Below are 55,545 nucleotides of genomic sequence, written 5' to 3' on the forward strand. Positions count from 1 at the left end.
GTACTACTGATCCCACCGGGATCAGCACCCTCGAGGGCCCGCGGAGCGCGTCTCCGCGGGCCCTCCCGCATTCCCGCGCGGCGGTCCGTGGCGCGCCCCTCTAATTCCATAGGTGAGGAGATGGCTCCGCATTCCCCTGTGATATGCCCGCCGCGTTCCGCCGCGACACGCGGGAAACACCGCCGTCGACACCCTGCTGACGAGACGGAATGCGCGCGACGAGGGCGCGACGACGTATCAGCGGACCGGTTCCCCGCGGATTCTCGCCCGATTTCCGCCGCCGATTCACGAACGATGTCGGATTTCCCGTCCGCACCGGGTATCGTGGTTCGCACCGCATCATCTGATGCGCCATCGGCAATGGAAGGAACAGACGTGGCTCGCAAGGTTGTCACCACGCTCGTCGACGACATCGACGGCGTCGTCATCGAAGAGGGAAAGGGCGAGACCGTCCCGTTCGCGCTCGACGGCGTGAATTACGAGATCGATCTGAGCGACGCTAACGCCGCGAAGCTCCGTGAGGCGCTCGACACGTACGTCGACCGCGCCCGCCGCGTCGGCCGCGCCTCCACCGGCCGTTCGACGAGCTCGCGCCGCTCCTCCTCCAGCGCTCCGAAGGAGGACCTCGGCGCCGCTCGCGAGTGGCTGCGCGAGCACGGCCACAAGGTCTCCGAGCGCGGCCGCATCTCCGCCGACCTGCTCGAGGAGTACCGCGCCAACAAGTAGGCGACACGACGCGCGCATCGCGCGCAGCACGTGCGAAGAGGGCCGATCCGCCAGCGGATCGGCCCTCTTCGTCGTCTCACGGGCACCCCGTAATGATTTACGCAGCCCGCGGAATGCCAGGCCTCCTCGTGCCCGGCGCGCCGCGTGTCACGCGCATGTCACTCCCGCGTCGCGGGGGCGTCGCGGGGGCGCGAGCACTCTGGCCGGGAAGAAGGAGCACCGTGCCGAATCACCTCGCATCACCCGGGACCGCAATTCCCGCCCGCCGCCCCCGTCGTCGCATCCGTCAGCGCGTCCTCGCCACCGCGGGCGCCGCGCTCATCGCGCTCGTCGCCGTCGTCGGGGTCACCGGGCAGATGCAGTCCGCATCGGCGGCCGTCTCCCCCACGACCACGTCCCAGTGCAACGACACCCCCAACGGCGGTGGCGACCAGGTCGAATGCGACGTCACTGTCGTGAACGAATTGAACGTGGCGACGCAGACCGGATCATCGACGGTCACCACCCGCGTGTGCGCCGGCGCCGCGGGAGCGGCTCCCCTCTGCACCACGACGGTGTCGCAGCGCGACGGGATCATCATCACCGCGGTCGACCAGTGCAACGGCGTCGCGAACGGCGGCGGCAGCAATGTCATCTGCAACGTGGACATCACCAACAACATCGTCGGCGACAGCACCACCACGCCCGCGACCGTGAACCAGTGCGTCGGCTCCGCCACGGACGGCGCAGCGGGCGGGACGGCCTGCAACCCGGTCTCCAGCACCACGGGCGCCGACGTCACGCAGTGCAACCGCTCCGGCAACGGCGGCGGCGCCGCGGGTCGCGTCACCTGCACCGTCCCGACGTCCACCGTCACCTCCGCGCTCCTCGTCTCGGTCAACCAGTGCAACGGATCCGGCAACGGCGGCGGCGCGACCGTCACCTGCGCCACGAACATCAGCAACTTCGTCACCGCGGTCGTGACGCCGACGCCCACGGCGACGCCCAGCGCGACCCCCACGGTCGAGCCGACCACTCCCGCGCCGACGCCCACGGCCCCGACGCCCACGCCGACGGCCCCGACCCCGACGCCCACCCCGACGCCGACGGCCCCCACGCCCACGCCGACGGCTCCGACCCCGACCCCCACCCCGACGGCCCCGACGCCGACGCCGCCGGTCGGCACGCCGACCCCGACCGCGGGCACGCCGACCCCGACCGCGGGCACGCCCACGCCGGGCGTCGGGACGCGCACACCGTCGAGCACGCCCCCCGCGCCGATCGTCCCCGGGGGCACGACGCCCGGTGGCTCGCTCCCGGTGACGGGCTACGCCCCACGCCCACCATCGCCTGGGGCCTGGCCGCCCTGGTCCTGGGCGCCCTCGGACTCGGGTGGAAGGCCCGACGCCGGTCCACCGAGCGGTAGCCACCCCGCGGATCGCCTGACGGATCGCCCGACGACACGTCGTCGGGCGATCCGTCGTGCGTAGCCCCAAAAGCACTTGCGTGATGGGATTTCGCTTCCCAGCGGATACGGTGGCCGCCATGGAGGTGCCGGATGCATCAGCGAGTCGAGGGCGGATCCCCGTCCTCAGCGCGCCGTCCGACCACCCCCGCCCGCCCGATCGTCGGCCGCCCGATCCGAGCCGAAGCGCCGTCGTGATCCGCGTCGACGTGCTCGGCGGGTTCCACGTCGCGGGCCTCGGCGCCGATCCCGCATCCGCCTCCGCGCGCCCGGATCCGCACGGCGCCGCCCTCTCCGACGGCACCAGGCGCCTCATCGCCGCGCTCGCGATCCGCGCCCGCCCCGCCGACCTGGGCACCCTCGCCAGCCAGCTGTGGCCCGACGCGCTGGACTCCCGCGCCGCGTCGAGCCTCCGCTCCGCCATCGCCCGCCTCGGCGACGGGGGACGCGAGATCGTCCGCTCCGCGCCCGGCGGCCTGATGCTGAACGACGCCGTGGCCGTCGACCTCCGGACGGCCCGCACGACGGCCGCCCGCCTGCTCGAGCCGCGGCAGGAGGAGCCGGACGACGCGGTCATCTCGCCGGCCGCGGTCGACCTCTTCAGCGCCGACCTCCTGCCCGACTGGTTCGACGCGTGGCTGGAGCCCGCGGCCGAGGAGTGGCGGCACCTCCGGGTCAACGCGCTCGAGGCGCAGTCCCAGGCGCTCCTGACCCGCTCGCGCCTGCACGAGGCGGCGTCGGCCGCCCGACGGGCCATCGACGTGGATCCGCTCCGCGAGACCGCGCAGCGCTGCCTCATCGCCGTGCACGTGGCGGCCGGCAACCGGTCCGACGCCCTGCGCGCCTACGAGATCTACCGCACGCGCCTCGAGCGCGAGGTGGGCCTGGAGCCGACGGAGATGCTGACCGGCCTCGTGTCCGGCCTGCGTCCCCGCGTCTCCGCCCGCCGCGGCCACTGACGATCCGGGCGACTGCCCGTCACGTCGCCCGCCGGGCTGCTCGGGCGCCCGCCGTCACGTCCCGAGCCGCTCCCAGAGGAACGCGTGGATGAGCGACTGCAGGCGCGCCGTCGCGGGATTGTCCGCGGATCCGCCGTGGCCGCCCGCCGTGTTCTCGAAGTACCAGGCGTCCTCGACCCCGGTCTCGTGCAGCAGCGCGACCATCTTCCGCGCCTGCACGGGGCCGACGCGGTCGTCGCTCGTGGCAGCGTAGACGAGCGTCGGCGGATAGGCGACCCCGGCGCGCACGTTGTGGTACGGCGAGAAGGTCCGGATGAACTCCCAGTCGGACGCCACGTCCGGATCCCCGTACTCGGCGATCCACGACGCCCCCGCCGACAGCCGGGTGTACCGCCGCATGTCGAGGAGCGGCACCCCGCAGATCACCGCGCCGAACAGCTCCGGGTAGGTCGTGAGCATGTTGCCGACCAGCAGGCCGCCGTTGCTGCGGCCCTCGCAGCCGAGGCGCGCCGGCACGGTCACCCCGCGGGACACGAGGTCGCGCGCGACGGCGGCGAAGTCCTCGTAGGCCCGGTGCCGGTCCTGCCGCAGCGCCGCACGGTGCCAGGCCGGCCCGTACTCGCCGCCCCCGCGGATGTTGGCGAGCACGTACACGCCGCCGCGCGCCAGCCAGCCGCGTCCCCTGACGCCGCTGTAGGAGGGCAGCAGGCTGTTCTCGAAGCCGCCGTAGCCGGAGAGCAGCGTGGGCGCGGATCCGTCGAGCGGCAGGTCGCGCGGCCCCACCTGGAAGTAGGGCACGCGCGTCCCGTCGTCGGACACGGCGAAGTGCTGCTGCACCTCGAGCCCGCGGGCGTCGAACGACGCCGGCTGCTCCTTGACCGGTCTCGGCGCTCCCTGGCCGACCACGCCGTGCAGCAGCGTCGGCGGCGTGAGGAACCCGGTGACCGCGAGCCAGTACTCGTCGGTCTCCCGGTCGGTCGCGACGACGGAGACGGACGCGATCGGCGTCCCCACGCGCACGTCCTCCTCGTGCCACCCGGCGGGTCCGGCGTCGGTCGGAGGCGTCAGGACGCGGATCCGGCTCGCGACGTCCTCGAGGAGCGTGAGTACGAGATGCCCCGCTGTCCACGCCCAGTCCTCCAGGCTGCGGGACGAGGTGGGCGCGAACAGCACGGCGAGCTCGCGGGATCCGGCGAGGAAGTCGTCGAGGCGCGCCGCCAGCAGGGATCCCGCAGCATGCACGACGCCGCCGATCTCCGTGTCCGTGCGCGGCCGCAGCACGAGCCACTCGCGGTGCAGGTCGACGTCCACGTCCTCCGGCACGTCGATCCGCACCGTGCCCGCATCCGTCAGCAGCAGCGTCCGCGACGTGAAGAAGTCGGGCACCTCGCGCACGACGTCCCGCTCGTACCCCGGCGTCGGGTCGTGCGTGACGTGGACGAGCATGTCTGTCGCGGCGACCGCGTGCACCTCGGGCGCGTCCGCCAGTGCCTGCCCGCGGCTCCAGCGCCGCGCGGTCCGCGCGTACGAGCTCTCGGTGAGGCTGCCCGGCCCGAAGTCCGTGCCGACGAAGACCGTGTCCCGGTCGATCCACGACACCATCGTCTTCGCGACCAGCACCGCGAAGCCGTCCTCGACGAAGCGTCCGGTGGTGAGGTCGAGCTCGCGGACCGCCACCGCGTCCCCGCCGTCCGGCGAGAGCGACACGAGCGCCCGGTCGCGCGCGGGCGACAGCAGCTGCGCGCGCGAGAACTGCCATGGGATCCCCTCGGCCGCGCCCAGCGCGTCCAGGTCGAGCAGCACCTCCCACTCGGGCGCCGGCGCCTGGTACTCGTCGAGCGTGGTGCGACGCCAGAGCCCCTGCACGTGCTCGGCGTCGCGCCAGAGGTTGTAGAGGTGCTCGCCGTGCCGGGTCACATACGGGATCCGCTCGTCGGATTCCAGCACCTCGAGCAGCTCGCCCGTCAGCTGGGCGCGCGATCCCTCGGGCGACCGGGCGAGCGTCCGCGCGTTCTCCGCACGCACCCACGCGAGCGCCCTGTCGCCGTGGATCTCCTCCAGCCAGAGGAACGGATCGTCGGGGGTCGAGGGGTCGCGAGCGTCGGCGGTCATCCCCTCAGCCTACGGAGGCGGGGCGGCGCGATCAGGCGGCCGGCGCCAGGAACTCGTCCCACCCGGGAGCGGGGCGCTCCATCCCGCTGACCACCCAGCCGCTCCCCTGCGGCGCCCGCGGGGACGTCCGCAGCGTCCAGCCCATCTCCTCCGGCGTGCGGTCGCTCTTGCGGTTGTTGCACGAGAGGCAGCAGGCCACCAGGTTCTCCCACGTGTCCTTGCCGCCGCGCGAGCGCGGGAGGACGTGGTCGATGGTGGTCGCGTTGCGGGCGCAGTACGCGCACCGGCCGCCGTCGCGCCGCAGCACCCCGCGCCGCGAGACGGGGACGCGGCGGGCGTGCGGGATCCGCACGTACCGCGTCAGCAGGATCACGGACGGGCGGCCCCACGCGCCGCCGTTCCCGAGGATCGGGTGCTCCTCGTCCTGGGCGAGCATGGTGGCCTTGCCGCTCAGCACGAGCACCAGGGCCCGCTTGAACGACACGACGGCGAGCGGCTCGAAGCCCGCGTTGAGTACCAGTGTGCGCACGACATCCCTCTCAGACCGGCCTGGACGGCTTCCAGGAATCCGAATGAGGCGTCCCGCCCCCGGGAACACGCGAAGGCACCGCCGAATGGACGGCGATGCCTTCTAGGAGAACGGGTGACCGCTCGGGTGGAGCAGGTGGCTGCCCACCCGGGGATGGTGCCGATGCCCGTGGCGCACGTGCGCATCCATGGTGCGGATGTCAGGTGCGGTGGTCATCGGGGCTCCCGGGCGGGTCGAGGGACGTCTCACCGGACAGGCTAACCCAGCGTCCCCCGTTTGTCCCGGGGAACGCAGGAGGCCGGCGGCGCATCCCACAGGGTGCGTACCGCCGGCCTCCCGGTCGATCTCGTGCCGGTCGTCAGCCCAGGAGGCGGACGTAGTGCACGTCGGAGCTCCAGACCGGGCGCTCCTTGACGTGGTCGCCGGGCTTCGGCGCGTCGATCATGATGCCGTTGCCGGTGTAGATGCCGTCGTGGCTGCCGTCGTTCCACACCACGATGTCGCCGGCACGGGCCTCGGAGGCCGGGACGGTGACGCCGGCCGCGCCCTGCGCCCGCACCGAGTGCGGGAGGTTGAGGCCGAACTGCGCGAAGACGTACTGGACGAGGCCCGAGCAGTCGAAGCCGGCGGGGGTGTTGCCGCCGAAGACGTAGGGGACGCCGAGGTACTGACGGGCGACGGCGGCGACGCCGGTGGCCGATGTGCCCGGGTAGATCGGGTTCTGGGCGAGCTGGGAGGCGGACGCGCCCGTGTAGCTCGTGGCCGAGGAGGCGAGCTGCGTGCGGCGCTGCTCGGCGAGGGCGGCGCGCGCGGCGGCCGCCTTCTGCGTGCTGAGGTCGGCGACGGAGGTGGCCGTGAAGCCCTCCTCCTCGACCGGCGCGGACGACGCGTTGTCGGCGGTGACGACCTGCGCGTTGGCGGCCGTGTAGTCCTGCAGCGAGGCGCCCGCGGCGGACGAGGTGTGCTCGAGCGAGGATCCGGCGGCGTACGCCGGGATCGCCATGACGCCGACGAGGCCGGTGACGAAGGTCATCACGACCGCGTTGGCGGCCTTGGTGCGGCGCGACCGACCGGCCGGCACGGGGGCCGGGGTCAGGCGGGGCGCGGGAGCCTGGAGCGTGCGGGTCGCGGAATCGCGACGCGGGCGGACGGCCTTCGCGCTCTCGGCGGCGCGGAGCTCGCGGCGAGTGGGCAGGCGATCCATCCCGGGTGCGGGCGGTCGGGTCGGGTCGGTCGGGTTCCCGACGGAACCGCTGATGTCACCATGGGCCAAGTTGTCAACCTCCTGCGTCTCGACGCCGGACATGCTGGCGCCCCGTCCCTCCAAGGTCGTCGAGGGGTACTCATGCAGGGGACGGGTGTCGAGACGCCCTGCACCGGGCCCGGAACCTCTGTGGCGGTCGGTCGGGCCTGTTCGAGAGTAAGGGACGCGCACCCGTTTGTCATCCAGAGGGACCATATTTCTAACGAATCCATAACGGCCCACGTCATCCTCACGACGGATGCGGGACAGAACCCCCGGTGACGGCGGCGAGCCCCGATCACGGCCCCCGTCCAGGGGTGGTCCTGGGGATCTGCCCGGCGCCGACGCCGGACCGCGTCGGGGTCAGCGCTCGATGAAGATGTGCCCCGCGACCTCGAGCGGCAGCTCGAGCCCCGGCCCCGCGCCGTCGACCCGCACCAGGACGTACGCGCCCTCGCGGGAGAAGGACCCGGTCGCCCCCGGCAGCACGCCGGCCTGCTTGAGCTGCGAGAGGAGCTCGGGGTCGAACTGCACGGGCTCGCCCAGCCGGCGGATCACGCCGCGCGCGGGGGCGTCCTCGGTCGTGCCGAGCGAGGCCTCGACGATGCTCACGACGCCGGCCATGAACGCCACAGCAGGCGAGTCGCCCAGCTCGTCGAGCCCGGGGATGGGGTTGCCGTACGGCGACTCCGTCGGGTGCCCGAGGAGGTCGAGGATCTTGCGCTCCACCTGCTCGCTCATCACGTGCTCCCAGCGGCAGGCCTCGTCGTGGACGAACTCCCACTCGAGGCCGATGACGTCGCTGAGGAGGCGCTCCGCCAGGCGGTGCTTCCGCATCACGTGCACGGCCTTGCTCCGACCCTCGGGGGTGAGCTCCAGGTGGCGGTCGCCGCTGACGATCACGAGGCCGTCGCGCTCCATGCGCGCCACGGTCTGCGAGACGGTGGGGCCCGAGTGGCCGAGGCGCTCGGAGATGCGCGCGCGCAGCGGGACGATGGCCTCCTCCTCGAGGTCGAGGATGGTGCGGAGGTACATCTCCGTCGTGTCCACGAGATCAGTCATCGGGCCTCCCTTGCGCCGTGGACCAGCCTACTTCCCCGGGTGCGGGATGACCGGCGCCGGTCGTGGGACAGCCCGGGGCGACGGCGGACGGTCCCCTACCATTGCCGCATGCCGACCACGAAGATCCCCACCGAACTGCTGCCCCTCGACGGACGATTCGGCTGCGGGCCGTCCAAGGTCCGGCAGGCGCAGCTCGACCACCTCGCGCTCGCGGGTGCGCAGATCCTCGGCACCTCCCACCGCCAGGCACCCGTCAAGGACATGGTGGGGCGCGTGCGCGACGGGCTCTCCCGGCTCTTCCGCCTCCCCGACGGCTACGAGGTCGTGCTGGGGAACGGCGGATCCACGGCCTTCTGGGACGCCGCCGCCTTCTCCCTCATCGAGCGCCGCAGCCAGAACCTCGTGTTCGGCGAGTTCGGCGGCAAGTTCGCGAAGGCCGCCGCGGCGCCCTTCCTCGAGGCGCCCGACGTGATCCGCGCCGAGCCCGGCAGCCGCGCCTCCGCGAACCCGATCGAGGGCGTCGACGTCTACGCGTGGCCGCACAACGAGACCTCCACCGGCGTCATGGCGCCCGTCGCGCGCGTCTACGGCGACGAGGGCGCGCTCACGGTCGTCGACGCGACGAGCGCGGCCGGCGGGATCGACTTCGACGCCGCCCACGCCGACGTCTACTACTTCGCCCCGCAGAAGAACCTGGCGAGCGACGGCGGCGTCTGGCTCGCGCTGTTCTCCCCCGCCGCCCTCGAGCGCGTGGACCGCATCGCGGCGTCCGGCCGGTGGATCCCCGAGTTCCTGAGCCTCAAGAACGCCGTCGACAACTCCCGCCTGAACCAGACGCTGAACACCCCGGCCCTCGCCACGCTCCTCATGCTCGAGGACCAGCTGGACTGGATCGAGGGGGCCGGCGGGCTGACGTGGGCGGATGCCCGCACGCGCGAGTCGTCCTCGGTCCTCTACGAGTGGGCGGAGCGCGTGGAGTACGCGCGGCCGTTCGTGACGGATCCCGCGCACCGCTCGCAGGTGGTGGTCACGATGGACTTCGACGATTCCATCGACGCGGCCTCCGTCGCGAAGACGCTGCGCGCGAACGGGGTCGTCGACACCGAGCCGTACCGGAAGCTCGGGCGCAACCAGCTGCGGGTCGCGACGTTCACGGCCATCGAGCCGGACGACGTGCGGGCGCTCGTGCGCTGCATCGAGTTCGTGGTGGAGCAGGGCGCGGGCTGACCCGGCCCTCCCGGAGACGACGGCGGCGGCGGTCCCCTCGGGGGCCGTCGCCGCCGTCATGCGGGATGCGGGTCAGCGATCGGCGCCGTCGAAGCTCGTGTCGTCGTCATCGTCGTCATCGTCATCGTCATCGTCCGACGCGGTCGCCTCGAAGTCGACGCCGTCGAGGACGTCGTCCGCGTCCTCGGCGTCCTCCGTGGAGTCGTCGTCCTCGTCGTCGTCGTCCTCGTCGGACTCCGCCGCGAGGCGCTCGGCCTCCTGGTCGGCCTCGATGCCGGCGAGCCGGTCGGACCACGGCAGCCACTCGGGCGAGAGCAGGGCGCCCTCACCGGGCATCAGCTCGGCCTCGAGCACCGTCGGGGCGGCGTCGTCGACGCGGGCGAGCGTGACGGTCCAGAACCAGCCGGGGTACCCGGGCATCGTGTTCGCGAAGAGGAGCGACAGCACGCGGTCGCCCTCGACGATCGACCCGGCAGGCGACCCGACGGTCACGGCCGGCGTGATCTCGAGCAGCGCCGCGCGCGCGAGGTCGACGGCCGCGAGCAGCTCGGCGTCGGGGACGGCGGGCTCCCGGGGCGCCTCGGCCTCCGTCGCCACGTCACCGGTCACCGTGTCGTCGGTCGTCGCGTCGTCGGGCATCGCGTCAGGCGCGTCCACCGCCGCCTCGTCCGCGGTCGTCGTCTCGTCGTCCCGCGGCTCAGGCATCGAGCTCCTCCGCGACCCGGCGCAGCAGCGCCGCGATCTTCCGGCCGTGAGCCTCCTCGGGGTAGCGGCCTCGCTTCAGGCCGGTGCCGATGCCGTCGAGCACCTTCACGAGGTCCTCCACGATGACGGCCATGTCGTCGGCGGGCTTGCGGGACATGCGGGCGAGCGAGGGCGGGGCGTCGAGGATCCGCGCGGAGAGCGCCTGCGCGCCGCGCTTGCCGTCCGCGATGCCGAACTCGAGCCGGGTGCCGGCCTTCACGCCGGCGACGCCCGAGGGCAGGGCCGACGCGTGCAGGAAGACCTCCTGGCCGTCGTCCGAGCTGATGAACCCGAACCCCTTGTCCTCGTCGTAGAACTTCACCTTGCCGGTGGGCATGCGATCCTCTTCCCTCGCCCCGGAGGGGCTCGATGTGCTGGTGGGCGGTCCAGTCTATTCGCCGGCGCTCCGACCGGCCCGGCGCCATCGGCGTGCGGCCGCGGGCCCGCTGTCACGTGCGACGCGCCCGGGCGCGTGCCACGGCGTAGTCTGAGCGGATGGCATCCGAGACCGCACCGAGCGAGGGACGGGCCGAGCGCGTCCTCGCGTACATGCTCGCCGGGATCCTGCTGGTCGCGGTCCTCAGCATCCTCGCGATCCTGCTGGCACCGCTCATCTCCGTCGACGCGTCGCAGTACAGCACCCCCCTGTGGCAGGTCATCCTGCTGCTGCCGGCCGTGGGCATCCCCATCGCCGCTCTCCTCTTCATCGCGATCCTCATCATCAGCGTCCGCCGCCGACGTCGCATGGACGGCACGTCCCGCTAGCGGGACGACCATGACCGACGCCCTCGCGCTCGCGGCCCGCCTGCGCGCGCTCGACGACGCAGCGCTCGCCGCCCTGGTGCGCGACCGCGGCATCGACGCCGCCCGCGTCGCCGACCTCTTCGACCTCGCGGACGCGCTGCTCGCCCCTGAGGCCGTCGCGCGGGCCATGGAGCAGCTCGACCGCATGGCGCTGGCCGTGCTCGCCATCGCCGCCGAGGAGGGGGCGACCACGCAGCCCGTCGGCCTGGACGCGGTCCGCGACGCGCTCTCCCGCCGCTCGGGCGAGGACCCGCTGGATCCGGCGGGTCTGGCGGACGCCGCCCGCCGCGCCGCGGACACGCTCCTCGCCGTCGTCGACGACAAGGGCATCACGACGCATCCGGAGGTCGCGGCCGCCCTCGCCGCCTGGCCCGCGGCCGGCCTCCCGGGTGCGGACGAGCTGACCCGCCTCGCCCCTCCCGCGCCGCTCGCCGCCGTCCCGCGCGTCGATCCCGAGGAGGTCGACCGGAGGGCGGGCGAGAGCGCCTTCCGCTCGGTGGTGTCCGTCGCCGCCCTCATCGAGGAGCTGGACCGCGAGCCGGCGCGCGAGCTGAGCCGCGGCGGCATGTCCCTGCCCGACGCGCGCCGACTGGCTGCCGCGCTCGGCGCGGACCTCGACGACGTCCCCGTCCACCTGTCCCTCGCCGAGCGCGCGGCGCTCGTGGTGCGTTCCGGCCGCACCTGGTCCACGGCCGCGACGGCGGCCGCCTGGTCCGCGCGACCGACCGCCGGACGATGGGAGGCACTCGCCGCCGCCTGGCTCGACGCGCTGGCACCCGCGACACGCGAGATCCTCGCCGAGCGCGCCGACGCGTCGTGGGGAGCGGGGCTCGTCGACAGCGTCCTCTGGCGCTTCCCCGGCGGATCCGCGTGGATCGGCGAGCGCATCACCGCCTTCACGCGCGACGCCGGCCTCCTCGGCATCACGACGGGCGACGTCCCGAGCTCCGCGGGCCGCGCCCTCCTCACGACGGGACCCGGAGCCGCCTCCGCCGCGCTCGCGCCGCACCTGCCCGCCGAGGTCGATCGGGTCTACCTGCAGCACGACCTCACCGTCGTCTCCCCCGGCCCGCTCGACCCGGCGGTCGAGTCGCGCCTGCTCGAGGTCGCCGACGCGGAGGGCCGGGGTCTTGCCGCCACCTACCGGATCTCCGCCGCATCCGTCACGCGCGCCCTCGCGTCCGGCGGGACGCCGGACGCCATCCGCGCCTTCCTGGCGGACGTCTCGCTGACCGGCATCCCCCAGCCCCTCGACTACCTCATCGACGAGGCCGCCGCCCGCTTCGGTCGCCTCCGCGTCCGTCCGGCGTCACCCTCCGACGCGGTCCCGGACGCCCGGACCGCGATCGTCTCCGAGGACGGGCCGCTGCTCGCCACCCTCCTCGTCGACCGCGACCTCGCGCCGCTGCGGCTCGTGCGCGCGGCCGACGCGGTGCTCACGTCGGCCGCATCGCCCGACGCCGTCGAGCGCGCGCTCGCGGCCGCCCGGCTCGCGCCCGTCCGCGAGGACGAACTGGGCCGCCGCATGGCACCGTCCGGTCGGACCGCACCGACCCCGCACGCCGTCGCGGATCCCGAGCCCGATGCGGCCGACACCCTCGTCGCCCGCGTCCGCGCGACCGACGGCCCCGACGACGGAGCGGCGTGGACCACGCGCCAGCTCGAGGTGGCGATCCGCGCCAAGGCCGCCCTCCGCGTCCGCGTCCGCATACCCGACGGCCGCGAGGTGGAGCACGTGCTCGAGCCCTCCAGCATCGCCGGCGGTCGGCTGCGCGCCCGCGACCGGGTCGCCGACGTCGAGCGCACCCTCCCCCTCTCGAGCATCCTGGCGATCTCCGCCGGACCGGCGACCGCGTGAGCGCGCCTAGGCTGGCGGGCATGCCCGACGGCCCCCTCATCGTCCAGAGCGACCGCACCGTCCTCCTCGAGGTGGCGCACGCGGACGCGGAGGACGCGCGACACGAACTCGCCGTGTTCGCGGAGCTGGAGCGCGCGCCGGAGCACATCCACACGTACCGGATCACCCGGCTCGGCCTCTGGAACGCACGCGCCGCCGGGCACACCGCCGCGGACATGCTCGCGACCCTCGAGCACTACTCCCGGTTCCCCGTGCCGCAGTCGGTCACCGTGGACGTGACGGACACCGTCGGCCGCTACGGACGCCTGGCCATCGGGCGCGACGCCGACGGCGGGCTGCAGATCTCGAGCACCGAGTCCGCGGTCCTGTCGGAGGTCGCGAGCTCCCGCCGCATCGCGCCGCTGCTCACCGAGCGCGTCGACGCGACGACCTACCGCGTGCAGGCCTGGGCGCGCGGCCAACTCAAGCAGGAGCTCGTGAAGATCGGCTGGCCCGCCGAGGACCTCGCCGGCTACACGCCCGGCACGCCCCACGACATGGCGCTCGTGGAGGACGGCTGGACGCTGCGGGACTACCAGGCGGACGCGGTCGACCACTTCCTCGACGGCGGATCCGGCGTCGTCGTCCTCCCCTGCGGCGCCGGCAAGACGCTCGTCGGCGCCGCCGCCATGTCCCGCGCCAAGACGACCACGCTGATCCTCGTCACGAACACGGTGTCGGCGCGCCAGTGGCGCTCCGAGCTGCTCACGCGCACGACGCTCACGGAGGACGAGATCGGCGAGTACTCGGGCCAGTCCCGCGAGGTCAAGCCGGTCACCATCGCGACGTACCAGATCCTCACCGCCAAGAGGAAGGGCGAGTACGCCCACCTGGCGCTCCTCGACGCGCTCGACTGGGGCCTCGTCGTCTACGACGAGGTGCACCTCCTGCCCGCGCCCGTCTTCAAGCTGACCGCGGACCTCCAGGCCCGCCGCCGCCTCGGCCTCACGGCCACGCTCGTGCGGGAGGACGGCCGCGAGGGCGACGTCTTCAGCCTCATCGGCCCGAAGCGGTTCGACGCGCCGTGGAAGGAGATCGAGGCGCAGGGCTTCATCTCCCCCGCCGAGTGCTTCGAGGTGCGCATCGACCTGCCCGACGACGACCGCCTGGTCTACGCCGCCGCCGCGGACGACGAGCGCTACCGCCTCGCCGCCACGGCGCCCGCCAAGCTCGACGTGACGCGCGCGCTGGTCGAGCGCCACCGCGGCGAGAGCATCCTCGTCATCGGCCAGTACCTGGAGCAGATCGACGAGCTCGCGGAGGCGCTCGGCGCCCCGAAGCTCACGGGCGCGACGCCCGTGGCCGAACGCGAACGGCTCTACCAGGCGTTCCGCGACGGCACGGAGCGCGTGCTCGTGGTCAGCAAGGTCGCCAACTTCTCGGTGGACCTGCCCGACGCCACGGTGGCCATCCAGGTGTCCGGCTCGTTCGGGTCCCGCCAGGAGGAGGCCCAGCGCCTCGGTCGCCTGCTCCGCCCGGAGGCGTCCGGCCTGTCCGCGAGCTTCTACACGCTCGTCTCCCGCGACACCGTCGACCAGGACTTCGCGCAGAACCGGCAGCGCTTCCTCGCGGAGCAGGGCTACAGCTACACGATCCTCGACGCTGCCGGCATCGCCGCCTGACCGGGGCAGGGCACCCGCCACAGTCTGTTCCTAGCATCCAGGTGGCTCCCAGCGAGTGCGCAGATACTTCATCCCATGAGCGATGGCCCGAAGATCCTTATCGTCGATGACGAACCCAACATCCGCGACCTGCTGACCACGAGCCTCCGGTTCGCCGGGTTTGCGGTCCGCGCCGTCGGCAACGGCGCCCAGGCCATCTCGGCCGTCCTCGAGGAGGAGCCCGACCTCATCATCCTCGACGTGATGCTGCCGGACATGAACGGGTTCGGCGTCACCAAGCGCCTCCGTGCCGCCGGCTACACGGCGCCCATCCTGTTCCTCACGGCGAAGGACGACACCGAGGACAAGATCACGGGCCTCACCGTCGGCGGCGACGACTACGTCACCAAGCCGTTCAGCCTCGACGAGATCGTCGCGCGCATCAAGGCGATCCTCCGCCGCACGATGCACGCGGACGAGGACGCGATCATCCGCGCCGGCGAGCTCACGATGGACCAGGACACGCACGAGGTCCTCGTGGGCGAGGAGCCCATCGAGCTGAGCCCCACCGAGTTCAAGCTGCTCCGCTACCTGATGCTCAACCCCAACCGCGTGCTCTCGAAGGCCCAGATCCTGGACCACGTGTGGGAGTACGACTTCAACGGCGACGCCGGCATCGTCGAGTCCTACATCTCCTACCTGCGCCGCAAGCTCGACCAGCACTCCTCGGAGCCGGTCATCCAGACCAAGCGCGGCTTCGGCTACATGCTCAAGGCCGCCAAGTCCTGACCCTGCCGGGCCCCTGGGGGTCCGCACCACCCGGACGGCCGGCCGCTCCCCGAGCGCCCGGCCGTCCGCACATGCTGGGTCGCCTATCCTCGTGACTCAGGTCAGCGAGACGGGAACACGAGGTGCGGCCAGTGCACGACTACGTGTCGGAGAAGTGGAACAACGTCTCCCTGCGCACCAAGATCACGAGCGTCACGGTGCTCCTGCTCCTGCTGGGCCTCCTCGTGTCCGGTGCCGGCACCATGTACCTGCTGCGCCAGCAGATGGTCAGCCAGCTCGACGCGCAGCTCCGGGTCACGATCACGCAGCTCCCGAAGGTGCTCAATACCGACGCGACGATGCCGGACACGTTCACGCAGGAAGACGTGGCAACCGCGGATCCGGCCTGGTTCGTGGTCCTCCTCGACGCCCAGGGCGACGTGCTCGCCGACAACTGGACGGGCGACTCCGCCGAGCACCCGCGCGTCTTCGGCCTCGACCTGGCCCGGGCCTCCCAGATCAACAACGAGATCGTCGTCTTCTCGGACAACTCCGGCAAGAAGGCGTGGCACGGCATCGTCCGGGTGTCGCAGAACGCATCGCCGGACGCGATGGAGTACTCGACGCTCGTCGTCGCCCGGCCGCTCGAGCAGGTGGACGACCTCGTCGCCACGTACATCGTCATCTTCGCGAGCTTCGGCCTCGCCGTCGTCGTGCTCGGCGCCGCGGTCACCCGCATGCTGGTGACCAGCACGTTCGGCCCCCTCCGCGAGGTCGAGCGCACCGCGGCCGCCATCGCGGGCGGCGACTTCAGCCAGCGCCTCGGAGGTGCCACCCCGAACACCGAGGTCGGTCGCCTCAACCGCTCCCTCAACATGATGCTCAGCCGGATCGACCGCGCCTTCGCCGACCGCGCGAAGACCATCGACCAGATGCGGCGCTTCGTCGGCGATGCCAGCCACGAGCTCCGGACGCCGTTGGTCTCGGTGCGCGGCTACGCCGAGCTGTATCGCATGGGGGCGCTGCAGACGCCCGAGGACGTGTCGCAGGCCATGGAGCGCATCGAGAAGGAGGCCATCCGCATGGGCGGGCTGGTCGAGGACCTCCTGGAGCTCGCACGGCTGGACGAGACCAAGCCTCTGCAGCTCGCGCCCGTCGACCTCTACCCCATCGCCCGCGACGCCGCTCTCGACGCGATGGCCTCCTCCCAGACCCGCACCGTCACGGCGCTCCCGCCGGTGCTCGTCAACCCCGTCGGCCCGATCCTCGACGCCGACGGCCTCGAGCCCACGCAGGAGCTGTCGTCGGACCCGCAGCGCGGCACCGGGGGCGCGTCGGGCAGCGACGCGACCGGGCCCATCGCCTTCGCCGGCGCCACCCTGTCCCGGTTCCGCGCCCGCCGCTCGCGCCGCCCCGGCGATACGGCGACCGACGCCCTCGCCCCTGTCCGCCCCGGCGACGACGACGCGCCCGTCCCCGCCGAGGGGTTCGCCATGGTCCAGGCGGAAGAGAACAAGATCCGGCAGGTGGTGACCAACCTCATCGGCAACGCCGTGCGCTTCACGCCCGCCGGCAGCCCGATCGACCTGGCGACCGTCGTCGACGAGGCCGCACGGGAGGCGCGCATCGAGGTCCGCGACCACGGGGACGGCGTGCCTCCGCAGATCCGGGAGAAGATCTTCCAGCGCTTCTGGCGCGCCGACACGTCCCGCACACGGGAGACCGGCGGCAGCGGGCTCGGCCTCGCCATCGTGTCCGCCATCGTCGCCGCGCACCGCGGCAGGGTCGACGTCGTCGAGACCGAGGGCGGGGGCGCCACCTTCCGCGTGATCCTGCCCCTCCTCCCCAGCTCCGACTCCTCCACGACCTCCACGCCCAGCGCCCCGGCCGCCCCTGCGTCCTGACCACCGCGTAACCTCCGCCCGTCCCACGACGAGAAGGAGGAGACGCATGACGAGGTACCAGGTGGACAGCGAGGCCGTCCTGTCGGCGACCGCAGCCGTCCAGGGCAGCATCGGCCGCATCCAGGCGGAGGTGGCGGGCCTTCACGGCCAGCTCGCCGACCTGCAGGGATCGTGGTCCGGCAGCGCGGCCACGGCCTTCCAGGGCGTGGTGGCCGAGTGGAAGGGCACGCAGCAGCGCGTCGAGGAGGCCCTGGCGAGCATCAACCAGGCCCTGAGCTCCGCCGCCCGGCAGTACGCGGAGGTGGAGGAGGGCAACGCCCGCATGTTCGCGCACTAGCGCGATGCGGCGGCCGCCATCCGCCGCAGGAGGAGCCCTGCACGACGAAGCGGACGGCCCCGTGAGGGACCGCCCGCTTCGTCGTGCTGATCGTGCTGGCGGGCCGGAGCGCTGCCGCTCCGGCCCGGTCGGACTAGAACTCCATGCCACCCGTGGGATCGCCGGCCGGGGCCGGGTTCTTCTCGGGCTTCTCGGCGACGACCGCCTCGGTCGTGAGGAACAGACCGGCGATGGACGCGGCGTTCAGCAGAGCCGAGCGCGTGACCTTCACCGGGTCGTTGATGCCCGCGGCGAGCATGTCGACGTACTCGCCCGTGGCGGCGTTGAGGCCGTGACCCGAGGGCAGGTTGCGGACGCGCTCGGCCACGACGCCGGGCTCGAGGCCCGCGTTGAGGGCGATCTGCTTGAGCGGAGCGTCGACCGCGACGCGGACGATGTTCGCGCCCGTCGCCTCGTCGCCCTCAAGCTGGAGCTTCTCGAAGGCGAGCTTGCCGGCCTGGATGAGCGCGACGCCACCACCGGCGACGATGCCCTCCTCGACGGCGGCCTTCGCGTTGCGGACGGCGTCCTCGATGCGGTGCTTGCGCTCCTTGAGCTCCACCTCGGTCGCCGCGCCGGCCTTGATGACGGCCACGCCGCCGGCCAGCTTCGCGAGGCGCTCCTGGAGCTTCTCGCGGTCGTAGTCGCTGTCGGTGTTGCCGATCTCGTTGCGGATCTGCTGCACGCGGGCCGCGATCTCGGTGGCGTCTCCGCCGCCCTCCACGATCGTGGTCTCGTCCTTGGTGATGACGACCTTGCGGGCCGTGCCGAGCAGGTCGAGGGTGACGTTCTCGAGCTTGAGGCCGACCTCCTCGGCGATGACCTGGCCGCCGGTGAGGATGGCGATGTCCTGCAGCTGCGCCTTGCGGCGGTCGCCGAAGCCGGGGGCCTTGACGGCGACCGACTTGAAGATGCCACGGATCTTGTTGACGACGAGCGTGGCCAAGGCCTCGCCGTCGACGTCCTCCGCGATGATGAGGAGCTGCTTGCCCGACTGGATGACCTTGTCGACGATCGGCAGCAGGTCCTTGATGTTCGAGATCTTCGAGTTGACGATCAGGATGTACGCGTCCTCGAACACGGCCTCCTGGCGCTCGGGGTCGGTGACGAAGTACTGCGACAGGTAGCCCTTGTCGAAGCGCATGCCCTCGGTGAGCTCGAGCTCGGTGCCGAAGGTGTTGGATTCCTCGACGGTGACCACGCCCTCCTTGCCGACCTTGTCGATCGCCTCGGCGATGATGGCGCCGATGGTGGAGTCGCCGGCGGAGATGGACGCGGTGGCGGCGATCTCCTCCTTGGTCTCGATCTCCTTCGCGGCGGACTTGAGCTCCTCCGTGACGGCCGCGACGGCCTTCTCGATGCCGCGCTTGAGGCTGATGGGGTCGGCGCCCGCGGCGACGTTGCGGAGGCCCTCGCGGACCAGGGCCTGCGCGAGGACGGTCGCGGTGGTCGTGCCGTCACCGGCGACGTCGTCGGTCTTCTTGGCGACCTCCTTGACGAGCTCCGCTCCGATCTTCTCGAACGGGTCGTCGAGCTCGATCTCCTTGGCGATCGACACGCCGTCGTTCGTGATGGTGGGGGCGCGCCACTTGTTCTCGAGGACGACGTTGCGGCCCCGCGGGCCGAGGGTCACGCGGACCGCGTCGGCCAGGATGTTCAGGCCGCGCTCGAGGCCGCGGCGGGCTTCTTCGTCAAAAGCGATGATCTTAGCCATGTGTATCTCTCGTCCCTCCCGGACGTCAGGAAAAAGGCAGTCGTCTAGCACTCCCCGTGAGGGAGTGCCAGGGACGATTCTGGCACTCGCCCTACGGGAGTGCAAGCGAGCCGCTCACAGGCCCGGGCCGCTCGGGACGCGGCGACGCCGTCGCCCGGACGGGCGGCGGCGTCGCCGTGGTGGAGGGGGTACCGCTAGGCCAGCGTGACGTTCTCCGCCTGCAGGCCCTTGGAGCCCTGGCCGATCTCGAAGGCGACGCGCTGCCCCTCCTCCAGGACCTTGTAGCCGGACATCTCGATCGCCGAGTAGTGGACGAAGACGTCCTGCTGGGCAGGACCGCCCTCGACGGCGTCCACGGTGATGAACCCGAACCCCTTCTCCCCGTTGAACCACTTCACGGTGCCGTTGGCCATGTGCTTCTCCATGTGCGAATGCGCGGTGTCGGGAGCGCGGTGCCGCCACCCCCGGGTCGGCCGCGGGGCCCTGCATCGGCCCCGCGCCACGCCCTCGGGACGTACGGCGCGCAGCACCTGGTCCGCGGCGGGCGTGCGACCAGGCAGCACGATAGACAGGGCGGGCGATGCCCCGTCGGGTTGCTCCACGGATGCGGCCGGGCGGGCTGGGGCGGAGTCGGGGGGCGGATCAGCCCCTGGCGGCGTAGTCGGCGCCGAGCACGGCCGTCAGCTTGGACGCCTGGGCCGCCGAGACGCCGGCCGCCGGCCGGAACTGCTCGGACTGCGCCACGTCGCCCACGCCCAGCTCGGCGACGAGGCCCCGGGCAGCGCCCTCGTCCGCTGCGTCGTAGTAGTAGACGGTGGTGGTGGCGATGTCGGTCGAGCTGGCGTTCAGACGCGAGCCGATCGCCCAGCCCTTCGTCTGCAGCGCGGTCGCGGCACGGGCGGAGAGACCCGACGTCCTCGTGCCGTTGAGGACCGTCACGACCATGCCGGGCACGGTGGTGGGAGCGACTGTCGGCTCCTCCGTGGGCGCCGCCGCATCCTCGGATGCGCCGCCGCTCGGGATGATGTCGGTGAACGAGACGCGGTCGTCGATGACGAAGAGCCCCACGACCCCGAGGCCCACGAGCAGGCCGGTCGCGAGCGCGGCCCAGGCGAAGGCGCGGACGCGGTGGTGCCGGGGACGGGGCGCGCGATGCGCGCCCACGCGGCTCAGGTCGCCGGGGACCTCGTCGAAGCGGTCGGGGGCGTGGGAGGGCATGCGGGTCTCGTGTCTCCTCGGTGGGCGCGGGGTCAGCGTGCGGTCGGTCGGTGCGGGAGACCGGTGGGCAGGGCGCGGGCCGCGCGTGCGGCGGCGCGCGTGTCGCGGAGCCGCAGGAGGCGTCCGACGAGCAGGGGGTCGTAGGCGAGGGCCTGGCGGGTCCCGATCAGGGATCCGAGCAGCTGGTAGTAGCGCGTGGCGGAGAGGCCGAAGGTCTGGCGGATGGCCTCCTCCTTCGCCCCGGCATGACGCGTCCAGTCCCGCTCGAAGTCGAGGACCGCGCGGTCGCGCTCGTCGAGCTCGACGACCGGGTGCGGCCCGGCCGCGGGAGCGGTCGCGGAACGGGTCTCGCGCTGGTCCACGGCGTGCTCCTTCCCCGACATCCCCCACATACTAGGTGCGGCTCCCTGGGCGCCCCGCGCAGGTCCCCGGGGTGTCCGCGCACCGCGGCGGGCGGCGCGACCCGGGCCGGATCGTCCCCCGCATGGAGGAATCGGCGGGGCCCCGCGGCGGTTGACCATGGAGGCGCGCTGGGACGCCGCCCCTAGGATCGACCAGCGAGAAAGGACCCGCACATGGCCTACGAGATCGAGAAGACCGACGACGAGTGGCGCCAGGAGCTCTCCCCTGAGGAGTACGCGGTGCTGCGCCAGCAGGCCACCGAGCGCCCCTGGACCGGCGAGCTGCTGGACGAGGAGCGCACCGGCGTCTACGGGTGCAAGGCGTGCGGCGCCGAGCTCTTCACGAGCGACACCAAGTTCGACTCCCACTGCGGGTGGCCGAGCTTCTACGCTCCCAAGGAGAGCGACGCCGTCAAGCTGTACACCGACACGAGCCTCGGCATGAAGCGCGTCGAGGTCGTCTGCGCCCGCTGCGGCTCGCACCTCGGGCACGTCTTCGACGACGCGCCGCAGACCCCCACCGGCGACCGGTTCTGCATGAACTCGGTGTCTATGTCGTTCCGCACCGCGGAGTGACCGACGTGCCGCGGCATCGGGCGGGCGGCGCCGCCGGCCCGTCCGGGCCCGGCACCCCCGCGCCCGACGGACCCGTGCTGGAGGCGCTCCGCGGTCGGCGGTCCCGGTCGTCCGTGGGCGATGCGGCCCCGACGCACGAGGAGCTCGTGCCGCTCGTCGAGGCGGCCTCGCGGCTCGCGGACCACGGCGCGCTCCGGCCCTGGCGGGTCATCGAGATCCGCGGTGGTGCGCGCGACCGGCTCGGCACCGCGATGGACGAGGCCGCGGGCGACCCCGGATCCGGCAAGCACCGCAAGAAGACCCATCGCGCGAGCCTGCTCGTCGCCGTCGTCGTCTGCCGCACCCCGAGCCGCAAGGTGCCGGATTGGGAGCAGGAGGCGGTCGCCGCGGGGGTCGCGCACGCCCTCACCCTGCTGCTCGAGGAGCGCGGATGGGGCGTGTTCTGGCGCACGGGCGGCCTCACGCGCAGCGACGCGGTGCGACGGATGCACGCCCTGCGCGACGGCGAGGACCTCCTCGGCTGGCTCTACGTCGGCGACGTTGAGGCCGACGACAAGGGCCCGCGCTCGACCGTCGACGGCGAGCGGATGATCACGGTCCTCGACTGAGGAGGGGGCGTCGAGAGCCGGCCACGGGACTCGAACCCGTAACCGCCGCATTACAAGTGCGGTGCGCTACCAATTGCGCCAGGCCGGCCGACGGACCTCGCGGGCCGTCGACCCATCATACGAGCCGCGCTACGGGGCGGTCGTCGGCGTCCCGGAGGGCGCGGGCGTGGGGGTGGGCGTCGTCGCGTCCTGGCCGGCGGCCTGGAGCACGAACGCGGCGAACGCCTTCGCGTCGTCGGGCTGGCCCGTGTACTGGCGGTCGCCCACCACGATGATGGGCGCGCCCACGACCTTGTCGACGTTCGAGTCCGGGATCTCGCCGTCCAGGACGCGATCGGTCGCGGCGTTGACCCACGACTGGAACCGCTGGTCGGAGATGCACTTCGCGACGTCGGAGGACCCTGCCCCCGCCTGCCCGGCGAGCTCGACGATGCGATCGTCGCTGAGGCCCGTGCTCTGCTCGGCCGGCTGCTCGGCGAAGAGCGCGGAGTTGAAGGCCCAGAAGTCATCCGGCGAGGAGTCGGCGACGCACGCCGCGGCGTTGGCCGCCCGCAGGGAGTACGCCTGCGACTTGCTGGTGAGGATCGCGACGGGGTGGATCTCCACGGTCGCGGCACCCGACTGGAGCCAGCCCTCCATCTGGGCGCCGTTCGTGTCCTGGAACTCCTTGCACGCGGTGCAGAGGTAGTCGACGTAGACGCGGATGCGGGCGACGCCGGCGGACTCCGACTCGGTGGGGACCGGATCCTGCTCGGGGTCGAGCGCCTTCGTGGGGGCGGCGGCGAGGTCCTTGCCGATGAGGATGCCGTCGCTCGCCATGTTCTGGGGCCCGGGCCCCGCGGGCCGCGCGCCCTGCACGACGACGAGGCCCACCACCACGACGACGGCGATCAGCGCCGCCGCGATGCCGCCGCGGATGGCGTAGCGGCCGACGACGTCGCGGCGGCGCTGCTTCATCCGGTTGAGACGCGCCTTCTCGCGCGCGGCCTCGCGGCGTCGTCGGTGACCGCCGTGCGGTTCGTGCGCGGGCGGCGTGCTGCTCATGGATCCTCGCTCAGGGGATGGAGTCGGGTGCGGGCGGGCTCCCGGACGACCTCAGGACTCTAGGCGGCCAGTCTGGGAAAGCGGTGACGCGGCGGGCGCGGGTACGACGCCTCAGGAGACGATACAGGGCCACGACACCCTGTCCTCGGGTGAGGAATAGCCGCCGATCCGCATCGTGCCGGGCTTCCCGACCGCAGACCCGCGTGCAATACTCATCGGGTGGTCGTCGTCGCCCACAGCGATGAGCCATGAGCATCACATCCATCACCACGGATCGTCGGGCACGTACCTGCCCGTGAAGGAGAACACCGAAATGGCATCTGTAACGTTCGACAAGGCCACGCGGCTGTACCCGGGCTCGACGCGCCCCGCGGTCGACCAGATCGACCTGGAGGTCGCCGACGGCGAGTTCCTCGTCCTCGTCGGCCCGTCCGGCTGCGGCAAGTCGACCACCCTCCGCATGCTCGCGGGCCTCGAGGAGGTCAACGACGGCAACATCTTCATCGGCGACCGCAACGTCACGGACGTCCCGCCGAAGGACCGCGACATCGCGATGGTCTTCCAGAACTACGCGCTGTACCCGCACATGACGGTCGCTGAGAACATGGGCTTCGCGCTCAAGATCGCGGGCGTCGGCAAGGACGAGCGGGCCACCCGCGTCCTCGAGGCGGCCAAGCTCCTCGACCTCGAGCCCTACCTCAGCCGCAAGCCCAAGGCCCTCTCCGGCGGCCAGCGCCAGCGCGTCGCCATGGGCCGCGCCATCGTGCGCCAGCCGCAGGTGTTCCTCATGGACGAGCCGCTGTCGAACCTCGACGCCAAGCTCCGCGTCCAGACCCGCACGCAGATCGCGTCGCTCCAGCGCCGCCTCGGAGTCACCACGGTCTACGTCACGCACGACCAGACCGAGGCCCTCACCATGGGCGACCGCATCGCGGTCCTCAAGGACGGCGTCCTCCAGCAGGTCGGCACCCCGCGCGACCTCTACGAGAAGCCGCAGAACGTCTTCGTGGCCGGCTTCATCGGCTCGCCCGCGATGAACCTCTTCACGGCGAACGTCGTCGACGGCGGCGTGCAGTTCGGCACCGCGGTGGTCCCGGTCGAGCGCGACGTGCTCGCCAACGCCACCGGCGGAGCGGTGACCATCGGCGTGCGTCCCGAGGACGTCGTCGTCAGCACGTCGCAGGGCCAGGGCCTCTCGGTCACGGTCGACCTGGTGGAGGAGCTCGGCGCGGACGGCTACCTCTACGGCCACACCGACATCGAGGGCAAGCGCACCGACCTCGTCGCGCGCGTCGACGGCCGCCTGCACCCGAACGCCGGCGACACCGTCTTCATCACGCCGCAGCCCGGTCACCTCCACGCCTTCGACGCCGAGAGCGGCCTCCGCCTCAACGCGCCGGTCGCCGCGGGCTGATCGACCCGGTCCACCACCGCTGCCGCGGTCCCCACGCTCCCCCTCCGGGAGCACCGGGGGCCGCGGCAGCGGCGTTTCCGGGGTCGGGTAGGGTCGCAGCATGGCCGGATCCCTGAACATCACCGCGGCGACGGTCGATCCCGCGCTCCTCGACCTGCCGTGGCAGCTGCCGCTCGACGACTGGCCCTCCTCGGCCATCGCGACCCTCCCGAAGGGGATCTCCCGGCACCTCGTGCGCTTCGCGAACCTCTCCGGCTACGTCATCGCGATCAAGGAGACGACCGACGAGATGGCCCGCGGCGAGTACGACATGCTGCGGACGCTGCAGCGGCTCGAGATCCCGTGCGTGGAACCCGTCGCGGTGATCATGAACCGCACCGACGAGGACGGCGACCCGCTGAAGTCGGTGCTCGTCACCCGGCACCTCAAGTTCTCGCTCCCCTACCGAGCGCTCTTCTCGCAGCAGCTGCGGCCCGACACGGCGACGCGCCTCGTCGACGCCCTCGCGGTGCTGCTCGTGCGCCTGCACATGATCGGCTTCTTCTGGGGCGACGTCTCGCTCTCCAACACGCTGTTCCGCCGGGACGCGGGCGCGTTCGCCGCCTACCTGGTGGACGCGGAGACCGGCAAGCTGTTCAACGGCGGACTGTCCAACGGGCAGCGCGAGAACGACCTCGAGATCGCGCGGGTGAACATCGCCGGCGAGCTCATGGACCTCGAGGCCGGCGGCCGGATCGAGGAGGGGCTCGACCCGCTCGAGACGAGCACGCGCATCGTGGCGCAGTACCGCACGCTCTGGAAGGAGCTCACCGGACGGGAGGAGTTCCCGACCTCGGAGCGCTGGCGGATCAACGAGCGCGTCGACCGCCTCAACGACCTCGGCTTCGACATCGAGGAGCTCGCGATCCGCACGACCGCGGAGGGCTCGCAGGTGCGGATCCAGCCCAAGGTCGTCGACGCCGGGCACCACCAGCGCCGCCTGCTGCGCCTCACGGGCGTCGACGCGCAGGAGAACCAGGCGCGTCGCCTGCTCAACGACCTCGACTCGTACACCGCGGCGGCCGACAAGCAGGACCTCGACGAGGAGATGGTCGCGCACGAGTGGCTCGCGCGCGTCTTCGAGCCCGTCGTGCGGGCGATCCCGCGGGACCTCCGCGGCAAGCTCGAGCCGGCCGAGGTGTTCCACCAGCTGCTCGAGCACCGCTGGTACATGTCGCAGAAGCTGAGCCGGGACATCCCGCTCGCCGAAGCCGTTACCGCGTACGTGCAGGACATCCTCCGGCACCGCCGCGACGAGGCGACGGTCATCGACCCGCCGACGGAGTCGATCGGCGTCATCGAGGACGAGTCGGACGTCCCGATCACCGAGGCCGAGGCCGCGGAGGACTGGCGCACGAAGGTCTGACCGACCCGGCCCGAGGCCGGACGCACGAGGAGCCGGGACCCTGGGGTCCCGGCTCCTCGTGCATGCGGCGCGCTACCTCCGCGTCGCGGCCCGCAGCTTGCCAATCTCGTAGAGCGTGACGCTCGCGGCGATGCCGGCGTTGAGCGACTCGGTGGAGGCGCCGATCGGGATGGAGACGACGGTGTCGCACGTCTCGGTGACGAGGCGCGAGAGGCCCTTGCCCTCGGATCCGACGACGACCACGATCGGCCGGTCGGCGAGGGTGAACTCGTGCAGCGACATGTCGCCGCCGCCGTCGAGGCCGACCACGAAGACGCCGCGCTGCTTGAGCGCCTTCAGCGTCTGGGTGAGGTTCGACGCCATGGCGACGGGCGTGCGCGCGGCGGCGCCCGCGGAGGTCTTCCACGCGCTGGCGGTGAGGCCGACCGAGCGGCGCTGCGGCACGATCACGCCGTGGCCGCCGAACGCGGCGACGGAGCGGATGATCGCCCCGAGGTTGCGCGGATCGGTGATCCCGTCGAGGGCGACCATGAGCGGCACCTGGCCGCGCGAGATCGTCTTGTCGAGCAGCTCGATCGCGTCCGCGTACTCGTACGGCGGCACCTTGAGCGCGAGGCCCTGGTGCACGGCGTCGTGGCCGGCGATGCGGTCGAGCTCGGGGCGCATGACCTCGAGCACGGGGATCCCGCGCCCGGTCGCGAGCGACAGGACCTCCTTGACGCGGTCGTCGTACTCGATGCGCGAGGCGATGTAGAGCGCGGTCGCGGGGATCCTGGCCCGGAGCGCCTCGACGACCGAGTTGCGGCCGGTGACGACCTCGGACTCGTCCTGCTGCTTCGCGCGACGGGCGCGCGGGGCGTCCGCGCCGGCGGGGCGGTCGGTCGCGCGGGCGCGCGGCGGGGCGGAGCGCTCGGCGCGCTCGTCCCGGCCGCGGTTGGCGCCCGCGGACGCCGCCTCGTACCGGTCCTTCGCGAGCTTGCGCTTGCCGGCGGGGTGGTACGGCCGGTCCTCGGCCTTCGGCGTGGGCTTCTTGCCCTCGAGGGCCTGCCTGCCCTGCCCTCCGGATCCCTTGAGCGGGCCCTTCTTGGTCTTCCGTACCGCGCCTGAGCGGCTGGGCTTATTCGCCATCGATGCTCCAATGCGACCCGCCAGGCGAGTCCTCTATCGTGATGCCGGCCTCGGCCAGCTCCTGTCTGATGCGGTCGGCGAGGGCGAAGTCCCTGGCCTCCCGCGCGGTCTGTCGCTCGGCGATCCGGTGCTCGACCAGCGCCTGCAGCGCACGGCGCGCGGGCTGGTCGGACGCGGTGCGCCACTCGTCGGTCAGCGGGTCGATGCCGAGCACGGCCACCATCGCGGAGACGTCCGCGCGCAGCGAGGCCGCCTCCTGGAGGTCGCCGGCGTCGAGGGCGGCGTTGCCCGCGCGGACGGCGTCGTGGAGCACGGCGAGCGCCTGCGGGACGCTCAGGTCGTCATCCATGGCCGCGGCGAACCCGTCCGGCACGGTCACGGGCGCGCCGTCCGCTGTGGCCGGCGCGGCCTGGAAGCGCGTCCCGGCGAGGCGGCGGGCGCTGCGGTCGAGGAAGGTCTCGATCCGGTCGAGCGCGGCCTCGGCCTCGGCGAGCGCGCCGTCGTGGAACTCGAGGGTCGACCGGTAGTGCGCGGATCCGAGGAAGTAGCGCACCACGACCGGCCGGGCCGAGGCGAGCAGGTCGGCGGCCAAGAGCGAGTTTCCGAGCGACTTGCTCATCTTCTGGCCGGCGACCGCGACGAGCCCGTTGTGCAGCCAGTAGCGGGCGAACGGATCCCCCGCGGCCCGCGACTGCGCGAGCTCGTTCTCATGGTGCGGGAAGCGGAGGTCGAGGCCGCCGCCGTGGATGTCGAACTCGGCGCCGAGGTAGCGCGTCGACATGGCGGAGCACTCGATGTGCCAGCCCGGGCGGCCGGCGCCCCACGGCGACGGCCAGGACGCGCTCGCGGGCTCGCCGGGCTTCGCGCCCTTCCAGAGGGCGAAGTCGCGCACGTCGCGCTTGGCACGCGGATCGGCGTCGGCGGCGGCCTCCATGTCGGCGGCGCGCTGGCGGGTGAGCTCGCCGTACTCGGGCCAGGAGGCGGTGTCGAAGTAGACGTCGCCGGATCCGTCGTCGGCCGCGTACGCGTGCCCGCGATCGACGAGCCGCCGGATGATCTCCTGCATCTCGCCGATGCTCGCGGTGGCGCGCGGCTCGTAGCTGGGCGGGAGGATCCCGAGGGCCGCGTACGCGGCGGAGAACTCGAGCTCGACGCGGTACGCGAGCGCCCACCACTCCTCGGTGCCGCCGGCCTCCTGGCCGCGCCGGGCGTTGTCGATGACCTTGTCGTCGATGTCGGTGACATTGCGGACGAGCGTGACGTCGAGCCCGCGGTGGGTGAGCCAGCGGCGCAGCTGGTCGTACGCCAGCGCGCTCCGGAGGTGGCCGATGTGCGGCGCCGACTGCACCGTGGGACCGCAGACGTAGATGCCGACCCTGCCGTCGACGAGCGGCACGAAGTCCCGCAGGGACTGCGTCCGGGAGTCATGGAGGCGCAGGGTCACAGAGAGATCCTAGTCAGCGCGCCTCCGCGCCCCCGCCGGATGACGGGCCGGGACGGCGGTCGACCACCGGCGCGACGACGCGGTCAGAGGCGCTCGACGAGGGCCGTCGCGACCGCCGCGACGCCGTCGCCGCGCCCCGTGAAGCCGAGCCCGTCGGTGGTGGTGCCCGCGAGCGAGACGGGCGCGCCGACGGCGGCCGAGAGGATCCGCTCGGCCTCGACCCGCCGCGGCGACAGCTTGGGGCGCACGGCCATGACCTGCACGGCGACGTTCACGACCCGGTAGCCGGCACCGCGCACGAGCTCCGCGGTGCGCCGGAGGAAGACCTCGCCGTGCGCGCCGTCGAGCTCCGGGTCGTCGGTGCCGAAGATCCCGCCGATGTCGCCGAGGCCCGCGGCCGACAGCAGCGCGTCGCACATGGCGTGGCTGACGGCGTCGCCGTCGCTGTGGCCCGCGAGACCCGCCTCGCCCGGCCAGTGCAGGCCCGCGAGCCAGAGCGGCTGGGTGGCGTCGACCGCGTGCACGTCCGTGCCGATGCCGGAGCGGAGGCGGGAGGGGGCGGATCCCGTGCCCGCGTCCCGGGCGACGAGCTCCTCCGCGCGCCGGAGGTCCCACGCGGTGGTGACCTTGAAGGCGAGCGCGTCGCCGGGGATCACGCGGACGCGGCCGCCCGACGCCTGGAACAGGGCCGCGTCGTCCGTGTGCTCGGCGGCGGCCCGCGCGTAGGCGGCGTCGAGCGCGGCCCGCGGGAAGCCCTGCGGGGTCTGGACCCCGACCAGGTCGCTGCGGTCGACGGTGCCGAGGCACTCCCCCGCGGGATCCACGCGCTTGACGGTGTCGGTGACGGGGAGGCCCGGGACCACGCCGGCGCCCTCGGCCCGGACGGCCTGCGCCACGGCGGCGAAGAGCGCGGTGGGCGTGAGCGCGCGGGCGGCGTCGTGCACGAGGACCGTGTCGACGGATCCGGCGAGCGCGGCGAGGCCCGCCCGCACGGACCCCTGCCGGGTCGCGCCGCCGACCACCACCGCGACGGATCCGCGCGCCGCGCCGGCGACGGCGCCCACGACGGCCGTCGTCTCGGCCAGGTGCGTCTCGGGTGCGACGACGACGACGTGCGCCTCCTCCGCGAGGCCGAGGACCGCGCCCAGGGAGCGGGCCAGCAGCGTGGCGCCGCCGACCTCGACGAGCGCCTTCGGGATCCCCGCCCCGAGCCGCGTGCCGCTGCCCGCGGCCACGACGGCGACGCCCAGCCGGGGCCCGTCCGTCGCGCCGTCCGCGATCGCCGGGGTGGACGGGACGACGGGGTCGTGGCTCATGCCGTCAGGCTACCGGCGGCGCCGCGCCCCGAAGGCGGACGCGTCAGGAGGCGAGGACCTCGTCGAGCAGCGTGGACGCGTGCTCCTCGTCGGTCTTCTCGGCCAGGGCGAGCTCGCCCACGAGGATGCCGCGGGCCTTCTGCAGCATGCTCTTCTCGCCGGCGGACAGGCCGCGGTCCTGGTTGCGGCGCCAGAGGTCGCGCACGACCTCGGCCACCTTCAGCACGTCGCCCGACGCCAGCTTCTCGAGGTTCGCCTTGTAGCGGCGCGACCAGTTGGTGGGCTCCTCGGTGAACTCGGCGCGCAGCACGGCGAACACGCTCTCCACGCCCTCGCGCCCGATGACGTCGCGGACGCCGACCATGTCGACGTTCTCGGCGGGCACCTCGATCTGCAGGCCGCCCTGGTTGACGTCGAGCTTGAGGTACAGCTTCTCCTCGCCCCGGATGACGCGCTTCTTCACCTCGATGATGGTCGCGGCACCGTGATGCGGGTACACGACGGTCTCGCCGACCTCGAAGAGCATGGGTTCCCCGTTCTGTGGACGTGTCGGCCCAGGATACCAGCCGGGTCCCGCGCGCCCCCGGGCGGCCGGGCGTCACCTGATCCCGTAGGCTGAGCGGGTCAGCTGATCCAGCGCGGACGCCCCCGGACGCCCCGGCGCCGGCCCGCGCGACAACCGGAGGGTCCCGTGAGAGCGCGTACCGCATCGTCCATCGTCCTCGCGGCCCTGATCGCGGTCGGCACGTCGTCGTGCACGTTCATCACGCCCCAGGCCACGCAGATCTCCTACTTCCCGAGCGACGGCTTCGACGCCACGGTCGGCGACGTCGAGGTGCGCAACGCCATCCTCCTCACCGACGGCGACTCGAACGCCGGCGCGAGCCTCGTCGTCACGCTCGTCAACGACTCGGGCGACAGCCAGCGCGTCTCCTTCCAGCACGAGCTCACCGAGGGCAGCGCGGACCGCGAGACGCGCACCGTCACCGCGCCCCCCGGCCTCACGAAGTTCGGCGCGGAGGACTCCCAGCGCATCACCTTCGACTCGGTCGACCTGACTCCGGGCTCGCTCACCAAGATCTACGTCCAGTACGGCGACGCCGAGGGCGTCGAGATGGACGTCCCCGTGCTCAACGGCGACCAGGAGACCTACACGAACCTGGTGCCCGGTGAGACCGGATCCACTCCCGACACGAAGGTCACCACGACGCCCGGCACGACCGAGGGCGACGAGGGCCTCGGGGACAGCACCAACTAGACCCGCGCACCGCGCATGACGAAGGCCCCGCCCCTCAGAGGACGGGGCCTTCGTCGTTCGGCCCGGTCGGCGGGCTACGCCTCGAAGCGGTAGCCGAGCCCGCGGACGGTGACGAGGAGGACGGGGTCGGACGGCTCGCGCTCGATCTTGGAGCGGATCCGCTTGATGTGCACGTCGAGCGTCTTGGTGTCGCCGAAGTAGTCGGACCCCCACACCCGGTCGATGAGCTGGCCGCGCGTGAGCACGCGCCCGGCGTTGCGCAGCAGCAGCTCGAGCAGCTCGAACTCCTTCAGCGGCATCGCGATCTCGCGGCCGTCGACCTCGACGGTGTGCCGCTCCACGTCCATGCGCACGGAGCCGACCTCGAGCACGTTGAGCGGCTCGTCGTCGACCTCCACGCGCCGGCGCAGCACCGCGCGGATTCTGGCCAGCAGCTCGCGCGTCGAGTACGGCTTCGTCACGTAGTCGTCGGCGCCGAGCTCGAGGCCCACCACGATGTCCACCTCGGAGTCCTTGGCGGTGAGCATGATGATCGGCACGGCCGAGCGCGTGCGGATCTCCCGGCACACCTCGGTGCCGGGGAGGCCGGGGAGCATGAGGTCGAGCAGGATGAGGTCGGCGCCGTCCCTGTCGAACGCGGCCACCGCCGAGGGGCCGTCCTCGACGACGTCGACCTCGTACCCCTCGCGCTGGAGCAGGAAGGCGAGCGGCTCGCTGAGCGACGCCTCGTCCTCGACGAGCATGATGCGTGTCACGTGGGTTCTCCGATGTCCGTACCGGCGAGCGCCGGGGTCTGCGATGCCTCGGGGAGGCGGATGGTGAAGGTGCTGCCGCGGCCGGGGCGGGACCAGACGCGCACGTCGCCGCCATGATTCTGCACGACGTGCTTGACGATGCTGAGCCCGAGCCCCGTGCCGCCGGTGTCGCGGGCGCGGGCCTGGTCGACGCGGAAGAAGCGCTCGAAGATCCGGCCCTGCTCGTCCTCCGGGATGCCGATGCCCTGGTCGGTGACGACGACCTCGACGGCGCCGTCGTCGACCATGACGCCGATGCCGACGCGGGATCCATCGGGCGAGTAGTTGACGGCATTGCTCAGCAGGTTGTGCACGGCGACCACGAGGAGCGCCTCGTCGCCGTAGACGGTGGAGCGCGACCGCTTGCCGCGGGCCAGCTCGATGCCGCGGAGCTCCGCGCCGAGCCGCACCTGGTCGAGCGCGACGCTGATCACGTGGTCGACGTCGACGGGCTCCGCCTTCTCCAGCGCGTTGGACGCCTCGAGCCGGGACAGCTCGATGATCTCCTGCGTGATGCGCGCGAGCCGGGCCGACTCCGTGGTGAGCCGGGCCGCGAACCGCCGCACCTGCACGGCGTCGTCGGCGCACGAGTCGAGCGCCTCCGCGAGGAGCCCGACGGCGCCGATGGGGGTCTTCAGCTCGTGGCTGATGTTCGCGACGAAGTCGCGGCGCACCTGATCGAGGCGGTGCGACTCGGTGCGGTCCTGCGCGAGGAGGAGCACGTAGCGCGTGCCGAGGCGCGCCACGCGGACGTGCATCTGGAACTCGGCCGCGCCGAAGGGGCCGCGCGCGAGCGACACCTCCTCCGCGAGCGGCTCGCCGGATCGACGCACGCGGTCGACCATCGAGACGAGCTCGGGATGGACGAGCGCCTGGTGGAAGACGAGGCCGGAGGAGATGGCGCCGGGCGACGCCTTCATCACGTTGTTGGAGGGGTCCAGCACGATGCCCGCCGACTCGAGCGCCTCGAGCACCTGGTCGACGCCGTCGGGGACGACGGGGTTCGTGATCTCGACGGCACGGTCGCCGCGGTCCGCCGCGTGGTGCAGCAGCCACACGAATCCCGCGCCGACCGCCAGACCGATGAGGAGGCAGACGAGCACCAACGCACCGGTGTCCATGCGCCCACACTAGGAGACGGCGTCGGGGCGTCCCGGCCGCGGGGACACGCCATCCGGGCCACGAGGCCGCGAATTCAGCTCGCCGGCACCGTGCGTTAACCTCGCATGACCACAGTCGGAGGATGCGGGCCCGTCACCTGAGGGTCCGCCGTGCCCGAGAACCACCCCGCCCCTCGCAGCGGGGCGGCCTGAAAGGACGTCCCCCATGCGCGAAGTGTTCCAGCAGGAGCTCCACGAGGTCCAGGAGCGTCTCATCGAGATCTCCGCGCTCGTCGCCATCTCCATCGAGAACGCGACCCGCGCGTTCAACGAGTCGAACGTCAGCCTCGCCGAGACCGTCATCGAGCAGGACCGCCGCATCGACGAGCTCGCCACGAGCCTCGACGAGCTCGCGATCAACATCCTCGCCCGCCAGCAGCCGGTGGCGCGCGACCTGCGCATCGTCGTGAGCGCGCTCCGCATCAGCGCGTCGCTCGAGCGCATGGGCGACCTCGCCGAGCACATCGCCCAGCTGTCGCGCTACCGCTTCCCGGACAAGGTCGTCCCGAAGTCGCTGCGCCCCACCTTCCTCGAGCTCGGCCAGCTCGACGTGGCCATCGCCCGCAAGCTCACGGACCTCCTCACCACCGAGGACGCGAAGCTCGCCGAGGAGATCCGCAACGACGACGACCGCATCGACGAGCTGCACCTCAGCGTCTTCGACAAGGTGCTCGGCGAGACCTGGAAGGGCGCGGCCGTCGACACGGTCGACTCCACGCTCGCCAGCCGCTACCACGAGCGCTTCGCCGACCACGCGGTGTCCATCGCGAAGACCGTCCAGTACCTCGCGACCGGCGACTGGGTGCAGGCCGACGCCTGATCCGCGTCCGCCGGCCGCGCGCCGGACCGCCGCAGCGCGGTGACATGACGAGAGCCCGACCGGATGATCCGGTCGGGCTCTCGTCGTGCGTGCGGCTGGCGCTACTTCTTGCTGCCCTGCGCGGCGACGGCCGCGGCGCCCGCTGCGGCCGCCTCCGGGTCGAGGTACTCGCCGCCGGGGACGATCGGACGGAAGTCCTCGTCGAGGCGGTAGACGAGCGGGATGCCGGTGGGCATGTTGAGCTCGGCGATGTCCGCGTCGGAGATCCCGTCGAGGTGCTTCACGAGCGCGCGCAGCGAGTTGCCGTGGGCGGTCACGAGCACGGTGCGGCCGGAGGCGAGGTCGGGCTGGATGTCGGACTCCCAGTAGGGCAGCATCCGCTCGATGACGTCCTTGAGGCACTCGGTGCGGGGCAGCGCGTCGCCGAGGTCCGCGTAGCGCGGGTCGCGCGACTGCGAGTACTCGTCGTCGTCGTCGATGGGGGGCGGCGGCACGTCGAACGAGCGGCGCCAGGTGGCGAACTGCTCGGGGCCGTACTCGGCGAGGGTCTGCGCCTTGTCCTTGCCCTGCAGCGCGCCGTAGTGGCGCTCGTTGAGGCGCCAGGTGCGCTGGACGGGGATCCACGAGCGGCCGGCGCGCTTGAGCGCGATGTTGGCGGTGTCGATCGCGCGGATGAGGACGGAGGTGTGCAGCACGTCGGGGAGGATGCCGGACTCGGCGAGGAGCTCGCCGGCGCGCTGGCCTTCCGCGACGCCCTGCTCGCTCAGCTCGACGTCCACCCATCCGGTAAATAGGTTCTTCTGGTTCCAGTCGCTGTTGCCGTGACGCAGCAGCACGAGGGTGCGGGGTTCAGCCATGCCGCCAGCCTATCGAGCGATGGGAGACTGATCCCATGCCGGGCGCCGCCTCCCCCGTCGGCTCCGTCACCCGCGGGACGACCAACACCAACCGCCTCCGGCGCGTCGACAGGTGGATCGCGACCCTCGACGCGCTGCGCACCGCGGTCGACCCGCTCGTGGTCGACCTCGGCTACGGCGCGAGCGGGATCACGGCGCTCGAGATGCACCGGCGGCTGCGCGCGACGCGGCCGGACGTGCGCGTCGTGGGCATCGAGATCGAGCCGGGACGCGTGGCGCGGGCGCGCCAGCAGCTCGCGGCGTGGCCCGACGCGGGGGACCGGGAGCGGATCTCCTTCGTCCGCGGCGGGTTCGAGGTGCCGCTGCCCGGCGGCGAGCGCGCGACCGTGATCCGCGCCTTCAACGTGCTGCGGCAGTACGACGAGGCCGACGTGCCCGCCGCGTGGGCGCGCATGGCGGCGCGGCTCGTCCCCGGCGGATCCGTGGTGGAGGGCACGTGCGACGAGATCGGCCGGGTCGCGAGCTGGGTCGATGTGCGGGAGGACGGCCCGCGCAGCCTCACGATCTCGCTGCGGCTGGCGGGGCTGGAGCTGCCGTCGATCGTCGCCGAGCGCCTGCCGAAGGCGCTCATCCACCGCAACGTGCGCGGCGAGCGCGTGCACGAGGTGCTCGCCCTGATCGACCGCAGCTGGATCCTCAGCGCCCCGCTCGGCGTGTACGGCCCGCGGCAGCAGTGGCTCGGCGCGGTCGCCCGGATGCGCGACGCGGGCGTCCCCGTCGAGGGCGGGCACGCGCGCTGGCGGCTCGGCGAGCTGACCATGCCGTGGTCGGCGGTCGCGCCGGCCTAGACCTCGGCCAGCGCCCGGCGCGCGGCGTCGGCGTCGACGCCCGCGGCCACCTGCAGGTCGACGAGGAGCGGCCGCAGCAGCATCACGAGCATGACCTCGCCGACGGGCGCGCCGGGGATGAGCTCGCGCGGATCCAGCCGCACCGCCACGAGCACGAGGTTCTGCTGGGCGAGGGGCGCGGCCGACGGATCCGAGAGGCTCTGGCCGAGGAGGTTCACGCCGTTCGAGACGGTGGAGAGCAGCTCGGCGAGCACGGGACGCCGCACCCCGTCGACCACGAGGAAGTCGATGCGCCGCGAGATGACGCGCAGGTTCCGCACCGCGAGGTCCATGCCGTCGAGGACGCGCCGCTGGGCCCGCAGCTCCGGCAGGTGGCGGCGGAGGAACGGGGAGATGCGCGCGATCGACAGGGCCGAGTCGGCCGCGGCGCTCCACGCGTCGATGAGCGGCTGGGTGCGGCGGAGGCGGTCGAGCGCGCGGTCGGCGGCGGTCGCGTCGCCGAGCCGCAGGGCGGAGACGAGCGACGTGAGCGCGTAGGAGCACTCGGAGAACACGCGGCGGGCCTCGCGCAGGGCCTGGCGCCGCGGATCCCGCGGGATGAGCGCCGTCGCGAGGAGCGCCACCGCGCCGCCCACGAGCCCGTCGACGCTGCGCACGAAGACCCCGCCGGGCGGCGCCGGGAGGAGGGCGACGAGCACGGCCTGCACGCCCGCCGCCACGGCGAACGCGGCGTTCGACGACAGCAGCCGCGCCACCAGCAGCGTCGCCAGGATGATGACGAACAGCTGCCACGCGCCCCGGCCGATCCCGAGAAGCAGCACCTCGCTGAGCGTGATCCCGACGGTCATGCCGATCGCGGTCTCGAGCACGCGGACCGGCCGCGCGTCGCGGACGAAGCCGAGGCTCGTGATGGTGACGGTCGTCGCGAGCAGCGGGGTGTCGTGGCCGAGCACGTGGTGCGCGAAGGCCCAGCCGCCCGTGGCCGCCACGGCGATCTGGAGGGCCGCGGGCGCGGATCCCCAGAGGCGCAGCAGCGCGGCGCGCGGATCCGCCCGGTGCCTCAGGGTGCGGGCGGCACGGGCCGACCGCTCCCGCGCGCGCTCAGCGGCGGACCGCACCGAGCCGCGGCAGGCGGGGGACGTCGGCAAAGCGGCCGGCGTCGGTGGGCACGATCACGTCCTGCATGGCCTGCACGCGCACGTCGTCGGCGACGACCTCGAGCTGGAGGGCGGGATCCACGTTGCGTCGGACGACCGCGAGCGCGACCGGCCCGAGCTCGTGGTGCAGCGCGCTCGACGTGACGGCCCCCACGACCTCGCCCGCGGTGCCGTCGGCGGCGGCCGGGAGCCGGACCTCGGATCCCGCGCCCGGCAGCACCGCGTCGGATCCGTCGAGCTGCAGCAGCACGAGGCGACGCGGCGGCCGGCCGAGGTTGTGCACCTTGGCGACCGTCTCCTGGCCGCGGTAGCAGCCCTTGCTGAGGTGCACGGCGCTGCGCAGCCAGTCGAGCTCGTGCGGGATGGTGCGGTCGTCGACCTCCGTGGCGAAGCGCGGGCGCCATGCGGCGATCCGCAGGGCCTCGGCCGCGAGGACGCCCGCGACGGGCAGGTCGCCCGACGTGGCGCGCGCGACGACGCCCGGCAGCTCCGACCGCGGCACGAGGCGCTCGCTCCAGGTCCAGCCCTCGCCCGGGTGCGGCGCGGCGGCCGCGTACTGGTGGCCGCCGGCGACGACGTGCGTCCAGGGATCCCGCCACACGAGCGGCACGCCCGCGGGCGCGGCGACCGGGAGCTCGGGCTCGCCCATCGTGCCGATGACCGCCATCTCGGCGGTGCGGTCGGCGGGCTCGACGCGGAGCATGAAGCGCATCCGCTGCAGGTACGCGAGCAGCGCCTCCGCGTCCCCGGCGCCGAGCAGCAGCCACGTGGTGACGCCGTCGTCGAGCACGCCGACCGCGTGCTCGAGGCGCCCGTTCTGGTCGAGGAAGAGGGTCTCGGCCGAGTCCCCCGGTGCAAGGCCGCGCAGCGACTGGCTGGTGATGGAGTCGAGCCAGGTCAGCCGGTCCTCCCCGGTGACGGAGAGGACGGCGCGGTGCGAGAGGTCGACGATCGCGGTGCCCGCGGCGAGCGCGCGCTGCTCCTGCACGAGGGATCCGAGGTGCGCGGGCACGCCCGCGTCCGGCCCGCCGGCGGCGACGGCGCCGGGCAGGTCGAGGAAGGGCGAGCGGGCGACGGCGGGATCCGGTTCAGTCGACATGCGACACCCGCCCGGAGGCGTGCGTGCGCAACGGCTGGCCGAGCGCCGCGATGTCCCACGCCCAGAGCAGGTCGCGCTCGACGAGGCCGTAGAGCCGGGTCGCGCCCGTGTACGCCTTGGCGCCCTCGGTGCGCATCACGGCGTCCGTGGCGAGGTCGATGCGCGCGCTCTTCACCTGGCCGACGTAGAGCTCGCTGACGCCGCCCGGGTGCACGAGCGCGACCTCGACGTCGAAGCCGCCCTCCGCGTTGCGGAGCGTCTCGACCTCCTCGGCCGTCGTGTACGGGCGCTCTCCGGTGGGCGGCAGCATCGCCGGTCCCGGGTCGCCGTCGGTGACGCGGCGGCGCAGCCGCCAGTAGCCGGTCTCGGTGACGAAGGGCACGGGGCCGTCGTCGCCCTCGACCCACGCGTACGAGGAGTAGTTGAGGTGCGGCAGGCCGTCGTGGCTGAAGCTGATGCGCTGGCCGAACTCGCGGCGGACGACCTCGTCGTCGAGCGCGTACTCGACCACGCCGGTGCCCTCCCAGACGCCGAGGAGCCAGGACAGCGGGACGAGCTCGGCGGGGAGGCCGGTCGGGATCTCGATCATGCGGCGCGCGGTCAGCGCTGGCCGCGGAAGAGGTTGTAGACCACGACGAGCGACACCCAGCCGATGGAGAGGCTCGCCAGGACCAGCAGTCCGGTGAAGAAGAGTTCCAGAGCAAGCAGCGACGACATGGCCCCAATCTACCCCACGGGCGGCCGGATCCGACCGGGCGGGCTAGGCGGCGATCGGCACCAGCAGCACGACGGCCGTGGCCGCGGCGAGCACGAGGACGGCGCCGACCACGCTGCCCACGGCGCGGTCGACGAAGCCGGTCTTGCGGGGCAGGGACAGCTGGATCACGAAGGTCGCGACGACGCACGTGGCGAGCACGAGCGGGAACCACCGCGGGGCCGCGTCGGGGCCGACCGCCACCGCCACCACGACCGCGCCGACGGCGGCGGTGAGCCAGACGGGGACGAGGCTGCGCAGGGGGGAGGTCACCCCGCAATCCTGCCCCACGTATCATGGGGGGGAATTCATCCATGGAGGATCCCTGTGGCCCAGCTGTTGATCCTGACCTCGTCCGCGGACACCGACGTGCTCCCGGCGCTCGGGCTCCTCAGCCACCGGACGCGGCACATCCAGGCGGATGCGGCGAGCCTCGTGAACGCCCCCGCCGCCGACCTCGTCCTCGTCGACGCCCGCCGCGACCTCGCGAGCGCCAAGTCCCTCTGCAAGATCCTCACCACGACGGGCGGCGGCACGCCCCTCATCCTCGTGCTCACCGAGGGCGGGCTCACCGCGGTCAGCGCCGACTGGGGCGCGACCGACGTGATCCTCGACTCCGCCGGCCCCGCCGAGGTCGACGCGCGCGTGCGCCTCGTCATCGGCCGCGCGGCGCTCGAGCACACGGGCAGCAAGATCCAGGCGTCCGGCGTGGTCATCGACGAGGCCAGCTACTCCGCGAAGGTGCACGGCAAGCCGCTCGACCTCACCTTCAAGGAGTTCGAGCTGCTGCGCTTCTTCGCGAGCCACCCGTCGCGCGTCTTCACGCGCGAGCAGCTGCTCAGCGAGGTGTGGGGCTACGACTACTTCGGCGGCACGCGCACGGTCGACGTGCACGTGCGGCGCCTGCGGGCGAAGCTCGGCGACCTCGAGTCGCTCATCGGCACCGTGCGCAACGTCGGATACCGCTTCAACGTGTACGAGGAGGACAGTGAGCGCGTTCCCGCCCCCGCCGAGCCCGGCGCCTGACGCCCCGCGCGTCGCCCGCCTCGATCCCGTCACCGAGGCCGTCCGCGCGGCCCTCGCGCTCGCCGACCGCGCCCGCGAGGCCGACGGCGTCGCCCCGTTCAACGAGCAGACCCGCCTGACGCTGGGCGCCGAGGACGGACCCGCCCTGCTCGTCGCGCACGGGGACGACAGCCCGGCCGGCGCGGCCGTCGTCGCGCACGGGGACGCCGGCGTCGAGGCCGAGCTCGTCGTGGATCCTGGCCACCGCCGCCGCGGCGTCGGCCGCGCGCTGCTCGACGCCGTGCTCGCGGAGGCCGCGGGATCCCCCGTCTCCGTCTGGGCGCACGGCGACCACCCCGCCGCCCGCGCCCTCGCCGCCGCGACCGGGCTCGACCGGGCCCGCGAGCTGCTGCAGCTGCGCGCGTCCGTCGCGGAGGCGCGCGCCGGCCTCGGCGAGCGCCCCGTGCCCGCGGGCCTCGCGCTCTCCTCTTTCACCGCGGACGACGCCGACGACTGGGTCGCGCTGAACGCGCGCGCCTTCGCCACCCACCCCGAGCAGGGCCGCATGATGCGCGGCGACCTCGACGACCGCGTCGCCGAGCCCTGGTTCGACCCGTCCCTGCTGCTCCTCGCCCGCGACGCGGACGGTCGGCTGGCCGGCTTCCACTGGCTCAAGGTGGAGGGCGGCCAGGCCGAGGTGTACGTGCTCGGCGTGGATCCCGACCGCGCGGCCCGCGGACTCGGATCCGCCCTCCTCGCCGCCGGCCTCGACCTCCTCGCCGAGCGCGGCCACGACGAGGTCGACCTCTACGTCGAGGCCGACAACGCGCCCGCCCTGGCGCTCTACCGACGGGCCGCCTTCCGCGACGCCGCGGTCGACGTCCAGTACCGCCGCGCCTGACCCCCGCGCCTCCCAGGCCGCCCCGATGCGGTTCACCATGCGTTCACCTGCCGGAGGGCGGAGCGCACACCGCGATGCCATGATGGGCGGATGGACAGCGAGACGTACATCGGCGATGCGAAGGCGGTCGCCGAATCCCTGGACGACTTCGACGAGGAGGATGAGCTCCTCGAGGACGACGGGACCCTCCCGGAGGGGCGCTTCCTCGACCGCGAGCTGAGCTGGCTGGCGTTCAACCGCCGCGTGCTCGAGCTGGCGGAGGACCCGGAGCTGCCCGTCCTCGAACGCGCCAACTTCCTCGCCATCTTCGCCAGCAACCTCGACGAGTTCTTCATGGTCCGCGTCGCCGGCCTCAAGCGCCGCATCGCGACGGGCCTCGCCGTCCCCACGAACATCGGCCGCACGCCCGCCGAGGTGCTCTCCGCCATCAACGAGACCGCGTACCGCCTGCAGGTCCGCCACGCGGCCGCCTTCAACGACAGCGTGCGCCCGGCGCTCGAGGAGCACGGCATCCGCGTCGTGCGCTGGGACTCCCTCGACGAGGCCCAGCAGGACCGCCTGCACGAGCTCTTCTCCGAGCAGGTGTTCCCGGTGCTCATGCCGCTCGCGGTGGATCCCGCGCACCCCTTCCCCTACATCTCCGGCCTCTCGCTCAACCTCTCGGTGCGCATCCGCAACCCGAAGACGAACCGGCAGGAGTTCGCGCGCATCAAGGTGCCGCAGATGCTGCCGCGCTTCATGCCGCTCACGCCCGACACGCGCTCGGGCCCCATCGACTTCATCGCGCTCGAGGACCTCATCGCCAACCAGCTCGAGACGCTGTTCCCCGGCATGGAGATCGTCGAGCACCACGTGTTCCGCGTCACGCGCAACGAGGACGTGCAGATCGAGGAGGACGAGACCGAGAACCTCATCCAGGCCCTCGAGAAGGAGCTCCTGCGACGCCGGTTCGGCCCGCCCATCCGCCTCGAGATCTCGGACGACATGGACGCGGTCACGCTCGACCTCCTCATGCGCGAGCTCGACATCACCGAGCAGGAGGTGTTCACGCTCCCGTCCCCGCTCGACCTCGGCGGCCTGTTCGACCTCGCCAAGCTCGACCGCCCGGCGCTGCACTACCCGAACAACGTGCCCACCACGGCCGTCGCGCTGAAGCCCGCCGAGGACAACTCGCGCGCCGACATCTTCCGCTCCATCGCGCAGCAGGACATCCTGCTGCACCACCCCTACGAGTCGTTCACCACGAGCGTGCAGGCGTTCCTCGAGCAGGCGGCGGCGGATCCCCACGTGCTCGCCATCAAGCAGACCCTCTACCGCACGAGCGGCGACAGCCCCATCGTCGAGGCGCTCATCGACGCGGCCGAGGCGGGCAAGCAGGTGCTCGCGCTGGTGGAGATCAAGGCCCGGTTCGACGAGCAGGCCAACATCACGTGGGCGCGCAAGCTCGAGAAGGCCGGCGTGCACGTGGTCTACGGCGTCGCGGGGCTCAAGACGCACTGCAAGCTCGCGCTCGTCATCCGCCAGGAGAAGGGCGGGGTGCTCCGGCACTACAGCCACATCGGCACGGGCAACTACAACCCCAAGACGAGCCGCATCTACGAGGACCTCGGGCTCCTCACCGCGGACGACGTGGTGGGCAAGGACCTCACGCGCCTGTTCAACGAGCTCTCCGGCTACGGCATCGAGAAGAAGTTCAAGCGCCTGCTCGTCGCGCCGCTGCACCTGCGGAAGGGCCTGCTCAAGCGCATCGCCGTGGAGACGCAGAACGCGCTCGACGGCAAGCCGAGCGGCATCCGCATCAAGGTCAACTCCATCGTCGACGAGAAGATCATCGACGCGCTGTACCGGGCCAGCAACGCGGGCGTGCCCGTGCAGGTCTGGGTGCGCGGCATCTGCTCGCTCACGCCGGGGCAGCCGGGGCTCAGCGAGAACATCGAGGTGCGGTCGATCCTCGGTCGCTACCTCGAGCACAGCCGCGTGTTCTCGTTCGTCAACGACGGCGACCAGGCCACCTACATCGGCAGCGCCGACATGATGCACCGCAACCTCGACCGCCGCGTCGAGGCGCTCGTGCGCCTCGTGGACCCCGCGCACCTGCAGGAGATCGAGGACCTCTTCGACCGCGCCATGGCCGACACGACCTCCGCGTGGATCCTCGACTCCGACGGCGAATGGACGCGGCGCAACAAGGGCGCCGACGGCACCACTCTGGATGACCTGCAGACCGCGGTGATGGGCATCGTATCCAAGCGCAAGCGGCGCGTGCTCCGCTGAGCACCGCTGCACCGAGCACCGACCCCGCTAGCGTGGGGGACGTGCCGCCCTCCCCCTCCGTCTTCGCCGCAGGCGCCGTCGTCTGGCGCGTGGTCGAGGGCAGGATCCGGGTGCTCATCATCCACCGCACGCGACGCCGCGACACGTCCCTGCCGAAGGGCAAGGTGGATCCCGGCGAGACGCTCCCGCAGACCGCCGTCCGCGAGGTGCACGAGGAGACCGGCCTCCGGGTCGCGCTCGGCGTGCCGCTCGGCGCGATCGAGTACGGCATCTCCGGCGGCCGCCGGAAGTCGGTGAGCTACTGGGCAGCCGAAGCCACGGACGCCATGGTCGAGGCCGGCCGCTTCGAACCGGACGACGAGGTGGAGAGCGTCGAGTGGGTCTCCATCCCCAACGCCCGCAAGCGCCTCGACTACCCGGGCGAGGTGCAGATCCTCGACCTCTTCGCCGGGCTCGTGGAGACGGGCTCGCATCGCTCGTTCGCCCTCATCGCGCTGCGCCACGGCCATGCCGTGCAGCCGTACGAGTGGGAAGGGGCCGACGCGAGCCGGCCGCTCAGCGCCCGCGGACGCGACGAGGCGCGGTCGATCGTGCCGACGCTGCTCGCGTTCGGGCCACGGGTCGTCACGAGCAGCACAGCCCAGCGCTGCCTCGAGACGGTCGCGCCCCTCGCGGAGGCCCTCGGCCGGCGGGTGAAGGAGGACGCGGGGATCAGCCAGGACGCCTACGAGACCGACGGCGGATCCGTGCGCGAGACCGTGGCGAAGCGCGTGCGCAAGGCCCGCAGCGCCGTGCTCTGCAGCCACAGCCCCGTCCTGCCGGAGATCCTGCACGAGATCGCCCTCGCCACCGAGACGCCCCGCGCCAGCCGCATGCCGCGGGCCGGGATGCTGTCGCCCGCCGAGTTCTCGGTCGTCCACCTGTCGGCGTCGGACCCGGAGGCGGGGATCCTCGCGGTGGAGACGTACGGGCCGTCGGCCTGACACGGTCGCGGATCGTCGCGACCCCGCACGACCCGCGACCGACCAATATGCGCCCGAGCGCCCGAGCCCGTGCCGATCCACGCGGTCTGTTCACCTCCCGTTCACCGATTCCGGCCAATCCGGTCAATGGCCCGACATAGCTTCGTCCAGGGGCATGCACCTGCCCCCTCACAGCACGAAATACCCGGAAGGCTCCATCACGTGAAGATCTCGCGTCTCGGCAGCGCAGCAGCGCTCGCCGCCGTCACCGCCATCGCCCTCTCCTCCTGCGCTGCCAACGAGGCACCCGGCGAGGGGGGCGACGCCTCCTCGTCCACCCTGTCCGGCACGCTCAACGGCATCGGCGCCACCTCCCAGGGCGCAGCCCAGGAGGCCTGGAACGCCGCGTTCCAGACCGCCAACCCCGGCGTCACCGTCACCTACGCGGGCGAGGGATCCGGCGCCGGGCGCGAGGCGTTCATGGCCGGCGGCCAGAACGCGAACTTCGCCGGCTCCGATCGCGCGCTCAAGACCGACGAGCTCACCGGCACGTTCGGCCAGTGCGCCGACGGCCTCAAGCCCATCGACCTCCCCGCCTACATCTCCCCCATCGCGCTGATCTTCCAGGTCGACGGCGTGAAGGAGCTGCACCTCGACTCCGCCACCACCGCGGGCATCTTCAAGGGCACCATCACGAAGTGGAACGACCCGGCCATCGTCGCGCTCAACCCCGACGCCACGATGCCCGACGCCACCATCACCGCCGTGCACCGCTCGGACGACTCGGGCACCACCGAGAACTTCGCGAAGTACCTCAACACCACGGCCAAGACGGTCTGGGACGCGGAGCCCAAGGGCGTCTGGCCCTACCCGGGCGGCGAGGCGGCCCAGGGCACCACCGGCGTCGTCGACGCTGTCAAGGGCGGCAGCAACATCATCGGCTACGCCGACGCGTCCAAGGCCGGCACCCTCGGCGTCGCGAAGATCAAGGTCGGCGACGAGTTCGTCGGCTACTCGCCGGAGGCCGCAGCCGCCGTCGTCGAGGCCTCGCCCGAGGCCGAGGGCCGCGAGGCGAACGACGTCGTCTTCGACATCGACTACTCGACCACCGCGTCGGGTGTCTACCCGATCGTCCTGGTCAGCTACCTCATCACCTGCCAGGAGTACAAGGACCCGGCCGTCGGCGAGCTCGTCAAGGCCTACGTCGGCTACGTGACCAGCACCGAGGGCCAGCAGCTCGCCGCCGAGAAGGCCGGCGCCGCGCCGCTGTCCGACACGGTCGCCGCGCAGGTCAAGACCGCGGTCGAGTCGATCAAGTAGCACCCGCCGTCCGCCCCCTGATCCGCGACAGCGCGGGTCAGGGGGCGCTCCCACGGGCGGCCCCGCCGTCCCCAGCCCCACCATCTCGACCGCAAGGGAACCCGACCCATGACGACCGCCGCCCCGCAGCCTCCCCCGGCTCCCGAGACCGAACGGCCGCGCGACGCGTCCGCCGCCCCCCGCAGCTCCCAGGACGCGAAGTCCAAGGCCCGCGTGGGCGACCGCGTCTTCTCCGGCCTCTCCCGCGGGTCCGGCACGCTGATCCTCGTGATCCTCGCGGCCGTCGCGCTGTTCCTCGTCGTGCAGAGCATCCCCGCGCTGACCGCGCCTCCCGCCGAGGTCTCGGGCGGCGGCGGCTTCTGGGCGTACGTCGGTCCGCTGATGTTCGGCACGGTCTACGCCGCGGCGCTCGCCATGCTCATGGCCGTCCCCGTCGCCATCGGCATCGCGCTCTTCATCTCGCACTACGCGCCCCGCCGCCTCGCGCAGGGCCTCGGGTACGTCGTCGACCTGCTGGCGGCCGTGCCGTCGGTGGTGTTCGGCCTCTGGGGCATCGCGGTGCTGGCGAAGTTCCTGCAGCCGTTCTACGCCTTCCTCACCGACGCGTTTGGCTGGTTCCCGCTCTTCGACGGCCCCGTCTCGGGCACCGGCCGCACGATCTTCACGGTCGCCGTCGTGCTCGCCGTCATGATCCTGCCGATCGTCACCGCGCTCTCCCGCGAGGTCTTCCTCCAGACGCCGAAGCTGCACGAGGAGGCGGCGCTGGCCCTCGGCGCGACGCGCTGGGAGATGATCCAGACCGCCGTGCTCCCCTTCGGCCGCCCCGGCATCATCTCGGCCGCCATGCTCGGCCTCGGCCGCGCCCTCGGCGAGACGATGGCGGTCGCGATCGTCCTCTCCCCCGCCGCGGTCGTGAACTTCGCGTGGTTCCAGTCGACGAACTCGAACACCATCGCCGCCAACATCGCGCTGAGCTTCCCCGAGGCGTACGGCCTCAAGATCAACGAGCTCATCGCGTCCGGCCTCATGCTCTTCGTCATCACGCTGGCCGTGAACATGCTGGCCCGCTACATCATCAGCCGCCGCAAGGCCTTCTCCGGAGCGAATTGATGGCCACCACAGCCCCCTCCCGCACGCGGCCCGTCGCGAGCACCCTGCCCAACTCCCTCACCGCCGGGAAGCTGCACCGCTTCACGGCGCCCGCGATCTTCCTGGTCTCCTGGCTCGTCATGGCGGCCATCTTCCTGGTGCTCGAGCTCTCGGGAGCCGCGGACGGCTTCAACATCGTCGGCACGGCGGTGTTCGGCACGATCCTGTTCGGCATCGCGCTCTTCTGCTTCTCGCTCGCCGTGGAGGGCGAGCGGAAGGCGAAGGACCGGGTCATCACGATCCTCGTCACGGTCGCCTTCGTGCTCGCGCTCATCCCGCTCGTGTCGCTCGTGTTCACCGCCGTCACGAACGGCTCTGGGCGCTTCGACCCGCTGTTCTTCAACTCGAGCCTCCGCAACGTGGTGGGCGAGGGCGGCGGCGGCCTGCACGCCATCATCGGCACGCTGATCGTCACGGCCATCGCCGCGGTGATCTCCATCCCCGTGGGCCTCATGGCGGCCATCTACCTCGTCGAGTACGGCCGCGGCCGCCTGGCACACGCCATCACGTTCTTCGTCGACGTCATGACGGGCATCCCGTCCATCGTCGCGGGCCTCTTCGCCTACGCGCTGCTCGTGATCTTCCTCGGCCCGGGCATCCGCCTGGGCTTCGGCGGGGCGCTCGCGCTCTCCGTGCTCATGATCCCCGTGGTCGTGCGCAGCGCCGAGGAGATGCTCAAGCTGGTGCCGAACGAGCTCCGCGAGGCGTCGTACGCGCTCGGCGTGCCGAAGTGGCTGACGATCGTGAAGATCGTGCTGCCGACGTCGCTGGCCGGCATCGTCACCGGCGTCATGCTCGCGATCGCCCGCGTCATCGGCGAGACGGCGCCGCTGCTCATCGTCGCCGGCTTCACGCAGAGCATGAACTACAACCCCTTCAAGGACCAGATGATGACCCTGCCGGTGTTCGTCTTCCGGCAGTACGCCGACCAGGGCTCGGACGCGGCGGCCTACGTCGACCGCGCGTGGACCGGCGCGCTCGTGCTGATCCTCATCGTCATGGTGCTGAACATCGTCGCGCGGCTCATCGCCCGCATCTTCGCCCCCAAGCTCGGCCGCTAGCGCCCGCTCCCCCGGCCACGACCCGAACGGTTAGGAACACCCTTTGTCCAAGAGCATCGAAGTCAACGACCTGAACGTCTACTACGGCAAGTTCAAGGCGGTCGAGGACGTCAACCTGCGGATCGAGCCGCGCACCGTCACCGCTTTCATCGGCCCGTCCGGCTGCGGCAAGTCGACCTTCATCCGCACGCTCAACCGCATGCACGAGGTGATCCCCGGCGCGTACGTGGAGGGCGAGGTCCTCGTGGACGGCAACGACCTCTACGGCCCCGGCGTCGACCCGGTGCTCGTGCGCCGCCAGGTCGGCATGGTCTTCCAGCGGCCGAACCCGTTCCCCACCATGTCGATCCGCGACAACGTGCTCGCGGGCGTGAAGCTCAACAACCGGAAGATCTCCAAGTCGGACGCGGACGCGCTCGTCGAGCAGTCGCTCATGGGCGCCAACCTCTGGAACGAGGTGAAGGACCGCCTGGCGCTGCCGGGCTCGGGTCTCTCCGGCGGCCAGCAGCAGCGCCTCTGCATCGCGCGCGCCATCGCGGTGCAGCCCGACGTGGTGCTGATGGACGAGCCGTGCTCCGCGCTCGACCCCATCTCCACGCTCGCCATCGAGGACCTCATCGAGGAGCTGAAGGCGCAGTACACGATCGTCATCGTGACGCACAACATGCAGCAGGCCAGCCGCGTCTCGGACCGCACCGCGTTCTTCAACATCGCCGGCACCGGCAAGCCCGGCAAGCTCATCGAGTACGACGACACCACGACCATGTTCTCGAAGCCCAGCGTGCAGGCGACCGAGGACTACGTCAGCGGGCGCTTCGGCTGATCCGCCGCGCGCACGGGGAAGGCCCCCGCATCCCTGAGGGATGCGGGGGCCTTCTGCGCGCGCGGGTCGTGCGGCGCCGATCAGGTGCTGGTGACCGCCACGATGGGCTCGGTCGTGGGCTGCTCGGATCCGCCCTCGGGCTCGACCGTGATGGCCACGGTGTCGCCGGGCGTGTAGCTGCCCTGGAGCACGGCGTGACCTGCCCCGTCCGAGGCCGACATGACGCCGGCGGAAACGGGGCCGGACGCGCCGACGTACCACATCTGGAGGACGCGCCCCTCGGGCAGCGGCGACGCGTCGTTCAGCACGACCGCCGTCTTCGCCTCGGAGGCGGAGAAGTAGACCGTCGCCGTGCCGCCGCCGACGACGTCGCGCTTGTCGATGACGACGTCGGACGCCGTGGTGACCTGCTCGTACGCGGACGCGACAGGCGTCTGCGACGTACCAGGACCGCCCACGTTCGTGCCGACGACCACGCCGCCCACGACGAGCACGACGGCCGCCGCGGCGACGCCGATGAGGGTGCCCGGACGGCGGAACCAGCGCTCGGAGGCACGGGCGGACGCGGATCCGAGGCGCTCGCGCGGCGCGGAGGATGACGGCGCCGAGTCGCCGGCGACGGCCTCCGCGGGTGCCGCGGGCCGCAGCCGGGTGACCGGCGCAGGACGACGCCCGTCGTCCGTCACGGCGGACGGCGCGGCGAGCGGCGGCAGCTGCGGGGTGGCGTCGAGCATGGCCATGAGGTCGACCTTGAGGCGCGGCGACGGATCCACCGGCTCGGTCGTCCAGGCGAGGTCGGCCGCGGTGGCCCGCAGCTCCTCCACCTCGGCGCGCAGGGCGGGATCGCGCTCGAGGAGCGCCTCGATCTCCGTTGCCTCCTCGGTGTCGGCGGCGCCGAGCGCGTACGCCGCGGTGAGCATGCGGGTGTCGTCGTCGGTGGTCATGATGCGACCCCCATCTCGTCGCGCAGGCGGATCATGCCGTCGCGCAGACGTGTCTTCACGGTGCCGATGGGCACGTCGAGCATCGACGCGACCTCGCTGTGGCTGTAGCCGCCGTAGTAGGCGAGCGAGACGGCCTGGCGCTGGATCTCGGTGAGCTTCGTCATGGCCTTCGTGACCCTCTCGTGCTCGATGCTGATCTCGACGGTCTCGGACACCTGGTCGTAGCCGTGCTCGTGGTCGCGGATGCCGATGCGGACGTCGCGGTCGCGGCTGGACTGGGAGGCGCGCACGCGGTCGACCGCGCGGCGGTGGGCCATGGTGAGCACCCACGTGGTCGCTGCGCCCTTGGCCGGGTCGAAGCGGGAAGCAGACTGCCAGATCTCCAGGAAGATCTCCTGCGTGACCTCCTCCGACTGCGCATGGTCGACGAGCAGACGGCGGACGAGCCCGAGGACGCGAGGCGCGAGCTGGTCGTAGAGCTCCGAGAAGGCGCGCTTGTCGCCCTGGGCGACGCGGCCGAGGAGGGCCTCCTTCGACTCGGGGTCCGCCGGCCCGGGGAGGTCGGGACGCTCGATCGATGAAGGCACGAGCCCCAGCATTCCAGACCCGCGTGCGAACCGCATGCAGGCAGGGCGGGGCCCGGCGAGCTGGAGCGGTGCTGCGGGGAGGTCATGTGATGCTTCCGGGTCGTGGTGCGGCGGGATGGGGAGCCGACCCGCGGGCGTGCGGTGCCCCGCATCAGCCGGGATCCCGTCATGCGGGACATCTGGGATGGCCGGGTGGCCTGCCACGCGGGCAGGACCCGACCGATGCGGGTCGCACCCTCGCGGGTGACGGATGCGAGGCGGGTGAGCGCCTCACGATGACTCTTCGGCGCGACGCGCGTCACGGATTGGTCACAGGCCGGGGGGATCCGGCGACGCGGATGCGGGGAGCTCGGCCGCTCGCACGGGGGCCGTCCCGCCGAGGAGGAGGGGAAGGGAGATGAGGAGCCGGACCGCAGGACGCCTCTCGGCGCGAGGCCGCTCGGAGCGGCGAATATTGGTACCCGGGAGTACTGCGGCCCGACCAGGATCCACTGTAACCGAGTCGGCGCGGGCTGTCGTCCCGGAGGTCGCCCTCACAGCGAACGGCCGGATCCGCGGCCGCGACGGGTCAGTCGAGCCGGTCGCCCCGCCAGAGCCGGGCGCACTGGACGAGGTCGGCCGCCATCTGCGAGAGGCGGAGGGCGCGCGTGGTGAGGTCGCCCGCGCGCTCCGGCGACGCCGTCGCGTCGAGGTCGTCGGCGACGCTCGTGGCGCCGAGGGCGGCCAGCCGGCTGAACGCGCCCGCGCGGTCGAGGGCGACCGCGAAGTCGCCCGTGAAGAGGCCGCGGAGGATGCTGTCGGCGAGCTCGACGATCTCCGCCGGCCCCGTGGGCGCGGTGGCTCCGGCGACCACCGGGTCGATGGTCGTGGCCACCTCGGTGCCGCGCTGGTAGAGCAGGCTGATGCCGTCGGGATCCTGGCGGATGAGCGCGCGCATGAGGTAGAGCCGCCAGAGCGCGCCCGGCAGGCTGCGCGGGCTGGCGCGCGACCACAGCTCGGCGACCGCGTCGATGCCGTGCTCGTCGGTGTAGGCGATGAGGCGCTCGACGACCGCCGGGTCGGGATCCGCCCGCACGCGCGCCAGCAGGGCCGACGCGGTCTCGTGGGCCACGCGGCTGATCGTGGCGGGGTCCTCGCCGCCGAGCATGCTGTCGAACTTGGACCCGGAGAACTTGGTGGGCTTGTGGTAGTCGCCGGACATCCCGGCAAGCGTACGCCGGACGCGCGCTCCGGGCCGGGCCCCCGTCGGTCGCCGCCGTCCGCTCCGAGAGGGCCACCGCCCATCCCGTAGCATCGGGGACGCGGGCCTCTAGCTCAGTTGGTAGAGCAAGGGACTTTTAATCCCTGGGTCGTCGGTTCGAGCCCGACGGGGCCCACCGACGGCGACCGGCTGGATGCCGGCGCCGGGGATCAGCCCCGAGCGCCCCGGTCCAGCACGAGGAACGGCGGCGTGCGGTAGAGGAACCGCAGCGGCGTGCGCATCGCCACCGCGTGGATCACCAGCGATGCCGCGATCGCGACCACGCTCACCACGAGCGGCAGCAGGTAGGGGACGGCGCCGGACGGCTCGAAGCCGACGGCCTCGAGCACGGCGCAGGCCGCGGCGATCACGAGCACGTGCGCCACGTAGATCGGCAGCGTGTTGCGCCCGAGGAAGCGCAGCGGACGCACCAGCCGCGTGCGGGCGAGCAGGGCCGCCCACAGCACGCCGACCGCCATCGCCAGGCACGACACCACCAGGAGCACGCCGGGGATGCAGCTGATGCCGGTCAGCTCCACGACCACGCCCGCGGCGCCGAACGCGACCAGGGCCGCCGCCGCCGCGATGGGCCGGGGACGCGACGCGACGCGGAACACGAGGTCCTTGGCGTGGAGCCCGATGAGGAAGAAGACGAGGTACTTCGCCATGCCGTCCCAGCTCAGGCTGCCGACGCGCAGCACGCTGAGGAACAGGGCGGAGACGACGGCCGCGACCGTCAGCTGGATCCACGGCGGCATCCGTCCGTGCGCGACCTTCGCCAGCACGAGGAACACGGCGAGCGCGTGCAGGAACCACAGGCCCGTCGCCGGGAACACGAACGCGAGCAGCAGCGCCCGCGGATCGCCCTCGTGCGGACGCGAGTCGAGCGGCACGAGCGAGAAGTAGAGGAAGCGCAGCAGCGACCAGATCGCGAGCGCCCACACGAGGACCGCGATGCGCGAGTTCCAGAGCTCCGGCCAGGAGCGGCGCACGGCGGAACCCGCGAGGAGACCCGATGCGAGGAAGAAGATCGGCATCCGGAAGGTGACGAAGGCGCTGTTGACGGTCGCCCAGACCGGTGACGCGAGGTCCTCCTGCATCAGCAGGAGGCCCGCATGGAAGAGCGCGACCAGCAGGATGGCCATCGCCCTGGCCGCATCCACCCAGTCCGCGCGCGCAGCGGTGATCGTCGTTCCGTCTCCCCCAGACATGCTCGCCACGGTATCGGGCGATGTGTCCGGATCGTGTCGGAGGGCGGCGGCAGGAGGCGGAATCAGTGGTGATCCCCGTGCTCCGGTGATCGGTGCTCGCCCGCGCGTCGCCGGAGGCCCGCGGCGCAGGGGGCCGAGTGAGCGCTGCCCGGACGAGAATCGGCGTACACCGTCTTTATCTACGAGCTCGACTCGATCGTGCACGTATTGTTCACACATGAAGAACAAGCGCCGTCGGCGGAACACCACCACCTGGACGATCTTCGGGATCGTTGCAGCGGCGGGGGCGACGTACGTGCTCGCCGGCCTCGCCCTCTCCGAGTCACAGCTCGAGCGTCCGGCGAACGCAGGCTCAGTGGCGGCGGTACCCACGTCGGACGCGGTCGAGGCGGAGTCCCGATTCCTCATGTCCGTCCTCAGTGACTCCCATGCCTACAACGCCGGCTCCTGGTGGCGGCAGACCATCGGCACGGGCACGTTCCCGGATGCCTATCTGGGAGAGTTCGAGTCGCTCCCTGGAGCGGTCACGTCCTCGCTGACCCCCATGCTGGACGCGGTCACCGCCCAGGGCGGCGCGGTCGTCGTCCAGGCAGGCACGAACGACCTGCTCTCCCAGCGCACTCCTGAACAAGCGGTCGAGGGGCTCTCGGGCCTCTGGCAGGGAATCCGAGATCGAGGCGCCGTCCCCGTGGCCGCATTGGTGCCTCCCTCCGACGAGGTCCCTCAGCTCGTCGTCGAGCTGAACCGCCTGATCCGGACCGCAGCAGCGGAGCAGGGACTGGAGCTGATCGACGTTTACACGTCCGTCGCGCAATCCGACGGCACGTGGGCCGACGGCAACAGCGACGATGCCCGTCACGCGAACGGAGTCGGTTCGGCGCTCATGGCCGACGCCGCACGCGAGCAGCTTCCCCGGATCATCGACGCTCTCGACTAGCCACCGCCGTCCGCGACCGGGCCGTCAGGCCGCGGGCGTCAGGCCCGCCGGGGTCGGCGTCGTCCCCGGGTCGGTGAGCGCACGGCCGAAGCCGTCGACGCTGCGCACGCCGCGATCCGTGATGACCGAGGCGAAGGGCGTGTCGGGGTTGTTCGGGAGGGACGGGCGCTCGACGCGGGTGTCGCGCGCGAACGCGCCCACCACGACCACGCGCGGGGACGGGTACTTGCTCGGGGTCATGAACATGGTGCCGCGGCCGACGAACGTGTCCTGGGCGAGCCGCCCGCCCTGGTCGACGAGGCCGACGCCGATGCCGTGGGCGCCGCCGTCGCCGCCCGTCACGATGTTGTAGCCGACGACGGTGGCCCCGACGCCCGCCCCGATCTCCATCTGGTACCCGCCCGCGCCCGAGTTGCCCTCGAGGCGCATGCCGTTGATGCCGAGCTCGGAGACCATGGACGACGCGTTGCTCGTCGGGATGGCAAGGAAGCCGCGCGCCGCCTTGTTGCCGGCGCCGCAGCCGATGACGCGCGTGTTCTCGAAGCGCGCGTTGGTGGGGGCGATGCGGATCCCGCCCGCCGTGCAGTTCACGATCTCGGTGTCGCGCATCACGATGTCGATGGCGTTGACGCCGTCGCAGTCGACGCCCCAGGTGCCCGCCGTGATCACGCGCAGGCCCTCGATGACGTTCGCGTAGGAGTACTCGTCGCTCGCCGCGGTGAATGCCGCGCGCGCGAAGAAGACCCCGGCGCCGCCGGTGGCGTTCAGCTCGATGTCGGTGATCCGGCAGTGCAGCAGCGAGCGCAGGTAGAGCCCGTGGCGGCCCGTGCGCGTGCCGGTGATGCTGAAGCCGGTGAGCGAGACCGTCGCCTTGTTGTTCGCGGCGGGCCCGGCGTCGGCGCCGATCTTGCCCTGCACCTTGAAGACGTCGCCCGTGGATCCCGCGATCTGCCGGATGGTCGTGACGCGCCGCCCGTACCCCTCGATCGAGATGGCCGGGTACCCGTACGGCGCTCCCGAGAGGGGCTGCTTGGGCCAGGTGGCGCTCGAGTAGTCGATGCCGGTGGACGTGACGCGGATCTCGCACGGCGGCAGGATCCCCCGACCGCCGGTCTTCTGCAGCGCCGCGAAGAAGGCTGTCATCGCCTTCGTGTGGTCCGCCGCCGACGACACGAAGCCGAACTGCTCCGGGTAGTAGATGCGCGTCTGGTCGCCGACGACGGCGGCGGCCGAGGCGGACGGCGCCGCGGCGGGTGAGGCGACGGACGCGGCACCCGCGGTCGCGCCGACGGCGGCGAGGAAGACGGAGCGGCGGCCGAGGAGCGGCGGGCGCTCGGCGGGCGCCGGGGCGTCCTGGGCGAGGGCCGCTTCGGGCAGGTCGGAGGTGGGCGCATGCGCGTCCGCGCGTGACTGGGGCAAGAGGGGAGCCTTCCGGGTGGGCCGTGCTGACGGGCGCGGACGGGTCGCGCCGATCCGCTCCCCCGAGCACCGGACGCCCCACGCTGGATACGGCAAGGGTGCGTCCCGCTGCCGCCCGGAGCGTATCCCCAGTTCGGGGCGGCGCGACCGCGGTCTCCACGGGGCCCGGATCCGCGTCGCCATGGGGATCGGGCCGCGCGCTCGGCGGCGACGGCGGATGCGCCGGTGCGATGCTGGGTCGCATGAGCATGCAGGCCGACGAACCCGTGATCGCGATGCTGACCGCCGAGGAGACGAGCGAGCGCTACGACCTGCTGAAGTCCGCGCTGGAGGAGCACGACGACCGGGGAGTGCAGTACCTGTCGGGCGTCGTCGGACGGCTGCTCGCCTACATCGACGGGCTCCGCGAGCCGGAGGAGAACCGGATCGCGCTCGAGCGGTACACGCAGCGGGTCGCGCTGCAATGGGCGCAGGAGGACGGCTCGTGAGATGCCGTAGATGGAGAGACCGCCGCGCTCTCCGACCGTCCTGGGGAAGGTCAGAGAGCGCGGCGGTCTCGGCGATTCAGCGCTCTCGAGCTAGCCGACGACGCTCTCGCACGATGAGTAGGAGCGCCACCATCGGAAGCGCGGTACCCACCGCCCAGAATGCGGTCGCGAAGTCCGGCACCAGATGCGCGGTGGGAATCGCGATCAACGCGAGGATCAACAGGATGACCACCTTGAGCTTCGTCATGACATAGCCAGACCGACGCAGGTGCCCACGGTCCCACCGGCCACCCCAGCGAAGCCGACGATGCAGGCGACGCACCCTGTCCCGGGCGTGGCGCCGCAGAGAAGCGCGCATCCCGTGCCGATGATCGTGATCACCCACTGCGAGATGCCCGCGTTCAGCAGACATTGATTGAGGGTGTCCCAATTGAAATCTGCATTCGTGATGTTAGAGCGGTTCGCGTCCACCGCAGACGTCGAATCATTCGACGCCACCTTGTCGAGGCCGAGGACCCCGTTCTGCCACAGCTGCATTCGGCCGGAATCGGGGGTCATCGCGGTGAACAGCACCTCGCCTGTCGAAATCACCCTCAGATCGCGGTCGAGGAACACGGTGTACCCCGAGATGTCCAGCTGCTGGGGCGCTTCGGTGAAGGGCACGTGAAGGACGAACTGCCCACCCTCGGTCCTCCGGACATCTGCTCTCTGCGGGGCGAGGGCGCGGCCGCTTGACGTCGTCACGTCAGAGATGTGCGCGGCCGACAAGTACTGATCCAGCTCCTGAGCGGGGACGGTGGTGGTAGACCCGAC

Annotated in this window: 57 protein-coding genes and 2 tRNA genes (2 of these 59 only partly in view); 29 read left to right on the forward strand and 30 right to left on the reverse strand. The window is 72.4% G+C overall.

What is annotated here, in order from left to right:
• The 4 genes from CMN_RS11915 to CMN_RS11930 form a co-directional block, all read left to right on the forward strand.
• Window positions 1–10, forward strand: partial view of an L-threonylcarbamoyladenylate synthase gene (locus tag CMN_RS11915; protein WP_015491062.1) — the end only. 773 nt of this gene lie to the left of the window's left edge; only the last 10 of its 783 coding nucleotides appear in the window; its start codon lies beyond the left edge, outside the window; its stop codon occupies window positions 8–10.
• 365 nt (window positions 11–375) lie between these two features.
• On the forward strand, window positions 376–726 hold the full coding sequence (locus CMN_RS11920; protein WP_015491063.1) for a histone-like nucleoid-structuring protein Lsr2: 351 nt from the start codon (window positions 376–378) through the stop codon (window positions 724–726).
• Window positions 727–1,082: 356 nt separating this feature from the next.
• Window positions 1,083–2,195 carry a hypothetical protein gene (locus CMN_RS15605; protein WP_487249735.1) on the forward strand — a complete coding sequence of 371 codons (1,113 nt, stop codon included), beginning with the start codon at window positions 1,083–1,085 and terminating at the stop codon, window positions 2,193–2,195.
• Window positions 2,196–2,364: 169 nt separating this feature from the next.
• Window positions 2,365–3,129: an AfsR/SARP family transcriptional regulator gene (locus CMN_RS11930; RefSeq protein ID WP_015491064.1), complete on the forward strand. Its 765-nt coding sequence runs from the start codon at window positions 2,365–2,367 to the stop codon at window positions 3,127–3,129.
• 54 nt (window positions 3,130–3,183) lie between these two features.
• Here CMN_RS11930 and CMN_RS11935 read toward each other — a convergent pair whose 3' ends face one another.
• The 4 genes from CMN_RS11935 to CMN_RS11950 form a co-directional block, all read right to left on the reverse strand.
• A complete protein-coding gene (locus CMN_RS11935) occupies window positions 3,184–5,241 on the reverse strand; it encodes a prolyl oligopeptidase family serine peptidase (protein WP_015491065.1) in 2,058 nt (685 codons plus the stop codon).
• A 31-nt stretch (window positions 5,242–5,272) separates the two neighbouring features.
• Window positions 5,273–5,770, reverse strand: coding sequence for an HNH endonuclease (locus CMN_RS11940; RefSeq protein WP_015491066.1), 498 nt, complete (start codon window positions 5,768–5,770; stop codon window positions 5,273–5,275).
• Between the two features lie 358 nt (window positions 5,771–6,128).
• The gene (locus tag CMN_RS15440) at window positions 6,129–6,974 is read right to left on the reverse strand and encodes a C40 family peptidase (RefSeq protein WP_269446367.1); all 846 of its coding nucleotides are present in this window, start codon (window positions 6,972–6,974) and stop codon (window positions 6,129–6,131) included.
• Window positions 6,975–7,376: 402 nt separating this feature from the next.
• On the reverse strand, window positions 7,377–8,075 hold the full coding sequence (locus CMN_RS11950) for an iron-dependent transcriptional repressor DtxR (protein ID WP_012039156.1): 699 nt from the start codon (window positions 8,073–8,075) through the stop codon (window positions 7,377–7,379).
• Between the two features lie 108 nt (window positions 8,076–8,183).
• Between CMN_RS11950 and serC the strand changes: the two genes are divergently transcribed.
• Window positions 8,184–9,302, forward strand: coding sequence for a phosphoserine transaminase (gene serC, locus CMN_RS11955; protein ID WP_015491068.1), 1,119 nt, complete (start codon window positions 8,184–8,186; stop codon window positions 9,300–9,302).
• A gap of 72 nt (window positions 9,303–9,374) precedes the next feature.
• Here serC and CMN_RS11960 read toward each other — a convergent pair whose 3' ends face one another.
• Both CMN_RS11960 and CMN_RS11965 read right to left on the reverse strand, forming a co-directional pair.
• Window positions 9,375–10,007 carry a DUF3027 domain-containing protein gene (locus CMN_RS11960; protein ID WP_015491069.1) on the reverse strand — a complete coding sequence of 211 codons (633 nt, stop codon included), beginning with the start codon at window positions 10,005–10,007 and terminating at the stop codon, window positions 9,375–9,377.
• Window positions 10,000–10,383 carry a cold-shock protein gene (locus CMN_RS11965; protein WP_015491070.1) on the reverse strand — a complete coding sequence of 128 codons (384 nt, stop codon included), beginning with the start codon at window positions 10,381–10,383 and terminating at the stop codon, window positions 10,000–10,002. Before CMN_RS11965 ends, CMN_RS11960 begins: the two co-directional genes overlap by 8 nt.
• Window positions 10,384–10,541: 158 nt before the next feature.
• On the opposite strand from CMN_RS11965, the gene CMN_RS11970 reads away from it, so the two are divergent.
• The 6 genes from CMN_RS11970 to CMN_RS11995 all read left to right on the forward strand — a co-directional run bounded on the left by CMN_RS11970 (window position 10,542) and on the right by CMN_RS11995 (window position 17,357).
• On the forward strand, window positions 10,542–10,811 hold the full coding sequence (locus tag CMN_RS11970; RefSeq protein WP_015491071.1) for a hypothetical protein: 270 nt from the start codon (window positions 10,542–10,544) through the stop codon (window positions 10,809–10,811).
• A gap of 10 nt (window positions 10,812–10,821) precedes the next feature.
• Complete coding sequence (locus CMN_RS11975) at window positions 10,822–12,708, forward strand: helicase-associated domain-containing protein (RefSeq protein ID WP_015491072.1); 1,887 nt, start codon at window positions 10,822–10,824, stop codon at window positions 12,706–12,708.
• Between the two features lie 20 nt (window positions 12,709–12,728).
• Window positions 12,729–14,369, forward strand: coding sequence for a DNA repair helicase XPB (locus CMN_RS11980; protein WP_041465302.1), 1,641 nt, complete (start codon window positions 12,729–12,731; stop codon window positions 14,367–14,369).
• Window positions 14,370–14,444: 75 nt separating this feature from the next.
• On the forward strand, window positions 14,445–15,137 hold the full coding sequence (locus tag CMN_RS11985) for a response regulator transcription factor (protein WP_012039163.1): 693 nt from the start codon (window positions 14,445–14,447) through the stop codon (window positions 15,135–15,137).
• Between the two features lie 122 nt (window positions 15,138–15,259).
• Window positions 15,260–17,020 (forward strand): sensor histidine kinase, encoded by a 1,761-nt coding sequence (locus CMN_RS11990; RefSeq protein ID WP_015491074.1) that lies wholly within the window; start codon window positions 15,260–15,262, stop codon window positions 17,018–17,020.
• Window positions 17,021–17,066: 46 nt separating this feature from the next.
• Window positions 17,067–17,357, forward strand: coding sequence for a WXG100 family type VII secretion target (locus CMN_RS11995; RefSeq protein WP_015491075.1), 291 nt, complete (start codon window positions 17,067–17,069; stop codon window positions 17,355–17,357).
• Window positions 17,358–17,490: 133 nt separating this feature from the next.
• Here CMN_RS11995 and groL read toward each other — a convergent pair whose 3' ends face one another.
• The 4 genes from groL to CMN_RS12015 form a co-directional block, all read right to left on the reverse strand.
• The gene (groL, locus tag CMN_RS12000; RefSeq protein WP_015491076.1) at window positions 17,491–19,110 is read right to left on the reverse strand and encodes a chaperonin GroEL; all 1,620 of its coding nucleotides are present in this window, start codon (window positions 19,108–19,110) and stop codon (window positions 17,491–17,493) included.
• Window positions 19,111–19,304: 194 nt separating this feature from the next.
• Window positions 19,305–19,523, reverse strand: coding sequence for a cold-shock protein (locus CMN_RS12005; protein ID WP_012039167.1), 219 nt, complete (start codon window positions 19,521–19,523; stop codon window positions 19,305–19,307).
• Window positions 19,524–19,752: 229 nt separating this feature from the next.
• Complete coding sequence (locus CMN_RS12010; protein ID WP_015491077.1) at window positions 19,753–20,328, reverse strand: LytR C-terminal domain-containing protein; 576 nt, start codon at window positions 20,326–20,328, stop codon at window positions 19,753–19,755.
• 32 nt (window positions 20,329–20,360) lie between these two features.
• Complete coding sequence (locus CMN_RS12015; protein WP_374058276.1) at window positions 20,361–20,711, reverse strand: DUF3263 domain-containing protein; 351 nt, start codon at window positions 20,709–20,711, stop codon at window positions 20,361–20,363.
• 192 nt (window positions 20,712–20,903) lie between these two features.
• On the opposite strand from CMN_RS12015, the gene msrB reads away from it, so the two are divergent.
• Entirely contained in the window at window positions 20,904–21,305 is a 402-nt protein-coding gene (gene msrB, locus CMN_RS12020; protein ID WP_012039170.1) for a peptide-methionine (R)-S-oxide reductase MsrB, read from the forward strand.
• 5 nt (window positions 21,306–21,310) lie between these two features.
• Window positions 21,311–21,913, forward strand: a complete 603-nt coding sequence (locus tag CMN_RS12025) for a nitroreductase family protein (protein WP_015491078.1) — start codon at window positions 21,311–21,313, stop codon at window positions 21,911–21,913.
• Window positions 21,914–21,928: 15 nt separating this feature from the next.
• Here CMN_RS12025 and CMN_RS12030 read toward each other — a convergent pair.
• Window positions 21,929–22,001, reverse strand: a tRNA-Thr gene (locus CMN_RS12030).
• Between the two features lie 41 nt (window positions 22,002–22,042).
• Entirely contained in the window at window positions 22,043–22,957 is a 915-nt protein-coding gene (locus tag CMN_RS12035; protein WP_015491079.1) for a DsbA family protein, read from the reverse strand.
• 313 nt (window positions 22,958–23,270) lie between these two features.
• On the opposite strand from CMN_RS12035, the gene CMN_RS12040 reads away from it, so the two are divergent.
• On the forward strand, window positions 23,271–24,371 hold the full coding sequence (locus CMN_RS12040; protein WP_015491080.1) for an ABC transporter ATP-binding protein: 1,101 nt from the start codon (window positions 23,271–23,273) through the stop codon (window positions 24,369–24,371).
• Window positions 24,372–24,471: 100 nt separating this feature from the next.
• A complete protein-coding gene (locus CMN_RS12045) occupies window positions 24,472–25,776 on the forward strand; it encodes a DUF4032 domain-containing protein (RefSeq protein ID WP_015491081.1) in 1,305 nt (434 codons plus the stop codon).
• Between the two features lie 72 nt (window positions 25,777–25,848).
• Here CMN_RS12045 and rlmB read toward each other — a convergent pair whose 3' ends face one another.
• The 4 genes from rlmB to CMN_RS12065 form a co-directional block, all read right to left on the reverse strand.
• Window positions 25,849–26,904, reverse strand: coding sequence for a 23S rRNA (guanosine(2251)-2'-O)-methyltransferase RlmB (gene rlmB / locus CMN_RS12050; protein WP_015491082.1), 1,056 nt, complete (start codon window positions 26,902–26,904; stop codon window positions 25,849–25,851).
• Window positions 26,894–28,348, reverse strand: coding sequence for a cysteine--tRNA ligase (cysS, locus tag CMN_RS12055; protein ID WP_015491083.1), 1,455 nt, complete (start codon window positions 28,346–28,348; stop codon window positions 26,894–26,896). Before cysS ends, rlmB begins: the two co-directional genes overlap by 11 nt.
• A gap of 83 nt (window positions 28,349–28,431) precedes the next feature.
• Window positions 28,432–29,664, reverse strand: a complete 1,233-nt coding sequence (ispD, locus tag CMN_RS12060) for a 2-C-methyl-D-erythritol 4-phosphate cytidylyltransferase (protein ID WP_015491084.1) — start codon at window positions 29,662–29,664, stop codon at window positions 28,432–28,434.
• Window positions 29,665–29,707: 43 nt separating this feature from the next.
• Window positions 29,708–30,190 carry a CarD family transcriptional regulator gene (locus tag CMN_RS12065; protein WP_012039178.1) on the reverse strand — a complete coding sequence of 161 codons (483 nt, stop codon included), beginning with the start codon at window positions 30,188–30,190 and terminating at the stop codon, window positions 29,708–29,710.
• Between the two features lie 165 nt (window positions 30,191–30,355).
• Between CMN_RS12065 and CMN_RS12070 the strand changes: the two genes are divergently transcribed.
• On the forward strand, window positions 30,356–30,922 hold the full coding sequence (locus CMN_RS12070) for a hypothetical protein (protein WP_015491085.1): 567 nt from the start codon (window positions 30,356–30,358) through the stop codon (window positions 30,920–30,922).
• Window positions 30,923–30,996: 74 nt separating this feature from the next.
• Here CMN_RS12070 and CMN_RS12075 read toward each other — a convergent pair whose 3' ends face one another.
• Together CMN_RS12075 and CMN_RS12080 are read right to left on the reverse strand one after the other, a co-directional pair.
• Window positions 30,997–31,677 (reverse strand): winged helix-turn-helix domain-containing protein, encoded by a 681-nt coding sequence (locus CMN_RS12075; protein WP_015491086.1) that lies wholly within the window; start codon window positions 31,675–31,677, stop codon window positions 30,997–30,999.
• On the reverse strand, window positions 31,674–32,837 hold the full coding sequence (locus tag CMN_RS12080) for a sensor histidine kinase (protein WP_015491087.1): 1,164 nt from the start codon (window positions 32,835–32,837) through the stop codon (window positions 31,674–31,676). Before CMN_RS12080 ends, CMN_RS12075 begins: the two co-directional genes overlap by 4 nt.
• A gap of 205 nt (window positions 32,838–33,042) precedes the next feature.
• On the opposite strand from CMN_RS12080, the gene phoU reads away from it, so the two are divergent.
• A complete protein-coding gene (phoU, locus tag CMN_RS12085) occupies window positions 33,043–33,696 on the forward strand; it encodes a phosphate signaling complex protein PhoU (RefSeq protein WP_015491088.1) in 654 nt (217 codons plus the stop codon).
• A 101-nt stretch (window positions 33,697–33,797) separates the two neighbouring features.
• Here phoU and CMN_RS12090 read toward each other — a convergent pair whose 3' ends face one another.
• The gene (locus CMN_RS12090) at window positions 33,798–34,553 is read right to left on the reverse strand and encodes a phosphoglyceromutase (protein ID WP_015491089.1); all 756 of its coding nucleotides are present in this window, start codon (window positions 34,551–34,553) and stop codon (window positions 33,798–33,800) included.
• Between the two features lie 35 nt (window positions 34,554–34,588).
• Between CMN_RS12090 and CMN_RS12095 the strand changes: the two genes are divergently transcribed.
• Window positions 34,589–35,401: a class I SAM-dependent methyltransferase gene (locus CMN_RS12095; RefSeq protein ID WP_015491090.1), complete on the forward strand. Its 813-nt coding sequence runs from the start codon at window positions 34,589–34,591 to the stop codon at window positions 35,399–35,401.
• On the opposite strand, the gene CMN_RS12100 is transcribed toward CMN_RS12095, so the two are convergent.
• The 4 genes from CMN_RS12100 to CMN_RS12120 form a co-directional block, all read right to left on the reverse strand.
• A complete protein-coding gene (locus CMN_RS12100) occupies window positions 35,398–36,519 on the reverse strand; it encodes an FUSC family protein (protein ID WP_015491091.1) in 1,122 nt (373 codons plus the stop codon). The genes CMN_RS12095 and CMN_RS12100 overlap by 4 nt on opposite strands.
• On the reverse strand, window positions 36,503–37,657 hold the full coding sequence (gene ygfZ / locus CMN_RS12105) for a CAF17-like 4Fe-4S cluster assembly/insertion protein YgfZ (protein WP_015491092.1): 1,155 nt from the start codon (window positions 37,655–37,657) through the stop codon (window positions 36,503–36,505). Before ygfZ ends, CMN_RS12100 begins: the two co-directional genes overlap by 17 nt.
• Window positions 37,647–38,246, reverse strand: coding sequence for a heme-binding beta-barrel domain-containing protein (locus tag CMN_RS12110; RefSeq protein WP_015491093.1), 600 nt, complete (start codon window positions 38,244–38,246; stop codon window positions 37,647–37,649). The genes ygfZ and CMN_RS12110 overlap by 11 nt, the downstream gene beginning before the upstream one ends.
• Window positions 38,247–38,417: 171 nt before the next feature.
• Window positions 38,418–38,684 carry a hypothetical protein gene (locus CMN_RS12120; protein ID WP_015491094.1) on the reverse strand — a complete coding sequence of 89 codons (267 nt, stop codon included), beginning with the start codon at window positions 38,682–38,684 and terminating at the stop codon, window positions 38,418–38,420.
• Between the two features lie 54 nt (window positions 38,685–38,738).
• On the opposite strand from CMN_RS12120, the gene CMN_RS12125 reads away from it, so the two are divergent.
• From CMN_RS12125 to pstB, 8 genes are all read left to right on the forward strand, one after another.
• Window positions 38,739–39,437, forward strand: coding sequence for a response regulator transcription factor (locus tag CMN_RS12125; RefSeq protein ID WP_015491095.1), 699 nt, complete (start codon window positions 38,739–38,741; stop codon window positions 39,435–39,437).
• Window positions 39,400–40,317 carry a mycothiol synthase gene (mshD, locus tag CMN_RS12130; protein ID WP_015491096.1) on the forward strand — a complete coding sequence of 306 codons (918 nt, stop codon included), beginning with the start codon at window positions 39,400–39,402 and terminating at the stop codon, window positions 40,315–40,317. Before CMN_RS12125 ends, mshD begins: the two co-directional genes overlap by 38 nt.
• 90 nt (window positions 40,318–40,407) lie before the next feature.
• Window positions 40,408–42,591: an RNA degradosome polyphosphate kinase gene (locus tag CMN_RS12135; RefSeq protein WP_015491097.1), complete on the forward strand. Its 2,184-nt coding sequence runs from the start codon at window positions 40,408–40,410 to the stop codon at window positions 42,589–42,591.
• Window positions 42,592–42,623: 32 nt separating this feature from the next.
• Window positions 42,624–43,574 (forward strand): NUDIX hydrolase, encoded by a 951-nt coding sequence (locus CMN_RS12140; RefSeq protein ID WP_015491098.1) that lies wholly within the window; start codon window positions 42,624–42,626, stop codon window positions 43,572–43,574.
• Between the two features lie 201 nt (window positions 43,575–43,775).
• Window positions 43,776–44,873 (forward strand): phosphate ABC transporter substrate-binding protein PstS, encoded by a 1,098-nt coding sequence (locus tag CMN_RS12145; RefSeq protein ID WP_015491099.1) that lies wholly within the window; start codon window positions 43,776–43,778, stop codon window positions 44,871–44,873.
• Window positions 44,874–44,981: 108 nt separating this feature from the next.
• A complete protein-coding gene (gene pstC, locus CMN_RS12150; RefSeq protein WP_015491100.1) occupies window positions 44,982–45,983 on the forward strand; it encodes a phosphate ABC transporter permease subunit PstC in 1,002 nt (333 codons plus the stop codon).
• On the forward strand, window positions 45,983–47,083 hold the full coding sequence (gene pstA, locus CMN_RS12155) for a phosphate ABC transporter permease PstA (RefSeq protein ID WP_015491101.1): 1,101 nt from the start codon (window positions 45,983–45,985) through the stop codon (window positions 47,081–47,083). The genes pstC and pstA overlap by 1 nt, the downstream gene beginning before the upstream one ends.
• Before the next feature lie 43 nt (window positions 47,084–47,126).
• On the forward strand, window positions 47,127–47,906 hold the full coding sequence (pstB, locus tag CMN_RS12160; RefSeq protein WP_015491102.1) for a phosphate ABC transporter ATP-binding protein PstB: 780 nt from the start codon (window positions 47,127–47,129) through the stop codon (window positions 47,904–47,906).
• A gap of 80 nt (window positions 47,907–47,986) precedes the next feature.
• Here the strand turns inward: pstB and CMN_RS12165 are convergent, their stop codons facing one another.
• The 3 genes from CMN_RS12165 to CMN_RS12175 all read right to left on the reverse strand — a co-directional run bounded on the left by CMN_RS12165 (window position 47,987) and on the right by CMN_RS12175 (window position 50,638).
• Window positions 47,987–48,850: an anti-sigma factor gene (locus CMN_RS12165; protein ID WP_015491103.1), complete on the reverse strand. Its 864-nt coding sequence runs from the start codon at window positions 48,848–48,850 to the stop codon at window positions 47,987–47,989.
• Entirely contained in the window at window positions 48,847–49,449 is a 603-nt protein-coding gene (locus CMN_RS12170; RefSeq protein ID WP_015491104.1) for a sigma-70 family RNA polymerase sigma factor, read from the reverse strand. The genes CMN_RS12165 and CMN_RS12170 overlap by 4 nt, the downstream gene beginning before the upstream one ends.
• Before the next feature lie 556 nt (window positions 49,450–50,005).
• Window positions 50,006–50,638, reverse strand: coding sequence for a hypothetical protein (locus CMN_RS12175; protein WP_015491105.1), 633 nt, complete (start codon window positions 50,636–50,638; stop codon window positions 50,006–50,008).
• A gap of 102 nt (window positions 50,639–50,740) precedes the next feature.
• On the opposite strand from CMN_RS12175, the gene CMN_RS12180 reads away from it, so the two are divergent.
• Window positions 50,741–50,813, forward strand: a tRNA-Lys gene (locus CMN_RS12180).
• Between the two features lie 34 nt (window positions 50,814–50,847).
• Here CMN_RS12180 and CMN_RS12185 read toward each other — a convergent pair.
• Window positions 50,848–51,888, reverse strand: a complete 1,041-nt coding sequence (locus CMN_RS12185; RefSeq protein ID WP_015491106.1) for an acyltransferase family protein — start codon at window positions 51,886–51,888, stop codon at window positions 50,848–50,850.
• A 217-nt stretch (window positions 51,889–52,105) separates the two neighbouring features.
• Between CMN_RS12185 and CMN_RS12190 the strand changes: the two genes are divergently transcribed.
• Complete coding sequence (locus CMN_RS12190) at window positions 52,106–52,825, forward strand: SGNH/GDSL hydrolase family protein (RefSeq protein ID WP_063986769.1); 720 nt, start codon at window positions 52,106–52,108, stop codon at window positions 52,823–52,825.
• Between the two features lie 24 nt (window positions 52,826–52,849).
• Here the strand turns inward: CMN_RS12190 and CMN_RS12195 are convergent, their stop codons facing one another.
• A complete protein-coding gene (locus tag CMN_RS12195) occupies window positions 52,850–54,244 on the reverse strand; it encodes a hypothetical protein (RefSeq protein ID WP_015491108.1) in 1,395 nt (464 codons plus the stop codon).
• A 242-nt stretch (window positions 54,245–54,486) separates the two neighbouring features.
• Between CMN_RS12195 and CMN_RS12200 the strand changes: the two genes are divergently transcribed.
• Complete coding sequence (locus CMN_RS12200) at window positions 54,487–54,732, forward strand: hypothetical protein (protein WP_106389169.1); 246 nt, start codon at window positions 54,487–54,489, stop codon at window positions 54,730–54,732.
• A gap of 76 nt (window positions 54,733–54,808) precedes the next feature.
• Here the strand turns inward: CMN_RS12200 and CMN_RS15150 are convergent, their stop codons facing one another.
• Together CMN_RS15150 and CMN_RS12205 are read right to left on the reverse strand one after the other, a co-directional pair.
• Window positions 54,809–54,979: a hypothetical protein gene (locus tag CMN_RS15150; RefSeq protein WP_015491110.1), complete on the reverse strand. Its 171-nt coding sequence runs from the start codon at window positions 54,977–54,979 to the stop codon at window positions 54,809–54,811.
• On the reverse strand, window positions 54,976–55,545 hold the 3' portion of the coding sequence (locus tag CMN_RS12205) for a hypothetical protein (protein WP_231853754.1). Its footprint extends 147 nt past the window's final position; only the last 570 of its 717 coding nucleotides appear in the window; its start codon lies off the right edge, out of view; it ends in the stop codon at window positions 54,976–54,978. The genes CMN_RS15150 and CMN_RS12205 overlap by 4 nt, the downstream gene beginning before the upstream one ends.

Source organism: Clavibacter nebraskensis NCPPB 2581 (assembly GCF_000355695.1).
GTDB lineage: Bacteria > Actinomycetota > Actinomycetes > Actinomycetales > Microbacteriaceae > Clavibacter > Clavibacter nebraskensis.

Bases quoted from the DNA above. Each gene is read 5' to 3' on its own strand.
- CMN_RS11965 (WP_015491070.1), bottom strand. From the start codon at position 10,383: ATGCCCACCGGCAAGGTGAAGTTCTACGACGAGGACAAGGGGTTCGGG.
- CMN_RS12165 (WP_015491103.1), bottom strand. From the start codon at position 48,850: ATGACCACCGACGACGACACCCGCATGCTCACCGCGGCGTACGCGCTC.
- CMN_RS11935 (WP_015491065.1), bottom strand. From the start codon at position 5,241: ATGACCGCCGACGCTCGCGACCCCTCGACCCCCGACGATCCGTTCCTC.
- CMN_RS12135 (WP_015491097.1), top strand. From the start codon at position 40,408: ATGGACAGCGAGACGTACATCGGCGATGCGAAGGCGGTCGCCGAATCC.
- CMN_RS12015 (WP_374058276.1), bottom strand. From the start codon at position 20,711: ATGTCGGGGAAGGAGCACGCCGTGGACCAGCGCGAGACCCGTTCCGCG.
- CMN_RS12200 (WP_106389169.1), top strand. From the start codon at position 54,487: ATGAGCATGCAGGCCGACGAACCCGTGATCGCGATGCTGACCGCCGAG.
- CMN_RS12190 (WP_063986769.1), top strand. From the start codon at position 52,106: ATGAAGAACAAGCGCCGTCGGCGGAACACCACCACCTGGACGATCTTC.
- CMN_RS12045 (WP_015491081.1), top strand. From the start codon at position 24,472: ATGGCCGGATCCCTGAACATCACCGCGGCGACGGTCGATCCCGCGCTC.
- CMN_RS11995 (WP_015491075.1), top strand. From the start codon at position 17,067: ATGACGAGGTACCAGGTGGACAGCGAGGCCGTCCTGTCGGCGACCGCA.
- CMN_RS15605 (WP_487249735.1), top strand. From the start codon at position 1,083: ATGCAGTCCGCATCGGCGGCCGTCTCCCCCACGACCACGTCCCAGTGC.
- CMN_RS11980 (WP_041465302.1), top strand. From the start codon at position 12,729: ATGCCCGACGGCCCCCTCATCGTCCAGAGCGACCGCACCGTCCTCCTC.
- CMN_RS12005 (WP_012039167.1), bottom strand. From the start codon at position 19,523: ATGGCCAACGGCACCGTGAAGTGGTTCAACGGGGAGAAGGGGTTCGGG.
- ispD (WP_015491084.1), bottom strand. From the start codon at position 29,664: ATGAGCCACGACCCCGTCGTCCCGTCCACCCCGGCGATCGCGGACGGC.
- CMN_RS15440 (WP_269446367.1), bottom strand. From the start codon at position 6,974: ATGGATCGCCTGCCCACTCGCCGCGAGCTCCGCGCCGCCGAGAGCGCG.
- CMN_RS12035 (WP_015491079.1), bottom strand. From the start codon at position 22,957: ATGAGCAGCACGCCGCCCGCGCACGAACCGCACGGCGGTCACCGACGA.
- msrB (WP_012039170.1), top strand. From the start codon at position 20,904: ATGGCCTACGAGATCGAGAAGACCGACGACGAGTGGCGCCAGGAGCTC.
- CMN_RS11950 (WP_012039156.1), bottom strand. From the start codon at position 8,075: ATGACTGATCTCGTGGACACGACGGAGATGTACCTCCGCACCATCCTC.
- CMN_RS12175 (WP_015491105.1), bottom strand. From the start codon at position 50,638: ATGTCCGGCGACTACCACAAGCCCACCAAGTTCTCCGGGTCCAAGTTC.
- serC (WP_015491068.1), top strand. From the start codon at position 8,184: ATGCCGACCACGAAGATCCCCACCGAACTGCTGCCCCTCGACGGACGA.
- ygfZ (WP_015491092.1), bottom strand. From the start codon at position 37,657: ATGTCGACTGAACCGGATCCCGCCGTCGCCCGCTCGCCCTTCCTCGAC.
- CMN_RS12010 (WP_015491077.1), bottom strand. From the start codon at position 20,328: ATGCCCTCCCACGCCCCCGACCGCTTCGACGAGGTCCCCGGCGACCTG.
- CMN_RS12170 (WP_015491104.1), bottom strand. From the start codon at position 49,449: ATGCTGGGGCTCGTGCCTTCATCGATCGAGCGTCCCGACCTCCCCGGG.
- CMN_RS11975 (WP_015491072.1), top strand. From the start codon at position 10,822: ATGACCGACGCCCTCGCGCTCGCGGCCCGCCTGCGCGCGCTCGACGAC.
- CMN_RS11960 (WP_015491069.1), bottom strand. From the start codon at position 10,007: ATGCCTGAGCCGCGGGACGACGAGACGACGACCGCGGACGAGGCGGCG.
- CMN_RS12040 (WP_015491080.1), top strand. From the start codon at position 23,271: ATGGCATCTGTAACGTTCGACAAGGCCACGCGGCTGTACCCGGGCTCG.
- CMN_RS11985 (WP_012039163.1), top strand. From the start codon at position 14,445: ATGAGCGATGGCCCGAAGATCCTTATCGTCGATGACGAACCCAACATC.
- CMN_RS12095 (WP_015491090.1), top strand. From the start codon at position 34,589: ATGCCGGGCGCCGCCTCCCCCGTCGGCTCCGTCACCCGCGGGACGACC.
- CMN_RS12080 (WP_015491087.1), bottom strand. From the start codon at position 32,837: ATGGACACCGGTGCGTTGGTGCTCGTCTGCCTCCTCATCGGTCTGGCG.
- groL (WP_015491076.1), bottom strand. From the start codon at position 19,110: ATGGCTAAGATCATCGCTTTTGACGAAGAAGCCCGCCGCGGCCTCGAG.
- phoU (WP_015491088.1), top strand. From the start codon at position 33,043: ATGCGCGAAGTGTTCCAGCAGGAGCTCCACGAGGTCCAGGAGCGTCTC.
- CMN_RS12090 (WP_015491089.1), bottom strand. From the start codon at position 34,553: ATGGCTGAACCCCGCACCCTCGTGCTGCTGCGTCACGGCAACAGCGAC.
- rlmB (WP_015491082.1), bottom strand. From the start codon at position 26,904: ATGGCGAATAAGCCCAGCCGCTCAGGCGCGGTACGGAAGACCAAGAAG.
- CMN_RS12110 (WP_015491093.1), bottom strand. From the start codon at position 38,246: ATGATCGAGATCCCGACCGGCCTCCCCGCCGAGCTCGTCCCGCTGTCC.
- CMN_RS12065 (WP_012039178.1), bottom strand. From the start codon at position 30,190: ATGCTCTTCGAGGTCGGCGAGACCGTCGTGTACCCGCATCACGGTGCC.
- CMN_RS11970 (WP_015491071.1), top strand. From the start codon at position 10,542: ATGGCATCCGAGACCGCACCGAGCGAGGGACGGGCCGAGCGCGTCCTC.
- CMN_RS12185 (WP_015491106.1), bottom strand. From the start codon at position 51,888: ATGTCTGGGGGAGACGGAACGACGATCACCGCTGCGCGCGCGGACTGG.
- CMN_RS15150 (WP_015491110.1), bottom strand. From the start codon at position 54,979: ATGACGAAGCTCAAGGTGGTCATCCTGTTGATCCTCGCGTTGATCGCG.
- pstA (WP_015491101.1), top strand. From the start codon at position 45,983: ATGGCCACCACAGCCCCCTCCCGCACGCGGCCCGTCGCGAGCACCCTG.
- pstC (WP_015491100.1), top strand. From the start codon at position 44,982: ATGACGACCGCCGCCCCGCAGCCTCCCCCGGCTCCCGAGACCGAACGG.